Origin of the sequence: Aquiflexum sp. (assembly GCF_041751335.1) — a bacterium.
Taxonomy (GTDB): domain Bacteria; phylum Bacteroidota; class Bacteroidia; order Cytophagales; family Cyclobacteriaceae; genus Aquiflexum.
On record NZ_JBGSXS010000231.1, the window covers coordinates 1 to 57,671 of the forward strand.

Here is a 57,671-nt window from a genome sequence, read left to right on the forward strand (position 1 = left end):
AAAGCGGCGGTGCCGCTTTTCCCAACCCCCACCTCCCCACACGACAGGCCCGGTGGCCGAGCTTGCCGAGGCCGGATTGGTTTAACCTGATGTCATTACCAATTTTGAACATTTTCAAAATGTTGAGGACTCAGGATGACGGCTGCCTAGCGGGTAACTTGCTGTCATTGCTTTTCTGTACATTTTAAAAATGTTGGAGACTCAGGATGACGGCTGCCTATCGGGTAACCTGATGTCATAGCCAATTCTGAACATTTTCAAAATGCTGAAAACTCAGAATGACAGTCCTTCAGGTTTTTGGGAAAACTAACATCCGTCATCGGTCATCGGTCAACGGACTACCACACTGCCACTACCTACTGTAAACTGCGACTGCTAACTGCTCAAACTGCGACTTTCAAATCTTAGCCCTACTCAACGGCATCGTCATACACCTTGGGCCACCCAAACCCCTTGACAATTCTGATGAGGGTATCTCCAAAACTTCCACTCCCATATTTCTTAAAGCCCGATTGGTATGGATATTTCTATTGTAAGAGATAACTCTTCTTGGTCCTATGGCAAAAACATTGGCCCCGTCAAACCACTGTTCACGCATAGAATAATCAGGTTTTCCATCTGCGGTAGAAAGTATTTCTAGATGTAAGATTTCTTTTTCCAGCACAGTGAGTAAAGACTCATTAAGCACTTGTCTTTTGATATGTACTTTATCGTCTTTGATTTCTTTTAAGGTATAAAGTGAAGTCTGCAAGACGGAATTGAGGGCATCAGGGTAGGTGAGAACCAAGTTTTCATCCAATATGGTAAATACGGTATCCAAATGCATGTACTGCCTTTTTTTGGGAAGATGAACTTCATAAACCCGCTCTACTGTCCCTTCGGCAAGTAGGGACTTTGCAATATGGTAAATGGCTTTTTCGTCAGTACGTTCCGAATTTCCGATAGCAACTGCTTTTTTTGAAAGTACTATCACGTCTCCACCTTCAATGCTTGGAGGTGATTCATGTCCGTTAACAGGATATATCTGATGAACGTGATCTTTAAAATCCGGATGGTTTTCGAATACAGATCTTAATAAATTTGCTTCTCGTTGTCTGCCTTCCATTTTCATACTTGAAAAAATTATTCCTCCAGGAGTGATGGCCATGGGGTCTCTTTGAAAGTATAGATTAGGACTCGGTGGAATCACAAAGGCATAATCCATCAATTCTCCTGAGGGTAAGTTTGGGATTTTCCTTTTGAGTTCATGGACTTTGACACCTGCAGTAAGGGCGGTGGCACACTCTGCTGTTGACAATCTGTCAAATATATACTCTTTGAAGTGAGTCAATCCAGATTTGGAAAGTGCGTCATGCATCAATTTCTCCAGAATCTCCCGATTGGACAAAACCTGAATCAGTAATTCATGCAATCTATAAACCTGTGCACCTGTAGTCTGTTTGATCAAATCAGTAAATACATCATGTTCCTTTTGCATGGCCTCCAAGTAGGGGACATCCTCGAAAAGCAACAATTCCTTATTATAAGGAGTCAATCTATCAATCTCTTTTCCTGGTCTATGCATCAGCACAGCCTTCAATGTCCCAAATTCAGAGTTGAGTCTTAGGTTCATGGTTTGATTTTTTACTGATATTATCGAAATATATTAATTTAATTAAAAATATGGATGAAAAAATAACTTAAAAATGGAGTATTGTAAAAAAGGTAAAATGGCAATTCTTATAAAAGCCTGTTTTTCTATTCCTTTAGAAGGAAGTAGGTAAGTTGGATTTATCTAACCGGAGCGGTACGTCACCCTGTAGGAAAGCCTACCCCGTCCCGATAATTATCGGGATTCGGGGGGTCTCATGAGGATCCGCAAATGATAGAAATAAACATAAATAGGACCTTTAGAGATACCTCGTGCCTCGGCATGACGCATAACCTTACGTCATTACCTATTTTGAACATTTTGAAAATATTGGGGACTCGGAATGACGCCTGACTTATGGAGATAGGGGTAACCTAATGTCATTCCTTTTCTGAACATTTTCGAAATGTTGGGGACTCGAAGTGAAAAGGAGAAACTTATCGTTCAATCTAAAATCTTAAATCTAAAATCTACCATCTACTTTCATCCTTTAACCTTCATCCTTCAAGAAACCCACCCCTCAACATCCTCCTTACTCGGGTTTGCAGCATCTAGCTTCAATTTTTTCCTCCTACCACAGACATCATTGAAGAGTTTGTTGGAATCTTGTTCCTTCAACTGCTCAATGGTATGGATATTCAGGTCACGGATGGCAGGGATTAATCCGGCAGGTATGCCTAAGGCCATAAAATCCTCATCAGAAGCGATCTTCACTTTTTTCTCTGGTCTCATCTGTGGGAAAAACAGGACTTCCTGTATGGTGGTCTTGTTAGTCAACAACATGGTCAATCGATCAATTCCAATACCTAAGCCTGACGTAGGTGGCATGCCGTATTCTAATGACCTTAGGAAATCTTCATCCATGGCCATGGCTTCATCATCACCTCTTGCTGCCAGTTTCACTTGCTCTTCAAACCTTTCTCTTTGGACGATGGGGTCGTTTAGTTCTGAATAGGCATTGGCTATTTCTTTACCATTGACAAAAAGCTCAAAACGCTCAACCAATCCTTCTTTACTTCTATGTTTCTTAGCCAGAGGAGTCATTTCAACTGGGTAGTCGGTGATATAAGTCGGTTGAATCAGGTTTGCTTCTACTTTCTCTCCGAATATTTCATCGATAAGTTTTCCTTTGCCCATGGTATTGTCAACTGCAATACCAAATTCGGCACACACTTTTTTCAGCCCATCTTCATTCATTTCGCTGACATCCACACCTGCAAATTCTTTGATAGAATCAAGCATGGTTAGTCTTCGATATGGCCCGGCAAAGTCAACCTGCTTGTCCCCAACTGTTAAAATTGTGGTGCCATGGATGGATTCCGTAACTTTCTCAATCAGTTCTTCCACCATTTCCATCATCCAGATATAGTCTTTATAGGCCACATAAATTTCCATTGAGGTAAATTCCGGATTATGGGTCCGGTCCATCCCTTCATTCCGGAACATTTTCCCAAACTCATAAACCCCTTCAAAACCACCTACAATCAACCTTTTGAGGTAAAGTTCATTCGCTATTCGTAAAAACAAACCCATATCCAGGGTATTGTGATGCGTGGTGAATGGACGTGCAGCTGCACCCCCATGAACTTGTTGCAGTATAGGTGTCTCCACTTCCAGCCATCCGTGGTCATCAAAATACCGGCGCATATTGCTGATGATTTTGGACCGGGTAACAAATACATTTTTCACTTCAGGATTCACCGTTAAGTCAACATATCGTTGTCTATATCTTAATTCAGGATCGGTAAAACCATCATAGACATTGCCTTCTTCATCCCTTTTGACCACAGGAAGTGGTTTGATGGATTTGGAAAGGATCTTCAAGTCGGTGACATGAAGTGAAATCTCTCCTGTTTGGGTAGTGAAAATATATCCTTTCAATCCGATAAAGTCACCGATTCCCAAAAGCTTCTTAAATATGATATTGTAAAAAGTCTTGTCTTCGCCTGGACAAAGGTCATCTCGTCTCAGGTAAATCTGAAGTCTTCCTGTAGAATCCTGTATTTCTGCGAAAGAGGCAGAACCCATGATTCTTTTGGTCATCAGCCTGCCCGCTATGGAGATGTCCTTATAATCGGTTTTCCTGTTTTCGTAATTTTTATGGATGTCCGCTGCGGTGACATTGATCGGAAATGATTCGGCAGGATAGGGGTCAATTCCCAATTTCATCAACTCTTCCCTATCTTTTCTTCTTTCTATTTCCTGTTCGCTAAGTAACTGCATTTCTTGTTTAGATTTTAGATATGAGACTCAAGACATGAGATGATTGAAGAACAAATATTTCTTAATACATCAAATGGCCTTGATTCTTTTATTTTTCTATTGAACACTCTTTTCTTTCCGGTAAATGAAAGTCACCAATTAAGAGAGAAAGTAAATGGAGTAACCCTCGCTAGCTTCGGACATCGGACATCGGACATCGGTCATCGGTCATCGGACTTAAGTTCCAGAAAGCAATGAGAAATAGGTGTTTGTCAACATTACTTTTTCCTCCTCCTAGCTATTTCCCGCTTCACCAAATCAAACTCCCTGCTGCTTTGACCTGCAACGGATGTGTTTTCTTCCGCTCTTCTCGAAAGGTAGGGCATTACTTTTTCAACAGGGCCATAGGGAACATATTTCACTACATTATAACCTGCATTGGCAAGATTATAGGAAATATTATCGCTCATTCCATATAATTGAGCAAAATAGACCCTGTCATCTTTGGGATTGATGCCATATTTTGTTATTAATTCAGTTAGAAGAATATTGCTTTCTTCATTGTGAGTACCGGATACCAATCCCATACCCTCAATATTTTCCACACAATACCTCAAGGCATCGTTGTAATCTCTGTCAGAAGCTTCCTTGGTTGGCTGGATAGGGCTTCTGTAATTTTTTTCATCAGCTCTATCTCTTTCTTTTTCCATGTAAGCACCTCTTACCAATTTTGCTCCAAAGTGATATCCTTTTTCTGATGCAACCTGATGGGCTTTTTTCAATCTTTCCAACATGTCATGCCTGTACATTTGGTAAGTGTTGTATACAATACAGGTATTTTGGTTGTATTTTTCCATAGCTTCATATACCATCTTATCCAATACATCCTGAAACCATGATTCTTCTGCATCCACTAGAATTTTTGTGTTGGCCTGGAAAGCTGCATTGCATAAGGTATCGACCCTGTTTTTTAATTTTTCATAGGAAGCTTTTTCTTTTTCATTGAGTTTTTTTCCTTCCTGAACTTTGGTCATGATCCTATAATCTCCCAATCCGGTCACCTTAAAAACAGCAAAAGGTATATCATCATCTCCCGCTGATCTTTCTATAGTCCTCAGAATCTCATTTTTTGTGGCTTCATAACTTTCTTCATCACCTTTGCCTTCAACAGAATAATCAAGAATGGCATGAATCTTAAATTTGGCAAGGTCATTAACAGCTTGTTGGCAATCTTCAATATCCTCTCCTCCACAAAAATGACCAAACATCGTTTTTTTCATGATGCCTTTGATGGGCAAATTTAAAGCAAAAGCCCAATTGGCCATTTTTGTACCCAAACTTACCGCCACATTGTTGTTGATGGTAGCAAAGATGAGGTACATTTTCTTCAAGTCTCTATTTGATTTGGAAGCAAAGGCAACTTCCAGGTTCTCGAAAGAAATATTGGGTTTGACTGGCATAGGAGCTCTAATTGTGGCGCAAATATATCAAAAAAACTCCATGGGGGTAGAATTTGTTTGGTAAAAGAAAAGGAAGGGCAGATTTCTTTGATTGGACATTGGGCTATTCAATTTTTAAGTAGACAACAAGACCTTTTTCAGCTGATTCATACCGAATCGAATAAAAAGCAAACTGAAGTAAAAGAAGGAAGTGAGTATCCTAAAACATCAGGTTAATTTATCAATATTATATTTGGTGGTCAGATTATTTATATAATGATGTTTTCGAATAAATATCAAACGATCTGATTTTTGAAGAAATCTCAAAAAAATATTCAAAAATTAATTTGTTTTTAAAAATGAGGCCTTTACATTTGAAACATGTTAATCGCAGCCTTCGCATATTTTACCTTCTTTTACTTTTACTTTCGTCCTCAAGGTCGAATCGGAGCTGCCTATTGTCTGGTAAAAAACTAAAAATTATAAACCATATAAGAGCCCGATTCGAAAGAGTCGGGTTTTTTATTTTAAACCAATTTGAGAATGAAAGATCACTTACAAACCAAAGACTGGGGATTAGGACTTAAAGGCCACATCATCATTGCCGGTCCTTGTAGCGCAGAAAGCCCCGAACAAATCGAAAAAGTCTGTATCGAAATGAAAAAGGAAAATATGATTCCCGATATATTCCGTGCAGGTATTTGGAAACCACGTACAAGACCAGGGTTGTTTGAGGGTATTGGTGAAGAAGGGTTAAATTGGATGGAGATAGCTAGGCATCACCTCAACATCCCAATCACCACGGAAGTAGGAAATGCTGCTCACGTAGAGATGGCACTCAAACACAAAGTGGATGTATTGTGGATCGGAGCAAGAACTACTGTTAACCCTTTTGCGGTTCAGGAAATTGCTGAAGCATTAAGAGGAGTTGATATTCCAGTAATGGTTAAAAATCCAATGAATCCTGATCTTCAGCTATGGATCGGTGCTTTGGAAAGACTGCATGCTGTAGGCATCAATAAGTTGGCTGCCATACACAGAGGATTTTCAGATTCTTATGACAAAAGATTCCGTAATAAACCCAATTGGTCGATGCCTATCCACTTAAAAAGAGAATGGAAAGGAATGGAAGTGATCAATGACCCAAGCCATATTGTTGGAAACAGAGAAGGAATTCTTGAAACAGCACAGCGGGCCATCAACTTTGGATTGGATGGTTTGATGATTGAGACACACCATGACCCAGACAATGCTTGGTCTGATGCCAAGCAACAAGTGACACCTGCGGCACTTAAAAATATCTTGTCCCAAATTGACTTTAAAGATACGCTCGGAGCTGAAAACCCAAGTGAAAGATTGAATGACTTGAGAAATGCCATTGACCACCTTGATGATCAGTTGTTGGATATTCTGCAGGAAAGGTTTTCCCTGATTGACCAGGTAGGGGCTTATAAAAGGGAACATCACCTGACCGTATTCCAATCAGATAGATGGAAATATGTGATGGAATCCAGAACTCAAAAAGGTGTGGATAAAAACCTCAGCGAAAAATTCATGAAGGAATTGCTCTATTGTATCCATGAAGAGTCTGTAAAAAGACAGGAGAAGCAATTGAGGGAAGCGGCATCGGTGAAGAAGTGATATTGATGTACAAAGGACCAATTACAATCCGCCACGGCGGACAAGTTGTACCAAGTAAAGCCATCTAAATTAGAATTGTAACTTATCTTTGATAGTCTCCAATGTTTTGTAAACTCTCAGAATTACTAATGACCTCAGGTTAATCGTCATCCCGAGTCTCCAACATTTTGGAAATGTTCAGAAAGGGTAATGACATCAAGACGGGCTCCAGACCTCTCCTGCGTCCCTGTCTGCCGACCAGGCAAGGAGGTGCAAGGCAAAGTTCTTTCTAGGCTTAAATGCTATTTGTAGTTCTAAACCATCAATTACAAATACTGTCATTGGTAGTAATAAAAATTTGGCAGTTACAGAAAGGAGAATGACATTAAGTTGTCGCTTCCAGTAGGCTCAATACAAGCTCCATAGGAGCGGCCAATATAATAGCCCAGGGTTTTAACCCTGGGATTTGATGGGATCGCATATGCAAAAGTTCCATAGGAACGACCGATTTATTGTCCAGAAAATGCCATGGGATTTCAAATTGGCATTTGATGATTTAAACCAACATAGAAATTCTGTCATTGGTAGGGATCTCCACTGGTACAATTAGAAGGTTAAATTTCTGGAAAAGTATTATACCTTTTAGTCAAAGTCATCCTTTTCCTTAACCTCGGGAGATGCTTCACTACGTTCTGCATGACGCTCCGAAAATCTGTATTGGATAAAAGAACGGAATACCAGAAAGGTTATCAATACTAGGCTAAGTATTCCGTACTTTTACTCTGTATTTTAAATTTGATAAAAAAAAATAAACCATTTTGGAATCAATCATATTTTCAAATTCCGTTGCCGAGGATCTCAGAAGCTATTTGGCAAACCACAGTTTTTCCAAATTGGGAATTATTACAGATACCAATACTGAAAAACATTGTCTTCCGGTCATTAAAGATCATTTACCTCATGCGTACTGTCAGTTTTCATTTCCTGTAGGAGAAACCCACAAAAATCTGGAGACATGTGCTGCTATCTGGAAATGGATGACTGATGAAGCCTTCGACCGACAAGCATTGATCATCAATCTTGGTGGTGGTGTCACAGGGGATATGGGCGGTTTTTGTGCTGCAACTTATAAACGGGGTGTCCGATTCATTAATATTCCCACCACTTTACTTTCTCAGGTAGATGCCAGTGTAGGGGGTAAGTTGGGAGTGGATTTCAACGGGTTCAAAAACCATATTGGGGTTTTTGCAGAACCTGAAGCCGTGATGATTTCTGAAGTGTTTTTAAAGACCCTTCCCAAAGAGGAATTAAGGTCGGGTTATGCAGAAGTGATCAAGCATGGTTTGATTCAGAATGCCAATTATTTTGGGTGTCTCAAAACAGAAGGTTGGGAAAAACAAAATTGGAGAGAGATCATTGAGAAATCAGTGAGTATCAAAAAAGAAGTTGTCCAAAAGGATCCCAAAGAATCCGGATTAAGAAAAATCCTGAACTTTGGCCATACCATCGGGCATGCTTTTGAATCATATTATTTGGATTCGGACAGGCATTTGTTGCATGGAGAAGCCATTGCCATCGGGATGATCTGTGAATCCTATCTTTCTGTCAAAAAATCAGGTTTGTCAAAATCTGAAATGGAATTGATAAATAATATGTTATTGGATGTATTTGGAAAATTTGATTTTCTTGTAGAGAATATTCCCGCAATAGTCGCCCTTTGCAGTCAGGACAAAAAGAATGAAGGCAAAACCCTCAATTTATCCTTATTGACCCAAATAGGAAAATGTGAATATAACTTCAGTGCGACCATGGAAGAGATTGTGGAATCTGTCGAATTTTACAAGAGCCTTTAAGTGAAAGCACCCCGAATTTCAAAAATTGATTTCACCCATTCAGCATAAATATCAAACCTAATGACTGCCCAATATTTACAACAGATTGCCTCTTTTAAAGCAACAAAGATTCCATTGCCTTCCTCTAAAAGTGAAAGCAACAGGGTTTTGATCATTGATGCCTTGACAGAAGGTGCAAATACCATCAGCAATCTGGCAGAGGCAAGGGATACCCAGACGATGATCAGGCTATTAAACCAGAATCCCGCGATTTTTGATGTATTAGATGCCGGGACAACCATGCGATTTTTAACAGCTTATGCAGCAGTGACCAATCAACACAAAGTCATGACAGGTACACCGAGAATGTGCGAAAGACCCATAGGTATATTGGTTGATGCACTCAGACATATTGGTGCAGAAATCTTCTACATGAACAAGGAAGGATTTCCTCCATTGGCAATCCACGGTATGGAAGCGCAATCGAATGACCAAGTGTCCGTCAGAGGAGATGTCAGCAGTCAATATATTTCAGCCATTTTGATGATTGCACCACTGCTTCCCAAAGGACTTGAGATCAAATTGGAAGGTAAAGTCGGGTCGAGAACTTACATAGAGATGACCCTTCAGTTGATGAAACAATTTGGAGTCGACTACACTTGGGAAGAAGATATAATTAAAATTGCGCCTCAGGCTTATCAGCCCACTGCCTTTGCGGTAGAAAGTGATTGGTCAGGGGCTAGCTATTGGTTCAGCTTGTTGGCATGTGCTGAAGAAGGGGAGTTGTTTTTGGAAGGATTGAAAAAAAACAGTCTGCAGGGAGATTCAGCCATTGTTGATATTATGGATAAAATTGGGGTTAAAAGTGAATTTCAAGAAGGTGGTGTAAAATTGACCAAGCAAAAATTAAAAGGCCTTGCTTTATGGGATTTTACACATTGCCCTGACTTGGCCCAGACTGTCGCGGTGACCTGTGCCATTGTAGGGCAGAAAGCAACATTCACAGGCCTTGAAAGTCTGAGGATCAAAGAAACTGACAGAATTTTTGCCCTTCAGCAAGAATTGGCAAAATTCAATGCGCAATTAGTGGAGGGAGAAAATGGTGTCTTTACCTTGGTTCCATCGGTCCAAATGCCCCATGAAGTCCGGATCCATACTTATGATGACCATAGAATGGCGATGGCATTTATGCCCCTTATGACCAAGACCCATGTCTTCATCGAAGACCCCGAAGTAGTCAATAAATCTTATCCGAGTTTTTGGAAACATGTTGCTTTGATTAAGACGTGAGACGTGAGATATTAGACATGAGACAGGGTGCGTAACCTTTGAGGTCTTATTTTTGACCTCGAAGGTTTTGGCTGAGGGGAAGGGGGAGATGCAAGAGCGGAAAGGATGAAGGAGAAAGGATGATGGAAAAAGGCTTGCCCCGAGTATTGGAGAGCCAAGAATCTAGAGCCAAGATACGAGAATCAAGAGACAAGAACCAAGAAAAAAAGAGTCAAGAAGTAAGTCAGGAGTAAACGAAAGTATAAAAGCAATTTATGTCGTTGGTTTCGGCAGTTTATTTTATCTTTAAAAAATCAATTCCGTACATTTAAATATGAGTGTATCATTAGAAAAAAATTTAGACCAATTGAAGGAAATCATCAATCAACTGAAACCAGATGAATTGGTAGAGGTCAAAGCCCTTCTCGATGAAAAAACTTTGAAAAAGGATCAGAGAAAAAGGGAAAGCGAAATTTTAAAGGAACTTCTACTAAATGGTCCGGTCCTATCTAAAGAAGAGTTGAATAAAGTATCGAAAGCAAGAGATTTAATCAACAAATGGAGAGCAGAATAATTTGCTTGGATACTTCTATACTTTTTGATTATTTCAGGAAGAAAAAAAAGGAAAATTCATTTTTCTTGGAATTGATGGTCACCTATGATTTTTTTGAAATTACTTCTATTACAGCATTTGAAATAAAGTATGGGATCAATCCAATCCAGTTTGAGTTTTGGAATTCTTTACTGAGTGAAGTTAAAGTTTTATCTTTTGATAATGAAGCTGCGGACATAGCTGTCAGAATACACCAAGAATTAAAAAAAATCAACAAGCAGATTGCCTTACCCGACTTGTTTATTGCTTCAATAGCAATAAGATATAAAAGACCTCTGGCAACTTTAAACCGTAAACTTTTTGAGCGAATTCAGGATGTTAAACTAATTCTCCCTTAAAATATCTGACCCTATGAAAATCGCAATTCAAGGAATTCCAGGATCTTTTCACCATCAGGTAGCACTCAATGTTTTTGGAGCAGATGCAGAGATCTTGGGATTCAGGATATTTGAGGAGGTTGCCAAAAGTGTCAGTAAAGGGGAGGCGGATTTTGGGGTTTTGGCTATTGAAAATTCGATTGCAGGTGCCATCCTTCCAAATTATGAATTGATAGATCGATATAATCTTCTGATCAATGATGAATATTATTTACCCATATCCCACAATTTAATGGGCTTACCTGGTCAACAGGTTGATGACCTTTTAGAAGTCAGGTCACATCCCATGGCCTTACTGCAATGCAAAAAGTTTTTCGAAAACCATCCTGCCATCCAATTGATTGATGATGTTGATACCGCTTCTGTCGCCAAAAGGATTTCAGAAGAAAAGCTTTTGGATATTGGTGCCATTGCCAGTAAAACTGCGGCCCAAACATATGGGTTGAAAATATTGGCCGAAGACATTCAGACGGTCAAATATAATTTTACCCGATTTATCATTCTTCAAAAAGATGTGGTGGATTTGGATTTTGTACCCAACAAGGCATCTATCAAAGTTACTGTGAAAAATGCCAAAGGGATCTTGGCCAAATTGCTTACTAGGATGAGTGATTTCGGTTTAGACCTTAGTAAAATCCAATCCATACCTGTAATCGAAAAACCTTGGGAATATGCATTTTTTATGGATATACAATTTGATGATTATGATGCTTTTCAAAAGGCCATTCAAGAAATAAATAATAATTTTGGGGAAGTTAAAATCTTCGGGGAATACCTAAACAGGAAATAATGATGTCTTTTTCAAAAAGAGTTGCTCAGGTTGAGGAATACTATTTTTCAAAGAAACTCAAAGAAGTTAATCAATTGATTTCTGAAGGAAAGCCCATCATTAATATGGGGATCGGTAGTCCTGATCTACCTCCGCATCCATCAATAGTGGAGGCATTGTACAAATCTGCGTCTCTCTCTAAATCCCACGGCTACCAAAATTATCAAGGTATTCCTGCATTGAGGAAGTCCTTTGCGGATTTTTATTCAAGGTTTTATCAGGTGTCATTGCTACCCCAAGAGGAAATCCTACCACTTATGGGTTCTAAGGAAGGCATTATGCATATCTCGATGACTTTTCTGAATGAAGGGGATGAAGTCTTGATTCCTGATCCCGGGTACCCCACTTATACATCAGTGACAAAATTATTGGGAGCCTCATCCCTATTTTATTCCCTGAAGGCTGAAAACAATTGGCATCCTGAATTTAATGAATTGGAAAAATTGGATCTCAGTAAAGTGAAAATCATGTGGACCAACTATCCACATATGCCTACCGGAGCCAAGGCAGACCTGGATTTATTTCAGAAACTGATAGACTTTGGTAAAAAACATGACATCATTATTGCCCATGATAACCCGTACAGTTTTATCCTTGAGGACAATCCAAAAAGTATCTTTCAGATTGAGGGAGCTAAAGATATCGCATTGGAGCTTAACTCCCTGAGCAAAACTTCCAATATGGCAGGTTGGCGGGTAGGGATGCTTTCGGGAAAGCCCGAATGGATTCAGGCTATCACAAAAGTGAAAAGCAATATGGATTCTGGCATGTTTTTGGGGATACAGCAAGGGGCTATTGCTGCATTGGGATTGGGAGAAGATTGGTATAAGCAATTGAACCAGATTTATTCAAAACGTAGGAAACTCGTTTGGGAATTGGTTGAAAAATTGGGGATGAGCTGTGAGAAAAATACGTCAGGGATGTTTGTTTGGGCCAAACTGCCGGATGGCCAAAATTCGGTCCAATTTGTAGACAGCTTGCTTTATACCTATCATATTTTTGTTACTCCGGGCCAGGTGTTTGGAAAGGAAGGTGAGGGGTATGTGAGATTTTCGCTTTGCGTCAATGAAACCGCCATCCAAGAAGCCATTAGAAGAATTTAATCATCTAACCATACAATTATTTTTGTTAAAATGAAAAAAATACACATCATAGGGCTTGGTCTTTTAGGAGGTTCATTAGCCTTGGCACTCAAAAAAGTTAAACCTGAAATTAAATTCACAGGATTCGATTCCAACTTAATAAATCAGGAAGACGCCATTTCCTTGGGAATCATTGACGAAGCAAAACAGAAAGCTGACATGGATACTGATGTCATAGTTTTGGCCACACCTGCAAATACCTTATCTGATCTTCTTGTCAAAACCTTAGATCATATTGGTCCAAACACCTTGGTGATTGATTTTGGTTCTACCAAAGAAGCCCTTTGTCTTTCAGTAGCAGATCATCCCAAGAGAGAGCAATATTTGGCCGGTCACCCCATTGCAGGAACGGAATATTCCGGACCAAAAGCGGCTAAGGAAGACCTTTTGGACAAAAAAGTATTCATCATTTGTGAGATGGAAAAAACCAATATTCATCTCAAAGGAATGGCCTACGAGATTTTTGAAGCGCTCAATATGAAATTGCGGTTCATGGATACGGAAGAACATGACAGACATTTGGCATTCGTATCCCATTTGTCCCACATTTCTTCTTTTATGTTGGGCAAGACTGTTATGGATAAAATGGAAGACGAAAAAAACATTTTCGATATGGCAGGTTCTGGCTTTGCTTCTACTGTGCGATTGGCTAAGAGTTCACCGGCAATGTGGGCACCGATTATGGAAGAAAACAAAAAAAATATTCTAGATGCCATGAGTCTTTACATCTCAAATCTTTCCAAATTCCGTGATAAAATCCTTGCGGATGACTATGATGGACTCGCCAATGATATGGGTAAAGTGAATAAGATCAGGGATATTTTGGACTTAGGTCAGTAGGCAGTCTCAGTAGGCAGTGAGCAGTCGCAGTTCGCAGTCGCAGTTTTCAGTTAACAGTAGGTCTCAGTTAGCTGATTAACTTCATTGTCTGCGATTTAAAACCGCAAACTGAACACTGAGTACTGTTAACTATATTCATTGATACCCGCCTGACTGGCAAATGCAGATTAGATATTTAGATATTCGTTTATAATACGATAATTTTAATTTCATCTATTGGCAGAATTCAGTATATTCAAATTGCTAATTATATTATAAGTATCAATAGTGGAAAGTATAAAAGAAAAAATAATTACTATCATCGAACAGACCCATGATGATGATCTGTTAGGTAGGATTTTTGAATTTCTCGAAAATGAAATTCAAGAAGAAAACGCCGTCTTTTCAGACAAGCAAATGGAATCTATATTGAAGGCAAAAGATCAGTTTGAAAAAGGCAAAGTTAAGACCCAGAAAGAAATTGATATAAAGTTTGAAGAATGGATGAGAAAGTAGTCTGGACTGATGAGGCAGACGAACAGCTTTTTAATGTCTTGGATTATTGGAAAAATAGAACCCAAAGCTACTCTTACCCCATCAAAATCAAGAAAGAATTAGATCAAAGGATTCAAATTATCCTACAGAATCCATTGATTGGAAAAGAGTCAGAAATCCCAGGAGTCAGAAGCTTGAATTTTTTGAAATACTTTAAAATAATATACGGAATCTATAAAGACCAATTAGTCATATTGAACTTTTGGGATATGAGACAAGACCCCGAAGAAAATCCGTTTCTGTAAAAAATGGCCTTAGTTTTGAATCTGACGTTGAAGAATAAAAAACCAAAATTATGAAAAAGCTACTATTCGCTTCCTTGTTTTTATTACTAGCTGTTACGGCCTTCTCACAGGAAAACATTCCCATGATCGAAGTGGAAGGTACAAGTGAAATCAGCATTATGCCAGATGAGGCAATCATACATCTTAGTTTGATTGAAAAATCCATGAAAGTGGCAGACGTTACAAATGCTTTGAACAAAAAAACAAAATCCATTGAGGATGCCCTCAAGAAAACCAAGGTGAAAGACTATGATTTCACAGTGGACAATTACTATGTCAGTGTCAATAGGGTTTATGCCAAAGGTACTTCCCGAGACAGTGGCTATGTGGCATCCCAAACCATAAAAGTCAGGGTAAGAAATATCGATCAGGACTTGGTCAAAATTACAGAAAGCCTTCACCAAACAGCCGATATGGGTTTCAATATACAATTCAATATCTCAGATAAGGTCCGCAAATCTTCAGAACAGAAATTACTTGAATTGGCCATAGCAGATGCGAAATCCAAAGCCGATATTATTGCCAAATCACTGGGAATACAGAACATTCAGGTCTATAGAGTGAACTACACCTCGGATGGCAACAACTTTTACCCGGTGATGAGACAGTCGAAATCCATGATGGCAATGGATATGGCCGAATCCCGTCAAGAACCCACATTCAGTCCTGAAGAACAAAAGCTAAATGATAAGGTATTGGTGTCATTTACCTTTAAGAAATAAATTGATTAGTGTAGTGACTCCGGTTACCTATCTTAACTCTTTTAATCGGGATGCTTTTATGGTAGGGAAGTTGCATGTCCGAAGTTTGCACAAATCTTTTTTGACCAGATCTTGATTAGTTTAGGATCATTTCCGGACAGAATTCAGTTATTCAAAATAAAAACCATCTCCGTTTTGGAGGTGGTTTTTTCATGTCTTTTTAGGTGAAATTTTTCATGATTTATCCGGCATTCCAGATAGGGAATAATTAGGCTTCATTTGAGCTGCTAAGGAATTGTGCAATAAATCAGTGTTTTATTGTAACAGTTATTGTAAGCAATCTTATTAGGTTTGTTAAAACCAACTTCATTTTTTGTCTATTGCCTTTTACTAAAATAATCTCCAAATACCATGAAATTACTTACCGAAAAATTAGTTCAGCATCTTTTGTCAAAAAGTGAAGAACCCTGCATATCCCTCTACATGCCAACGCATAGGAGCCATCCCGACAACCAACAGGACCCTATCATGTACAAGAATCTTCTGAAAGAAATCGAGAATTCTTTACTTCAAAAATATTCGAATGATGAAACCAATGAATTTCTGGCACCATTGGAAGAACTGATAGATGATCCCAAAATATGGAACTTAACGCTTGAAGGTTTAGCAGTTTTCAGTTCTGCCAGCGTCATGGAAATCGTGAAGTTACAAGTGGTTGTAGAACCGCTCGCAATAGTAGCAGATAGTTTTCATACCAAACCCCTACGTAAGTACCTGCAATCCGTGGATCGTTTTCATGTTTTAGGCTTAAGTTTACATGATATATCCTTATATGAAGGTAACAGACATCACCTTACTGAAATCGATCTGATGGAGGAAGTCCCAAAAACCATAGAGGAAGCACTTGGTTATGAATTGACAGACAAACACACCACAGTAGCCTCTTATGGAGGTGCCAGCGGGGAAAGTTCTTCTATGCGTCATGGTCATGGTGGTAAAAAAGAAGAAATGGACGTTGATGCAGAGCGTTTTTTCAGAGAAATAGGAAAGGCGGTTCAAGAGCATTACTCTAAACCCACTGGATTGCCCTTGATTTTGGCGGCCCTTCCAGAACACCATAACCTTTTTCAGAAGTTAAGTGAAAATCCTTTGCTAGTCTCGGAAGGTATTAAAGTTAACCCCAAATCAGTTCCTGAAGAAAGATTGAAAGAATTGGCATGGGAGGTCATGGAACCTGAATACCAAAAGACATTGGACATCTTGGTTGAGAAATTTGAGCAGGCGAGAGCAGATGGTAAAGGGGGTGATGATTATAAAGAATTGGCCGTTGCTGCAGTTGAAGGTAGGATTGATACGCTAATATTGGAATCTGACAAGGTGATTGCAGCAAGGATAACCAACTTAGAGACGGGAAATACCCAGAAAAAAGATATCGATAATCCTAGAGTTGATGATCTTTTGGACGATATGGGCGAATTGGTTCTTAAAATGGGAGGTAAAGTTATTGTGATGCCTTCTGAAAATATACCTACCGAAACCGGAATGGCTGCAATTTTCCGTTATTGATCATTCCCCAACTTTTAAAATGTTCATTTCGAAAGCTAAAGCAGGAATAGTTGAACTTAAGAAAGATCATTTTTAAATTTTAACTAACGTTAGTTAGAATTCATAAAGTGCCAGCGAGGGGTTCAGATCCATTTTGATCTGAACCCTTCGCTGGCACTTTTTCTTGATACTTACTTAACATTTTATTCATCATTAAATCTGGATTTTATTTTAGTATTGCTAAACATTAAATCTGTTTCTGATGACATTTGTATTATTATTGTTTACTTTGATTACACAGGTCTTCACTTCTCCTTCGATTGGTGATACTCTTCCCAAACCTGTAGAGGAATTTTGGTTTTGGAACCAAACAGATCTCCCAAGAAATGGAATTACAAGATCGGGGGATTTCAAAAAGATGGAGGATTTAAGGGTTGACTACCAAATTCCCATGATTTCTTCCTTTGGAATTAATCAGCCCATTTCCGGAGTATACAAGCCGTTTGAAGTTTCAGAGGATTTTTTCTCCAATCCTTTTGCTATTGAATTTTTGATTCTTGACCATGTCAATCAGCCGGTCGGAATGGATGCCATTTGGACTGATGGTTCTTCTCCACAGTTGATTTTTCTACTTTACGACAACAAAATTCAACTTAAAGGGAAACAGGGTGAAAATTGGATTTCAAAAAGCCAACCTGCTGCGTATTGGAAAAAGTACTGGACACATATTATCATCAGTTTTGATGGCATTAAATCCACTGTGTTTGTTCAGGGAGAAAAAACCATGGAACTGGATGCCAATATTTTGAAAAATACCGGTAATTTTTATTTAAGGTCCTTTTTGACAAATGAACCCTATATGCAATTGCATGATTTTTTGAAGCAGACTGCCCTTTATCAGGGATCAATGGATTCAGGGATGATCAATGAAAGGTTTGATAAAATCAAAAATCAGATCGAATCGGGTAAACTGTTTCCGGATAAATTCCATTTGATGGCAGGTCCTTACTTAAGCCATATTCAGGAAAATGCTGCCCAAATAGTTTGGGAAACTGACGAGCCCTCCAAATCCACTGTTCATTTTGGAGAAAAACTTCCATTGGTTGAAAAGAAAGCAGCCATTTCCAGTGAGAGTGCTATAAATTCGATTGTATTGACCGGATTGGATGCCGGTACCACTTACTATTATCAAGTGGAAATGGAATCAGATCAAGGAGAAAAGACTATGACACCTGTGCTGACTTTTCAGACAGTAAAGCTTAAAAATGAGCCCTTTCTGTTCGGAATTATCAGCGACACAGAAAGCCGTCCCCATATCAACCATAGGGTAGGAGAGATGCTTTGGGATGAGCGTCCTGATTTTCTTATCCATCTCGGTGACCTATCTGATGGAGGTAAAAAAGACCATAAGTTTGAATGGACGATGGAGTATTTTCAGGGTATTGGTCCATTGACCTCCCGAATTCCGATTGCCACAGTTCCCGGAAATGGAGATGCCGACCTTTTTTGGTACAGCCAATACCATCCTCAGACAGGGGAGAAAGGTTACTATCGGTTTGATTATGGAGAAGCCTCGTTATGGATGCTCAACAGCAACCTGAAAAAAGAATTGCAATCAGGTGGTAAGCAATACAATTGGTTGAAGGAAGAATTGGCTAATAGCAGTTCCAAATGGAAATTTGTGGTATTGCACCATGCGCCTTATACTTCTGATGAAGATGATTATGGAAATACTTGGGCAGGTCCCGGGAATCAAGGAGATACCCAACTGAAAGACTTGGTTCAATTGATGGAAAGCTATAAAGTGGATATGGTTTTTTATGGACACTTGCACACCTATATGCGCTCCCATCTGATCAAAGGAGATAAAGTTGATGTTGAAAATGGGGTGACCTATATCCAAGCAGGTGGTACTGGTGGGAACTTAGAAGACAATGCCCCCACAAGAACCTGGTTTGCTGCCAAGAATTTTAGGGGATTCCATTATTGCACAGTTCAGGTTGTTGGGGAAAAGCTTGAATTAAGGACTTATGATTTAACTGGGGGGATGATTGATTTCTACTCCAAATTCTCAAAAAAATAAACCACCAGCATTTTTACGGGCACATTACCCTCATTTACCGGATTATGTTCCAGCCTGCCATCAAAAAGCATGGAATCCCCTTCATGCAGTTCTATGCTAGAATCCCTGAAAATATACTTGACGGAGCCTTGAAGGATATATTTGAATTCAAATGCATCTGTAGTTACAAAATCCCTCACTGATCCGGGCTGAATTTCAAGCAGGACAAAGTCCACTGCCCCTGTTTTGATTTTTCGGGTAAAAATTCGTTCGTACTGATAGCCTGAGGCCGGTTCTTTCTCAAATTTGCGGTACTCTTCTTTCCTTAATACCAATATCGGAGCTTCCCTTCCATCAAGACTCAGGTCATTGAAAAAATAATTCAAATCCACCTCCAAGCCTTTAATGATCTGCATCAATACCAGAAGAGAAGGAATGGTCCTTGAGTTTTCTATTTGGGAAATCAATCCTTTTGTAACACCTGCACGGTCTGCGATTTCCTGAATGGTCAGGTTTTTATCTTTTCTGATACTTTTGATTTTTTGGCTGATCTGAACCAATATTTCATTTTCCATTTTGAAAAATAAGCGTAAATCTTTTTATGTCTAAAGTTTTAAAGAATTCTTTCTGTCACTTCTTCCCCCAATCCAAAAGAAAGGGTCATCCCTGCACCTCCTAGGCCATTGACGATCCAAGTTTGGGGATTGATCTGATGGATGAATTCTGTGGCACCATTGGTCATTTTAGGATAAATTCCGTGCCAGGATGATTCCGTTGTCCAGTCCTTAAAGGAAGCAAAAGTTTTCAAAAATCCAAGAATTTTATCATTGATATCCTGTCGGTCAAATGGATCCAAATGCAGACCATATTCATGGCTGTCACCAATGGTCAATTGGCCCGAACCATTTTGGGATACCATGATATGAATGCCCAAATCCAACATTTCAGGATATTGATCTTCGTACACAGCTTTCAATTTCGACAATGAGGGAGCAACATGAAAACCTTTATAGTGGATAAAACTCAAACCTGCACAAAGTGGAGGGCCGATACGCCAATTTTCGGGCTGCTTGACCAACCGCATCATCTGTAGTTTACATTTGGTGATTGGGGTGTTGGAATAAACTTCAGGATACAAGGTTTCGAAATCCGCTCCGCTACAGACAAAAATCAGATCAGCTTCCCAACTTTCTTTACCAGAAAACACTTTGTTTCCGTCGATTTGTGAAATAGCTTTGTTCCATTCAAAAGTGACATTTTCCAAGGATTCCAAATAATCGGCAGTTTTCCAGATGGCTTCCCTTGGATTCACGATCATTTCTTCTTCCGTCCAAAGCGCCCCTTTCAAACCAAGGGTAATGGCAGCAGGGCTTTTTTCCTTTGTTTGTGAAGGGCTAAGGTGATGAGCAGATTTGAATCCTTGCATAGCATACACATATTCACCGACCACTTCATTTTCCAGTTCTGTATAAGCCAAATGGAGGGAACCGGTTTGTTCTGCGCCAAATCTCGCTTTTTTGCTCATCTCCAACCAAATCTCTCTTGACCTCATCGCCCGGTCAAATGTCTCTCCCTGTGCCTGACCAACAGGCCATACCATCCCAAAATTACGGATAGATGCCCCCACAGGTCTTGGATTTCTTTCTATGACTTTCACCTTCCATCCTTTATTGGAAAGGGCTCGCGTGATGGCAAGCCCAACGATTCCTGCACCGATTACTATTGCTGATTGGTTCATTTTTGAAATAGGTTTAATAGCTTGTCTTAAGGATCACTTTTTCTTGAAGGTCATTAGATGGCTTTTTCAATTTTCTTTTGAAATAAAAAAGCGTAAAAAGGATTAACAATACACTCAGGCTCAAAAATATGAGGATGACCTGCGAGTAGAAATTATACCAACTCATATTTTCCAAGATGCCAAATTGCTTGATGGTCACAATCCCTACCGAACCCAAATATCCAAAACTGTCAGCCAGATACATTAGGAATCCCACATTTCCCGCAGATCGAAAAGCAGCAATCAACCTTTCAAAAAGGAGGCAGTTAAAAGGAATATAGCCCATATAAATCCCCGTTCCGGTTCCGACTACCCAATTAAATGGAGAAATGATCCCCATCTTGAGTAAAACCGTCGAACCAACCGCCAAACCAAGTCCTCCTATAATGATCCAATGATTAATAAAAAGTGCCTGTTCGTTATTTTTGACCAAAACCAAGGAGGCCATCATAAACAGTAAGAATAGTGTGATCGGAATCTCAGTCTGCGTAAGAAGTGCGGGACTGACCACAATATCCAAGGCTTCCCAGATTTCCACAGCAAAATTGTCCCTCAAGTCCCGTAAAGCGGTCAATACTATATATACCAAAACCAAAATGATGATTCCAGGCTTGAAAACGTTGAAAAATGCTTTTCTCTCCGCTTTGGACATGGGAGTCCGTGCCGAGCGTAAAGTAATGTCCTGCGAAGTAGGGGGAGGGGTTTGGTTCAAAAGAATTACAGAGATCAATAGAATGGGGACAAAAAGACCTCCGGTCCAAAAAGGCATCCAATATTCACTGACCTGCCATTCATCTATCAGGTATTTGCCAATGGATTTGACTAAACCTGAAGAAAACACAAAACTGACAGCAAGGATACTCCCCATCATTTCTGTAAACTTTCTTCCTTCGAGATAATGAAAAACCAATCCCCAGATCAAACCCAATGGAAATCCATTGACCAAAAAACAAAGTATGTTGAAAGGTGCTGGCAGGATGGCAAACCCAAGCAATCCAAACCAGGATATTCCGATCAGGGATATAATCAGAATGGCTCTTTTTTCAGGGCGCAATTCCGAGATCATTTTAATGCCATAAAACTTGCTCGCCATGTATCCAAAAGTCTGTGCCAAAATCAACCAAACCTTCAAATCCATTCCAAATAGCACTTCCCCTTCAAAAGTTGCAGCAGCAAATGGCTTCCTAAATGCATACATACTGCTGTAAGTCAGAAACGCCATACTTGCCGCAAACAAACTCATCGTGAAATTGCTGCTTTTGGCCAGTCGCTTGCTGATGGAGGGTATTTGGAGCATTAAAAGTATTTTATTTATTTTTTTATATAATTCTCGACTTTGCCAGCAGTAAGGTTTCTTATCTCTTCGCCTCAGTCAAAACCTTCGAGGTCTAAAAAAGACCTCAAAGGTTGGAGGGGCCGACCTTTGGGGTTTTTAATACCCCGAAGGTCTTTTATGGTATAGCCTATCATTTTCTCTTTTTGCTATTTGTTGTGAAAAACCTTCGAGGTCTGGAAAAAGACCTCAAAGGTTATCCAACCTCACATCTCACGTCTTATGTCTTACGTCTTCCATCAACCAAACCCAAAACCTCCCTTAATGAATGCACCACATGTGTAGGATGATGCTTTCTTAATTCACTTTCTGTAAAAGCTCCGGTTGTCACGGCAATGCTCATAAGACAACCGGAATTGTGACCTTGGTTGACATCTACTTCTGTATCGCCGATTTTGATTACTTCTTTTGGATCGGTAATTCCAAATTTTTTCATTATGACCTGAATCATATCAGCATATGGTCTGCCTCTTTCGACCTCATCACTACAAACTGTGATATCGATCAATGGAGTATTTATCCAACCGACCCTTTCCAAAATCACATCCGTAATGTCTCGGCTGAATCCGGTATCCAATCCTACTTTTATACCCATTTTTTGGAGTTCGGTAAAAACTTCCTCCGCATCGTCCATGGCAGCAATACCGGGTGTATTCCGGTAGTATTCAATCATATTGCTTACAAATTCATCATGTACTGCCGAAATCAATTCCTCGGTTATTTCATTTTGATTGGATACATTTTGGGATAATAAGTCCCGTATAGCCAATGGTTTTGGGTACCCCATTTTCTCTTGGGCCTCTTCCAAGGTGACTTTATCAAAACCGTGGTGAAGAAATGCTTCCTGGAATGCAGCAGCAACATTACTGTTGTCCTTAATGGTAGTTCCTGCCATGTCAAAGACTGCCAGTTTTATAGATTTTTCCATATTTCTGAATGGGCCTTAATTGTCAATAAAGAGGGTGAAAAGAATCGGTTGAAATCAAAATTATTCTTGAGCGGCATTAATGTTTAGCAAAAATAAACTTTTGTATATTTTCAACAATAAATATATTGATTATCCTTCTGTTAATTTTACAGGGATTTACAAGTCTAAAAATTAAAGAAGATAGTCTTTATGGAAGTAAAAAGACCTTTTGATTTTGCACAGCAAAAAGTACTTTTATATAATCTGCTATACTCTTTCCTACAACCAAAAAAAGTAATCTATTCTAAATGCTGGTTAAATATAGATTCATACCAACTTCATCCCGAAAGCTATCGAGATCGGTCTTCAGTCTTCCCTGCCTGCCGCAGCAAGGCATCACGAGAAACAACCGTAATTTGGTAACTATTATCATCCCAGATAATCATATAGTTAATTATTTGTTAACAGAAAATGCTTCTTTAATCAATAGCCTTGATTTAATTTAGTATTTATAAACAATTGGATATTGACGCAATGGGAAAATCGAAACTGGAAAGGATTGATGAAGTGTTTGGCCTTTATGAAAAGTTTGGACAGACTGATTATATAGGAGAGCCTGTTTCACAGATAGAGCACATGTGTCAGTCTGCTCAATTGGCCGAAAAATGGGGCTTTGATGAAGAAGTGATATTAGCAGCTTTTTTCCATGATATCGGACATCTCTTTGCATTGGATCAGGATCTTGAAAATATGGGAGGATATGGGGTGATGAGCCATGAAAAGTTGGGCGCGGATTTTCTAAGGAAATTGGGATTTCCTGAAAAAATTGCAAAACTAGTAGAGAATCATGTACAGGCCAAAAGATATTTGACTTGCAAGTATCCCGAATACTTTCAAAAATTATCTGAAGCAAGTAAAAAGACTTTGGAATACCAAGGCGGCGTGATGACTGCTGATGAGGCTGAAGTATTTGAAAAAGATGGATTATTTGAACTTTCCCTAAAAATGCGCACTTGGGATGAGTTGGCCAAAGAAGAGAAAGTCCCCTTGCCTGATATGGACAGGTATAAAGAGCTGGCATTAAAGGTGATTTCCTGAAGAACGCAGGTAAAGCTGATTTTTTCACTGATTTAATTATCTGTGTGCATCAGTAAAATCAGTTTCATACCTGCCTGAATGCTCACAGCAGGCTGGAGCTTTCCATCAAATGATTCTTTCCCAATAAGAGTCATATCCGCCAATGTGAGTCTCTACCGCCAACAGCTAATATAAGTGTTTCCCGCCATTGTGAGTGTCACATTTCTCACATTTTTTAGGACAGACCTATCCAACCGCCAATGTGAGTGTCTCCACTCACATTTCCTTTCCCCTGTGAGTGCCTCCACTCACATCCTTCAATTGAGTAAAAACCTATCAATCACCCTACCCTCTACATCAACCGCCTCAAATTCCAATTGCTCCTGATCCGCTACAATCCATCCAAAATGATGCACCCTGATAAGCTTGTCCATTTTAGGGAATGCTTCCAATTCATCTTCCGGCTCTAGTTTTCCCCCCGCTCCTCCAACAATGACAAAAGCTGTTTGGTTGGTTTTGTTTTCGATAATCAATCGCTCATAATCATGGGTATGACCGGATACTACCAAATCAATCTGTCCTGATTCCCAATAGGGCTTTAATAAATCCAAAATACATTTCTCTCCCTTGTAGCCCTTCCAACCTTGACTGAAAGGTGGTTGATGGACAAATACAATTTTCCAATACGCATTTTTCCAAGCTTCGGAATTAATGGTTTTCTGGAACCAGTCATTTTGTTCTGAATGTATATTGACGCCCACAGGAAAGTTTTCATTAGGGTCTAGAGCTATAAATGCGCAGGGACCTTCCTGCCAAAATTGATAGTTTTTCTGATTTTGGTATTTCAGGTTTTTTTTAAAATTGGTTGGAATCCAATCATTATAACTGTTGTCATAATCATGGTTGCCCGGAAAAAGATAATGTGGGACAGGTACTTCATGTAATTGCCTGAGCAACTTGACATATTGCCATGAGTTTCCTCCATTTCCCACCAAATCACCAATTCCTACCGTAAATTGAGGGTTTTTAATTTTCATCTGATTGGTGATTTCAGAGAAAGTTTCCCAGTCCCCTTGACTGTCTGCCCATACTGTGAAAGAAACTGATTTTGTAGAGGCAGATAGCGTGGCTTTAAAAAGAGGTGAAATTGTTTTATTCATTTTGAAATGGAAGTAATGGCATTTCTTAGAAGAAACAATGGCACTAAAAACTCCATTTTCTTCCTTTACATCTTTTGTATTCAAAACCATATTTGGATCATGCCCGAAATGTAATTTTGCATGAGCATTTTTTTCTCCCGTCCATCTCAATATCAAACTATCTTTGCTTATTGGAATGAGCACAGGAGAACTGTACCAAATCGGGTAGTCCTCCCAGTTTTCTGGATGAATATCTTCTGTCCAAAAGTTTTCTTTGGCTTTTTGGAGCGCTATTTCAAAGTTGTTTTGCTTTTCATTCAAATGTTTTTCCAATACTTCCCGTTTCACCCAAAATACTTGCTTCAATCCTCCTGAAGCTGCATCATTGATGACCCGGATCTTGATTTGGAGTGGTGTTTCGGTTGATCCTTCAAAAGGGAAAAACAACTCAGAATTTTGCATGACCCTAACTCCGTTGACCCAAAGTTGCGCACCATCATCGGCATTGATCCATAGATAACCTTCTGCCAATTCCAATGTATTTGAATACCAAATATTGCTGTTAGGATAGGGGATTCTATGAGGAAGTTGGATTTTTTCTCCAAGGGTAATCTCAGGAAATGATGCGGTTTTACCGGGGATTGTGTCCCAGCCGTAAAATTCCCAACCCTCTTCCAACAGCAATTTTTCCTCTTTTGGGATGATTTGAAATACTGAAAGATTTCCTATGGAGTCCAAATAGGTGAAAGCAGAACCGGAGTAGGTCGGTGTAAACTCTTCCCGTTTACATGAAATCAGCATAAGTAAGACAAAAAGAAAAAAAGTGTTTTTCATGAGATAGTTAAATGGGGCAAAAAACTTTAGTAGAATATTTATTTCTCTTCGTGTTTTTTTGATGAATAAAACTTCATTCTTAGCCAATGTGAGTGTCCTCACTCACAACTTTCAGTTCACACCTTCGTCAATGTATGTGTCCTCAATCACGTTCTTTAACCCAAATCTATCACTTACCTTTTCTACCAAATCCACTTCCAACAATCCGATTTTCAAACATTAAAAGTATCACTGTCAATTGTTAGATCCCCCATTTGAGGGTCTGTTTTTGATGCCAATCCTGTCTCAATTCTTCCGGCAAACCTTCTTTCAAAATTACTGTCATTCTTAGTCTTGAGAGAAAAATCATACCATCCATAGCTTTTATCTGTTTCAATGGTGATGGTTTTTTTTGCCATTGACCTGATGCTGAATGCTTTCATTTCCTTTCCGTAGGCCTGATCTTCAAGAAGGCAATTGACAGTTTTTGAAATGTCCTTATTTTCCATGTGTATAAGAAGCAGCGGTTTTTTTGGATTAGAAATGTCGTAGGTGGTGTTAACTTCCAACAATAACTCTCCCTTTTCCCCCCTGAAACTTCTGAAAAAACCATTCGGGCCATAAGCTTCCAAGTGATAGTAATCATTTTCAAAATTTTCCAGCGGCCATTCATAATCCAGTTCAGTACCTGCCTCCAAAGCAAAATCCCAGGATTTCATAGATTTCCATTGACCATTTTCCAAATACTTGATCTGACTGTAAACTTGAAAAGGCACACCTGCAGTTTTGTCTCCAAATAATTCCTTTCCATTTTGAAAATTTATTCGGAAATTTTGCTGAATAGGATCTAATGACCCATCGACGTAAAGTTCATAAGGAAGGGTAGAGGAGTTTCTGATTCCAGCTTCCTGTTTTGGCAAAATGGGGGATGCTATCCCCTTTTCTTTGAGGCTTTTGATTTCTTCGGTTTTTAAGGGCGTAAAATTATTGGGCATGTCTTTAAAACTTGCTTGGTGTATCATGGACATAAACGCTTTTTGCTGAACAGATTTTGGAAAACCGATTTTCTCACCATTATATGGTCTGAAAGCAGAGGTGAGGTCACCGCAAACTGTCCTTCTCCAAGAATTGATATTTTCTTCTTTTATGTCTTTTCCTGTTTTGTGTTTTAGGAATTTTTCCAAAAACATCAGAGAAGAGGTCAGATCACAAACCTCAGAGTTGACCCATCCTCCTCTTGTCCAAGGAGAAGCAATGATCAAAGGAACCCTATATCCTAGACCAATCGGACTTTGCCGGGCATTTTCCGGTCCCATTCCAGGCTTTGAAAGTTCCTCTTCCATGGTGACAAATTCATCTTTGGTGCTGATGCCTGAAGTATATTTGCCCGAATCATTATTGGTAGGATGCGGTGCGACGAATGGAGGGATATGGTCAAAATACCCATCGTTTTCATCGTAGTTGAGGATAAAAATGGTTTTCTTCCAGACTTCTGGATTTTCAGTCAGGATATTCATTACTTCAGAAAGGTACCAAGCCCCATACCAAGGGGCAGATGGATGATCGGAAAATTTCTGAGGAGCGACCAACCAACTTACTGTTGGCAATTTGCCATCCTTTACATCCTTTCGGAATTCATGTAAGATATCTCCTTTTGGAACTTTGGTTTTGAATTTTTCCCCATCCTTTTCATATTCCATCCATTCTGTATCATGAAAATGAGGGTCTGAATCATTGATGGTAAAAGCCTTTTGATGAAGATTTTTTTCTGCTTCAGGTAGTTTGGCAAAATTATCCGGATGGTATTTTATCAAGGCATCTTTGACATAGGCCAGTTTTGCTTTGTTTTCAGCAAGCCCTTTTTCTTGTCCTTCTACAGGATTGGATTTCATGGTTGCTTCCAAATCAGCTATGGTCTGCACCAATTGCTTTTCAGCCTCCTGCAAAAACGGATAATGGCTTTTGGCAAACCTGACATGGTATTGCTTGAACCATTCCAGATTATTGTCTGTGAAATTTCCCAAAAGACTTTCATCTTCCCCCTCTAATCCAGAGGAAAGACTGATTTCATTTTGGTACACCCTCCAAGAAACACCGTTTTCTTCCAATCTTTCCGGATAGGTTTTCCAGTCAACTTCGTTGCTATAAGTCGCTTCTGAATTTCTTACAACTGAAAGGCCTGTTTTGGGATCCCTGCTTTTTCCGGTCCAAAAATACATACGGTTGGTAGTCGTACCGGTCAGGGCAGAACAAAAATGCTGATCGCAGACCGTGAAGGCATCAGCCAAAGCATAGTAAAACGGGAGGTCCTCACGGGTATAATATCCCATGGTCAGCGGTACATGGCTGAATTCTTTGGTGCCGGGCCGTTTGGCCTCTATCCATCCATCATATTTTCCCTCATTTCGGGCATCCACCTGATTTTCCCAAGAATGAGGGATGTCCTTCATCCAAGTCGCTTTGGTGTTTTGGATATCCAAATGAAATGGTTTGAAAGTATTTCCTTCTTTATCTTTTTGCAGCCAAACCAGTAATCCGTCCTGAAGTCTGATGGCCCTAGGGTCATTGAATCCACGGACACCTTGAAGTGAACCCAAAGCATGGTCGAAGGATCTGTTTTCCTGCATCAAAAAAACTACATGTTCGGCATCATAAAAAGTACTTCCTTCTTCAGGACTTATGGCCATTGCTTTTTGAATGGCTTGAGGAATTCCTCCCCAAAGTGCCATCCCTCCTGAAAAAACAGTTGCCTGTTTTAAAAATTCTCTTCGATTGCTTTTCATAGGTTATTGCAATAAACCTGCCCATACCATATGTTTTGGTACAGGCAGGGGATTTAATTTTAAGATTCTTATTTATCTAACTACATCCCACCAAACCCTGGTAGAAATGCGGTCTTCACCTTGTCTAGTGATGGCAGCCCGGTAATTGTCTTCATTCAGCGCCTGAACAGAAGAAGGGTACATAAATCTTCTTGGTACATTGGGCTCAAATGCTGCAGGACCGGGTACAATTTCAGGGTATCCGGTTCTTCTCCAATCATACCAGTTTTCTAATCCTGAGAAAAACAGAGATAACCATTTTTGAGTACCAATTTTTCCAAGTTTTTCCAGCTGTGTTCCGGTGTAGGATACTTTTGTTTGGTTAAAATAATCATTTCCAACCTGTAATCTATCGGCTATCTGTGGCAGGTTGACCAATCTATATCGGCTTTCATAATAATCAAATGAAGCATTCACACCATTCAGGTAATATTCCTCGGCACTTCCTGTGGTGATGAAGCCTCTTTCCCTAGCCTCAGCTAAGATAAACTGCAACTCAGAATAATTCATCAGAATAGTTTGATAACCTAAAGGGTTGGCTAAATCAGTACACTGATCACATGACCAAAGAAAACCAATTCTGGAAATATAATTTGAACCACCTCTTGCAGGATCTCCGGAAGGAGAATATTGCAGTGCTTCTTCATCAGAAAGTCCATTGGGTACACCTTGGTAATCTTCAGTATCACCGATAATTTCTGCCCCCGATTCATTGGTTGGCTGGGCATAAGCAAATAACCGAGGGTCATTGAGGTCTTTAAGTGTCAGCTCCATGTTTTTGCTCAACCTGTATTCATCAAATGACCCTGACCGGGTAGTGTAAAGGTCATGTTGGTTAGGAACATCAGGGAGATGCTGTAGCATTGCATGATCATTGTTTCCTGTGAATATTGGAAACTGCGCAGGGTTGGATAGAATCTGTTGCATTTCAACAGAAGGGTCTTTCCTCAATGAAATTCGCATCAAAGCCCTTAACCTTAAAGAGTTTGCGAATTTTCTCCATTTGGTAATATCTCCTCCAAAAAGGATATCTCCTCTTATTGCTTCATTGCTAGTTCCCAAAAGCTCATTGGCTTCTCTTAATTCCTTGAGGATTCCTTCATAGATTGCCTCTTGACTGTCAAAAACAGGGTAGTTGACACTTTCTTTGGCCAAAGTGGCTTCGGAGTAAGGAAGCTCCCCATAAGCATCAGTCATAAAGGCATATTGAAAAGCCCTTAATACTTTTGCTATACCTACATAATTGTTCTGTCCGAGAGGCTCAGATATCAGGATGATATTGTTCAAATCTCTCATGGAATTGAAGAAAGTACCATAGGGATTGCCAAATGGTCCCCAGTTGTAACGATCTTCGTTGGTAAATTGGATTTTTGCAGTGTACTGCATCACTACATTTCCAATACCCCAGGCCTGACCTGCTACCTGCCCCGCAGTACTTCTAATTACGGTAGGCAGCAACAATGAGGAGGGAACGACTTCAGGAGAGTTTGGATTGGAATTGATTTCTTCAAAATCTCCAGTACAAGATGCAATCCAGCCGATTTGAAGGACAAGGATAGCAGTGAAAAGTTTTTTGATATTCAGTTTCATGATTTTCAATTTTCAGATGATTGGTGGATTAAAACTTAGCATTTAGATTAAATCCAAAGTTTCGTGTAGAAGGAAAGGCCATATTTTCAACGCCTGGCTGAAGTGTTCCTCCAGACATTGATAATGTCTCAGGATCAAAGTGTGGATTTTCAGTCCATAAAGCAAGGTTTCTTCCTACCACAGACAATCTCACATCTTGAATGGGTAGGTTTCCGAACCATTTCTTTGGTAGATTGTATCCGAAAATTACCTCACGAAGTTTGATGAAAGAGGCGTCATATTTGGCCGCTTCTACATTGTTTCTTTCATAATATCTATTGTGCCAGTTTCTAGAGGTGATTTTGATGTCATTTGGTCTGAAGGTTCCATCTCCATTTGCAATTACCCCCGGGCTTACAATTCCATTTCCTTCTATAGTAAGGTCATATCCATTTTCCCTTCCCAACAGGGTTTCTTCCAATTGACCGGAAGTGCTGCCGATGGTTTTTGTTCTTGAGACTACTATTCCCCCATAACGGACGTCAAAGAGGAATCCGAAGGAGAAGTTTTTATAGGTAAAACTGTTTTGTATACCCACCATCCAGTCAGGATTATAATTTCCCTGAAGGACCAACTCAGAATCTCTAAGGGGTGTGCCTGTACTGTTGTGGATGATTTCTCCGAAGTAAGGACTATTTGGATCATCAACCCTTGCAAATCCAACTCCATACATATTTCCCATTCTTTCACCGATCCTAGCCTGTACAAAAGCGCCGTTACGTTCTGTCAAAGTATAAGTGTCCAATCCTTCTGTCAGTTCTATTACCTTACCTCTGTTTCTGGTAAAGTTGGCCATAACATCCCATCTAAAGCCATTGTTTTTTCTTATTGGATTGGCCATAGCTATAATTTCAATTCCCTGATTCTGGATTTTACCGGCGTTGATGATACGGCTATTGTAGCCTGTGGCAATGTCCAAAGTGATTGGAATAATCTGATCTCTTGTAATGTTATTGTAATAGGTGAAATCCAATCCTAACCTACCTTGAAAAAATCTGAGATCAAGTCCAAATTCCGTAGATGCGGTTCTTTCAGGTCTCAATTCCGCATTGGATAGGACAGAGGACTCTGTTTTAGCCTGATCCGATCCCCATGCGATCTGATTGTTGAAAACATTCGTCAAGCTGAAAGGAGAAGTATCATTTCCGACTTCTGCATAAGCTGCCCTAACTTTCACCAAAGACACATTTCTGGGCATTTCTATCATGTCTGAAATGATACCACTTACCGTTGCTGATGGATAGAAGTAAGAGTTGTTATTTACCGGAAGGGTAGAAGACCAGTCATTTCTTCCCGTGATATCCAAAAACAGGATATTCTTATACCCGATTTGGCCAAATCCGTAAAGCGAATTAATTTTTTTGCGGGAATTAAATTGCTCTGTCTGTAAAGCGACCGCGGTATTGGTAAAGTTGTAAATATTTGGAATCAACAATTCAGGAGCAACCAATTGAAGAAATCTGTTTTCTTGTGACATCAGGTTTCCACCCAAAGCAATGTTATAGGTCCAAGTAGCACTGGTAGTTTCAGAGTAAGTCAGCAAAAAGTCTGAGTTCCTTTCATTGAAAGACACATTGTCCTCTCGGTAATTACCTCTTGGGAACCTTTGGGTGGAGAATGCTCTTTTTCTGTCTCTTATCTCATTGTAATTGTCTACACCTGTCCTTAGCATGAGGCTAAGTTTATCTGTGATTTGATAATTCAATACGAGATTTCCAAAAATCCTATTCTTTTGCTGTCCGTTGGTATTTTCATATACTGTGAAATATGGATTGTCATGGTAGTTGTAGTTGTAATTGAACTGCTGAACCCCTTCTAATCCAGGCATCCAATAATCTCTCAAGTTTCTTGTATTGATCTGCCTACCATACCAAATCCATAAGTACATCAGGTTCTCTGTTCCGTAACTGATATTTGGTCTATTACCTGAATTGGTATTCTGATAATTGATTGTTGTATTTAAGGTCAGTTTGTTTGGGATGATTTGAATTCCTGAATTCAATGCCAATGTATTTCGTTTAAGGTCTGTATTGGGTACTATACCTTTTTGATCCAAATTAGTCCAAGAAAACCGCACGTTTGCCTTTTCAGTGTCCCCTGCAATTGAAACATTATTTGCCAATGTCACACCGGTTCTGAAAAAGTCATTGATGTTGTTTGGCTGAGGAACCCAAGGGGTGGAATTGATGGTACTTCCTGCTGGCGCATTTAAATCACCTCCTCTAAAACCAGCAACATTTCTTGGTGAATCAAATTGTGGAATAGACAATCCGGTATTCATGTTAGGACCCCAACTTTCATCAACTCCATCGGCAATACCTGCTCCGGCACCATTGACAAATGCAAATTGACCGTTATTTCCCTGTCCATATCGATCTTGCCATTTGGGCATCACCAAAGGATTGTCAAAAGTGGTGTTGGAATTAATGGTCACTCCTAACCCCTTTTTTCCTTTTCCAGATTTGGTTGTGATCAAAATAGCCCCGTTAGCCGCTCTTGAACCATATAGTGCCGCCGCCGCCGGGCCTTTCAACACTGTCATGGACGCAATGTCATCAGGATTGATCTCTCCTGCGGCATTTCCATAATCCACTTCCTGCCCACCTCTACCTGAAGATCCCACTATATTATTGCTTATAGGAATCCCATCCACTACAAATAAGGGTTGGTTGGCATTGATATTCAATGAGGACTCCCCGCGTATGGTAACCCGCGTAGATCCACCCAAAGTACTTGACCCGTTGGTGATCTGTACACCTGCAACCCGACCGCTTAAGGAATTCAAAACGTTTGTTTCCCGAGCTTCGGAAAATCTATCTCCATCTACTGTTTGAACCGAATATCCAAGGGCTTTGGCATCTCTTTCCATTCCGAGTGCAGTGATGACCACTTCACTCATCTCAAAACCTTCTTGCAGTGTAACATTCATAAGGTTTGCATTGCCGACCACTCTATCCAATTTTTCAAATCCAATAAAGGAGAAAGAAAGTGTGTCGGAAGCATTGGCTACAATGTTAAATACACCGTCTAAATCTGCCACGGTACCCTTTGTGGTACCTTTGATCAGAACGCTTGTTCCTGGTAGCGGTTGACCGCTGGGATCAGATACTTTTCCTTCTACCTTTCTTTCTTGGGCGAAGGCAGATAGTGTCAAACCTAGCAATAAGGTGAGCAACCATCCTACTTTTTGTGTTGTTGAGGTTTTCATTAGTTTGTAGAAATGTGTAATGGCTTTATGTTTAAAAGTTTTAACAAAGCTAAACTTTTGGACGCCAGATGGGGTTAAGAAAAGGTTAAGGAAAAGTGAATTAATTTTTTGTTAAGAAGTAAAAAATAGACTTAAATAAACTTTAAATAGCGTTTTTTAACTTAATATTGATCGAAAAAACTGTAGATATATTTATTAATTGTTAGGGTTCTGTTAAATTAAAAAGTATATAAATAGTAAACTTTATAAAAAGACGTGAGTCGTGAGATGTGAGACGTTAGACTTCCAAAACTTTAAGGTTTTTTCTAACCTCGAAGGTTTTTGGCTTAAGTATGAGATTCATGCCATGACTCAAAGTCATGGAATGAATTTAGCAACCCTTAATCAATTCGCCTCCGCCACCCTTACCTTCACTTTCTTTAACTTCTCATTATTGATCTTGGAGATGGTTTTTTTGGCGAGGTCACGTTTGACCGCCACATAGGAAGCAAAATCCAAAATGGTTATCAATCCGATATCTGAACCGTCAAGTCCACCCTTTTTGGTCAGGAGTCCAACGATATCTCCTTTGCTGATTTTGTCTTTTTTGCCCGCACTGATATACAGGCAGGCAAGGTCTGTAGGAGAGGGTTGAGGTAATGTTTCAGAAACTTCGATTTCCTCAACCAATTTATCAATATAATCAGGAAGTTCTTCGTCATTGGCCAATATCAGGTAACCCTGACCTTCTGCATGCATTCTTGCAGTTCGCCCGTTACGGTGGGTAAAAGCATCTATCCGTGGAGGCAATTGATAATGGACCACATGTTTGATTTCCGGAATGTCCAAGCCCCTTGAAGCAAGGTCTGTGGCGATTAAAAGGTTGTATACGCCACTTCTGAATTTGATCAGGTTTTTTTCACGGTCGATCTGTTCCATCCCGCCGTGCAATACCCCATGTTCAAAATTATAAGCTGTCAGCAAAATACTGATCCTGTCCACAGCATCTCGGTGATTGCAGAAAACAAGGCAAGCCTCATGCTGAAATCCTGCAACAAGGCGCATCAAGGTCTCAACTTTCAACTTGCTCGAGGTATGGATAAGTTTGAGTTCCAGTTTGGAATCAGCCTCATCTTTGAGGTAATTGACCTGTTGTGGTCTGCTAAAGGGGATAAAATCCGGCATCCTGTCCAATTTGGTGGCAGAAGTCAGCAAATGCCTTTCTGTTCCGGTTAATGCCCTGAATATTCCTCTCAGCTGTTCATGGAAGCCCATTTGTAGGGATTTGTCAAATTCATCCAATACGACCATACGGATATATTCCATATTAATGGATTCCCTTTGGACATGGTCGGATAGCCTTCCGGGAGTACCGATTACCACTGCAGGACCTTCCGCCAAGGAGTTCTGTTCAATTTTTACAGAATGCCCACCATAGCAAGTGCTGACCCTGAAGTTGGTTTTCAGCGACTTGAAAACCTGCGCTATCTGAATGGCCAATTCTCTTGAGGGTACCACAATCAATGCCTGTACCTGTCTGAGGTTTTCATCCAAACCATCAATCATAGGAAGAAGATAAGCTAAAGTTTTCCCTGAACCTGTGGGTGCCAATAACATCAGATTATCGGTTGCTTTTGCCTGCTGTATAAAATCCAACTGCATTTCATTAAAGGATTCGATTCCTAAAAGATCTAAAAACCCGGCGTATTTCTGATTGATGTTTTCTGACATGTTGCAAAGGTAGGTTTTTTTGAAGAATGGAGTTTACATGAAATTTTTCGAGGATTTTATATATAATACCTTAAAAACCAAGGAGATTCTGAAATCCGATCAAAATTCTCTTCCAAATCAGTTTTTTACCTTTTCCAATATTACTGCTTGCCTTATCTTATAATTGTGGGTACTTTAATTTTTATTCAAAAAGAGTTAAACCTAGCCTAAAATACCCAAAACTATGAGGATCCTCACTTCTCTATTACTGCTATTCACCAGCTTTACTTTATCGGTTGCTCAAGACCTTACTTTGGTCAAAAATGGAAAATCTGACTTTACTATCATCATCCCCAAAGTTCCTGAGATCCAGGAGATACATGCAGCAAAAGTATTGCAAGACTACATACACAGGATTTCGGAATTTTCCATCCCCATTGCACATGATGATGCACAGCCCAGTTCACATGAAATTTTGATAGGGCGTGTCAATCGTCCTGAAACCGCAAATCTACCTTACGCTGAGTTAGGGGAGGAAGGGCTATTTATTCAAAACACAGGAAAGAAACTGATCATTACGGGAGGACCCAAAAAAGGAGTTATTTATGGCGTTCATACTTTTTTAGAGGATTATTTAGGTTGTAAGAAATATTCATCAAATGTGGAGGTAGTCCCCAGACAAAAAACAATTAAAATCGGTTCGATCAATGAGGTGCAGGTACCTGTGTTTTCATTTAGAGAAGTGTTCTATAATGATGTGTACGATCCGGCCTATATGGATTGGCACAGGTTGCATTCCCACGGAGAAAGGGGTACAGCCCCTTCTGAATGGGGATATTGGGTGCATACATTTCACACTTTTTTGGACCCCAAGGAATATGGGGAGTCCAATCCGGAATATTTCAGCTATTATGATGGGAAGCGTCATGCTGCCCTTATTCCCTCTTGGGACGGCAAGAGTGTGCAGCCCGAGTCCCAACTCTGTCTTTCCAACCCAGAAGTGTTGGAAATAGTCAGTAAAAACCTGAAAGTTGCCATGGACAAAAAACCACTGGCAAGATATTGGTCTGTCAGCCAAAATGACAATGTAAACTATTGCAAATGCGAACATTGTGCTGCGCTAGATGCCAAGTATGCTGCTTTTGCACCGGAAGAAAAAATGTACGCCACACATGGAAGTGAGTATCCGACTTTGGGAATGGGCTCCATGATGACCTTTATCAATCAAGTTGCCGAACGCTTCCCGGATAAAGTTATTTCTACCCTTGCATACCAATATACCCGAGTGCCCCCAAAAGATATCGTTCCCAGGGAAAATGTAAATATTATGCTTTGCAGCATTGAAAGTACCAGGAATGAACCAATGGAAACAGGTGATGTGGCATTTAGCAATGACCTTGAAGGTTGGGGGAAGATTACTGATAATATCCTAGTTTGGGATTATACCATTCAGTTTTCCCATTTGGTTTCTCCCTTTCCCAACCTCAGGACCCTTCAGCCCAATGTACAGTTTTTAAGGAAAAATCGGGTCAGTGCTGTTTTTGAACAGGGAAATATTCAGAGTGGCGGTGAGTTTGCCGAACTGAGGGCATATCTTTTGGCCAAATTACTTTGGAATCCAGATGTAAATATTGAGGAGGAAATGAATGGTTTTCTGAATGCTTTTTATGGAAAGGCAGCACCTTATGTAAGACAATATATCGAATTGGTGCATGACAATAATCAGGGATTTACAGGTAGGAAAATGTCCATTTTCGGAAGCCCTGTAAAGGAGAAAGACAGTTTTTTGACCTCTGAACTGATTCAGGCTTACAATGATATATTCGATAAAGCTGAGAAAGCTGTAAAAATAGAACCCGAGATTTTAAGCAGGGTTAAATCAGCCCGATTACCGATTCAATATGCAACGCTGGAAATCGCCAAGGAAGAACAGGCGGAATCTTGGGGTAATCTTGCCTCTTCCCAGCCACAAAGATTAAACCTGCCATCTGAAGTCAGTCAGTTGCTTTATGATTTCATCTACCATTGTATGCAGACCAAGGTGAGTAGACTTTCGGAATGGCATACGCCGCCGATTGAGTATTTGGAAAAATACCCTGTTTTGGTTTCAAAATAGTGAAGTAAATTCCATATTTTGAAAACTATCCAACATGGCAAAAAACACTTCCCTGTCAAAGTCATGTCCTCCTGTTATCAAAAGCACCTTTAATTTGTCTTCCTGTGCGATGGATTGGAAGTTTGTCAGGAAAAGTAAGAGGATGAATTTGATAGAAATGACACAACCCGACTCTCCAAAAAGCCAAACCCAAAAATACCGCCTAACCACCAAAAGTAAGTCGCTCAAAGATTTCTTAAACAAAAATAAATAATCTTTTAAAACAACAACCCAAAATCCCACACCATGAAAAACCCCCTTATCCTTTTGGTCTTTTTGTTGCTCAATTTTCAACATCAAGCAGTTTTTGCCCAACCAACTCACCATGCCCCGGTCCGCATGGCCATGATGGGTTTGTCGCATGGTCACTCGCCTTGGATATTCAACAGGAATGGAAAATCTGATGTGGACTTGGTAGGTATCTATGAACCGGATCAAAAACTGGCAGCAGCAATCGCCCAGAAATATGGTTTAGATAAAAACTTGTTTTTCAGTGATCCTGATTTGATGTTGGATAAAGTGAAACCAGAGGCAGTATTAGCATTTGGTTCTATATATGACCATTTGATGGTGGTTGAAAAAGCTGCACCCCGTGGAATCCACGTGATGGTAGAAAAACCACTCTCTGCTTACTACGACCATGCTGTAAAAATGAAAGCCTTGGCTGACCAACATGGCATTCATCTCTTGACCAATTTCGAGACATCCTGGTATGCGAGTACAGAAAAAACCTATCAATTATTACAAGATGAAGCTAGGTTTGGGAAAATCCGGAAAGCGATTTTTCATCATGGTCATAGAGGTCCAAAAGAAATAGGAGTTGGAAAGGAGTTTTTGGATTGGCTGGCTGACCCTGTTCAGAACGGTGGCGGTGCCCTGATTGATTTTGGCTGCTACGGGGCCAATATTATGACCTATTTGATGCAGGGCAGAAAGCCTAATTCTGTCACGGCAATTACCAATACTTTCAAGCCCGAAGTCTACCCTAAAGTGGATGATGAGGCTACCATTTTCTTGGATTATGGGGATGCCCAGGCTATCATACAGGCCTCTTGGAACTGGCCTTTTGACAGGAAGGATATGGAAGTATATGGGGTTTCGGGATATGTAATCAGTGAAAACAGGGCAAATATGAGAACAAGAAGTTGGGGTTCAAATCAAGAGGAGCAAATAGAGGTAACTCCTGAAGAATTGGGAGTCTATGTTGATCCATTCTCATATTTTGTAGATGTGATCCGTGGGAAAATCCACATTGAGGAACATGGTCTATATTCATTGGGAAACAACATGATAGTTGCCGAAATTCTAGACGCCGCAAGGCAATCTGCAAGTAAGGGTCAAACAATTTATTTGAAATGAGAAAACCCTTCTGGCTTATTTCTTTGATTATTTGAAAGTTTTATTGAAACTTTATGGATAACAGTAATTTTGATTGTATGCGTTAAAACTTAGTTTTAACGCTAATTTCTGAACCAATATTAATCCATTTACAATCCCGAAAATACCAGGACAAGTCATATCAATATCAGATGGAATAGTAATTGAAGGACAATTTGGTAAGTGGCAGAATTAAGTATATTCTTATGGAAATTACATTTAGGCCCAAAATCGATACTTATAAATCATGAAATTTCTTACATCCCAAATGACATTTTTTTTGCAGAACAAACCTGACCGGAGAAATCTCAGGCTTTTATTTAATTTTTTGTTGATCCTGCTGGCAATGATCACAGTATTTTCAGTAATCTTTCATATTTTGATGTTAAGGGAAGGGCAGTCCTTTTCCTGGATGACTGGATTTTATTGGACCCTTACCGTGATGTCCACCTTGGGATTTGGGGATATCACATTTCATACTGATTTGGGCCGATCATTTTCTATTTTGGTTTTACTTTCAGGGATGTTGTTCTTGTTGGTTTTGTTTCCTTTTACTTTCATCAATTTCTTTTACTCGCCTTGGATGAAGGCCCAGGAGCAGGCCCGGGTACCCAGAGAATTGCCCATAGATACAAAGGGGCACGTCATTTTGACCAAGTACGGCCCAATTACAGAAGCACTTATCAAAAAATTAAACAGATTTAAATATGATTATGTAGTATTGGTGGCGGATCTCACTGAAGGGTTGCGGCTTGGTGAACTGGGAGTAAAAGTGATGTTGGGGGACTTGGTGGACCCACAGACCTATAAGAATGCCAGGGTTGAAAATGCAGCTTTAGTTGCCACTACCGAATCAGACGTTTTAAATACCAATGTTGCATTTACCGTAAGAGGTATCAGTAAAGATGTTACCATTATTTCTACAGCAAATACTGAGGCCGCAGTTGATATTTTGAAACTTGCTGGCAGCAATAGTGTGCTTCAATTGGGAGAAATCATGGGCGTAATTCTATCAAGAAGGGCCAATGCAGGAGATGCTTGTGCTCATGTGATTGGGCGATTTGGGGATTTGCAGATTGCTGAAGCTTTGGTTACAGGATCATCAATGGTCGGAATGACACTCAAAGAAACATCCCTCAGACAGAAAGTAGGTGTAAGCGTGGTGGGAATTTGGGAGAGGGGGAAATTTGAAGATGCAAGACCTGAAACTAAAATATCCTCAAGTACAGTTTTGGTTTTGGCAGGTTCCGAAAAACAAATAGAATTGTACAACAAAAATTTTGGGGTAAAGGGTGTGTTCACTTCGCCTGTGTTGATTTTGGGGGGAGGAAGGGTAGGCAGGGCCACTGGAAGGGCATTTGCTTCCAGAAACCTTCAATATAAGATTGTTGAAAAAGAGGCCGTTAGGGTACAGGGAGTCAAAAATACCATCGTAGGAGATGCTGCAGATTTGGAAGTACTCAATCAGGCAGGCATTATGGAATCACCTTCTGTGATCATTACTACCCATGATGATGATGTGAATGTGTACTTGACCATCTATTGCAGGCAATTACGCCCTGATATGCAGATCATCACGAGGTCCACTTTGGAAAGAAATCTGGGCACCATGCACAGGGCAGGAGCTGATTTTGTGATGTCATATGCCTCTTTGGGGGCCAATACTATTTTGAACCTACTCCAAAGAAGTGATATATTGATGGTTGCTGAGGGCCTTGATCTGATCAAGGTCAAAGTTCCATCGCGGCTCTCCGGAAAAACAATCAAAGAATCCTCCATTAGAAAGGAAACAGGCTGCACCATCATCGGAATAAAACATGATGAAGAAATGCATATCAATCCAGAGCCTAGTATGATCCTGCCGGAAGGTGCTGAAATTATATTAATCGGTACCGTGGATGCAGAAAATCAGTTTTTCCAAATTTATGGTACAAAAGATAACTGATGCAGACTTTTGGTTTTAAAAATCATATTTTTACTCAATACCAGTATTAATCAACTCAATTAAACGGATTGATGTTATAAATTGCGAATCTACCCTGCCTTCAGACAGTCACGTAACATCGGTCATCGGTCATCTAACATCGGTCATCGGACATCGGACAATTTGCCCCCTCACATCAAATTTCCTTTTCCAAAATCATCAAATCCCTGCACTGTACTCCATTTTCAAAGATAGGTAGTTCATAATTATCGATAAAAAAATCAGGGATTATTTCGATAAGCAAAAAACCCTGAATAAGGTACAACCGCAATTGAGCGATGCTTGTATTGGCTGTTGCGATACGAAGTTTCGAAAATCCCATGTTTTTGGAGATTTCCTCGGCATGTCCAAGCATCATCTTCCCTATGCCTTTTCCTTGAAATTCAGGGAGTACAGCAATATTCTTGATCTCAATGGTTTCTTTTTGGTCAAGAGGAAATAAGACATAGACCCCGATTATTTTATCACCAGATTCGGTGAGGTAAATTTCAGAAATGGGAAGGTATGAATCTATCATCCGCCTCGAAGGATCCGCCAATTCCAATAGAGCGTATGGCGGCATTTCCCCCTTTTGCAATTGTCTGATATTTATTTTTGCCATAGTTTAATTTTGAACCACAAAAGAAACAAAAGGGATTAAAAGACCCTATCACTAAAAGTTGATATTCAGTAACTTTTGTACACTTTTGTGGTTCCATTATTATTTTGTTAAAACCATAAAGCCAGCCAATCCGGTTCGCAATGATGTAATCGGAGCAAACTGCTGAAGGCAGAGGAATTAAGCTTAGCTTACCAATCAATTGCCTCCTGCTTTAGCGGGAGGAAAAAAAGAGGTCTCCTATCCCCCGGCTTTAGCCAAACATAATTCCCGATCTTATTTCCTACTTTTCTGTTTATGCTAAAGCCTATTGGTATTTTCCATTTATATATGAATGGGCTAAAGCCGCATTCCTATTGATATGAGCATAATTGCCTGAAATTCTATTGCTTTTAAGAACCCCATGAGATCCTTCTCCCGATAACTATCGGGAGAAGGATGACGGCTGCCAGGCGGCCACTTGATGTCATTCCTTTTCTGAACATTTTCAAAATGTTATAAACTCGCAGAGACGTAAAAAAACCTTCTCCCTCGCGTCTTCCGTCTTCGGTCTTCCGTCTATTTTTACCAAACATTCCCCAAATTATTGTAATACTTGATTTTCTCATTGAGCATCTTGAAATCCAGATTGCCTTTTACGTCCTTGAGGTGTTCGATAATTGCAAGGGATTTATTCAGTCTTGAATTTGAATTTTTGACCTTAGTGACAAGATAGACAAGACTTCTTTGTTTTCCTTTTGTAAGTGCATGAAATAACTCATTTCCCTGATCATCCTGATCCAATAACACCTGTAATTCTTCGGGCATCTCATGCCCATATTCTGAATGGTCTTTTTCAAGACTGACCATCAATTTTCCACCTTCTTCTATTTTAAGTTGCGCTCTCAATGATTTATTAATCAGAATATACCAGTACGCCTTACATTTCATCAAAGCGGCAGGATAGGGGCTGAGTTTGTTCAGCTGGCAGAGAATTCTCTTGTTATCTCCTTCAATAAAGGAAAGAGCAATATCCTCCGGCACAGGGGTATGAAACTGCCAAAGCGATGTATGAAAATTTTCAAGTGTGGAGTTAAAAGATTTTTTCATTGGTGGAAAATAAAAAAAAATGATTCAATTCCTGTAACATCCGTCATCGGACATCGAACAAATCTTTAAATATGGAAGCACTGAAAAGAAAAAAAGCGGATAGCGCTATGAAATCATAAGGACAGATGCATTAAAAAGCTACTTGCAATTTATCCTTGAAATAAAGCTCATCCTCAACATTGTGTGGTAGAAAATTGATGGAAAAATTCCTTGGAATGGGATGTTTGGTGTTAGGATTGTGTGAATCCAAAGGAAAAAGCGATCCCAGCATAAACCCAAGAACGCCACCCCAAACCGCACCTACGGCCAGGGAAGTTACCAAAGTGGCTATAGGTGAAAGAGAGTAGCCGCTTTCAGAAAAAAGCAATATCAACCCAACAACGCCACCCGTAATGATTGCGCCTGAAATTACTCCCAATTTTAATCCTTTGATCGATTTTCTTAGCGTAGCATTTCCAGAATTTTGAAATTGAACTTGATCTTCTTCTTCGTTATCTATTTCTTCGTGGCGATTTATTTTTATCTCATCAGATTGATAACCTCTAGCTTGTATTGTTTTTAAGGCCAATTTGAATTCTTCCCTGGTATTGAAAATTCGTGTAAGGTGTTCCATTTTCTACGGATTTCTATTTTATATTAACCTTTTTGATTGTCATCCCAAATGTTTAATTCTCTAGGGATTTTTTTAGTGAAGAAAGATCCAAAATCAAATTTAAATTCTATTATATTATTAGCCCTGTTCCTTGCATTTATCACACCTTTCAGGTAAAATTTTGTAAAAGAATACCAAATTTTTTATATATATTACAGATATCTTCTTAACCCTTTTTAAAGGATTCGGAACGCAAGCGTATTAATGTTATCTTTCCGATGATCATTAGTTCAATCACTTAAATCTTCAAATAATTTAATTCTTCCCTGTTTACAATGTAATCATGAAACAATCCGCAGATAAGCTCAAGGTCAAGGATTCTGTTTCAAATCAGGTTGAGGATCAACCTGTTTTTCCAATAGTAGCAATCGGTGCCTCAGCAGGAGGACTCGAAGCTATTTCTGAATTGTTGAGAAATTTGTCCCCTAACACGGGCATGGCATTTATATATGTTCAGCATCTCAAAGCCGACCATAAGAGTATGCTTGCTCCACTGCTGTCCAAACTCACTTCTATGGAGGTAAAGGAGGTAGAGGACAAAGAACTGATAAGTCCTAATTGTTTTTACATCATACCTCCTGACAAAGAGATTTCTGCACAAAATGGTCATATATTCCTAAAACCGAGACCCGAAAGTCCCAAATTCAATCTTCCAATCGATATTCTTTTTTCTTCCCTTTCGGATTCTCATCATGAAGACGTCATTGGTGTCGTTTTGAGTGGAAGTGCATCTGATGGAACCATAGGATTGAAGTCGATCAAGCAGAAAGGAGGGCTCACCTTTGCGCAAGATAGTTCTGCCAAATTTGATAGCATGCCCAAATCGGCCATTTCAGCAGGCATTGTGGATTTTATATTGTCTCCAAAAGAAATTGCCCTGGAATTGAACAAATTGAGTAAACATCCGCTTATCATCAATACCGAAAGAAAGGGCAGAGAGGAGGATCAAATAGCAGATTCCAATCCTGACCTGAGGGCCATACTTTTCAGTCTGCTTCAAATGACAGGAGTCGATTTCACAGTTTACAAAATGAGGACCATCAAAAGGAGGATTTTGAGAAGGATGTTACTCAATAAGATAGAGGACCTCAAAACCTATTTGATTTTGGTTGATGATAAAAAAGAAGAATTGGATATTCTTTATCAGGACTTATTGATCAATGTGACCAGTTTTTTCAGAGATTCTGATACCTATAAATATGTGAAGGGGGTTCTGATACCTAAACTCCTGAAATCAAAAAATCAAGGGGAATCCCTTCGCGTCTGGGTGCCGGCCTGCTCCTCGGGTGAGGAAGCTTTTTCCATTGCCATGATGATTCTGGAAGTTCAGGAAAAGATGGAAAAACCAATTCCCATCAAGATGTTTGCCACAGACCTGAGTGAAAAGGCCATCAGTAAAGCTAGGATTGGAATCTATACCAAAAGTGAGCTGGAATCTGTGTATCCAAGACGATTGCAGCGTTTCTTTTCCAAGCATGAAGGTAATTACAAAATAGCCAAATCAATCCGGGATATCTGTGTCTTTGCGACGCACAATGTGCTTAAAGACCCGCCATTTTCAAAGATAGACTTTATCAGTTGCAGAAACCTGTTTATCTATTTTGATACACCGGCCCAGAAAAGGGCACTTACGACTTTCCATTATGCACTGAATGATACTGGCTATTTGATGCTGGGAAAAGCCGAGACAATCAGTTCTTCCATTCATTTATTCACCCAACTCGACAAGAAATATAAAATCTATTTGAAAAAAAGCGATTCAGATAATGTCTTGTTAACATTGCCATACAAAAAAATGCCCAAGAAAGAGATTCCTCCTCCCAACCAATCAAACCATCAGGAAACAAGTTCCAGTTTCCCAGAAATTAGTGCTAAACAGGGTAGTATGGGACTTGCAAAGGCCATAGATGCCATTATTGTTTCTGATTTTTTGCCACCATCTGTTGTGATCAATCAGCAGCATGAAATCAAACAGTTCAGGGGCAATACAGACATGTATTTTAGCCATGTGTCGGGAAAGGCATCACTGAACATCTTCAAGCTGGTCAGGAAGGATATTGCATTTCATTTGAGAAATCTGATTTCCAAATCCTTTAAAACTAATAAGCGACTCAGAAAAGGGGGAATTGAAATAAAAATTAACAATAACCCATTTATCATCAGTATTGAGGTGACTCCACTACAACTGGAGTCGGATGAACAAATGATGCTGGTGGTTTTCTCCAATCATGAGCAGGTATTGGGCTTGGGGGAATTTAAAGGAAATGGTGATGGCCAAACCAAGCAGGTCAAGTTTCAAGAAAACAGGATCAATCAGCTGGAGGAAGAATTGGCTTCTTCACATGAAGATGCCGTCGAACTTGCCCACGAACAGGAGGGATTTATAGAAGAGCTTCAAAGTGCCAATGAGGAAATTGTATCCAGCAACGAAGAACTACAGACAGTCAATGAGGAACTGGAAACTTCCAAAGAGGAACTTGAATCTTCCAATGAGGAGCTGATCACTACCAATCAGGAACTGCAAACGCGGAATGACCTCTTGAGTGAATCATACGATTATTCTAAGGCCATTATTTCAACCTTGCACGAACCCTTGATTGTATTGGATAGTGGTTTTAGGATAAAAACATCCAACGATTCCTTTTTTAGAACATTCGGTTTAAAAAATGAAAATATCGAGGGTAAAATTTTGTTTGAACTGGAAGAAGGAGAATGGAATATACCAAGCCTGAGGGAATTGCTCGAGCACATTGTCCCAAAAGATTCCTCTTTCATTAATTTCAAAATCACCCACTATTTTCCAAGGATTGGGGAAAAGGTCTTTTTACTCAATGCCAACCGCATCATCCAAAAAAGTCATGGAGAGCAATTGATCTTACTTTCTTTCAATGATATTACCGACACTATAAGGCTACAAAAAAAGGAATTGGAAGTGTTTACAAAGGATATTGAGGATTCCAAACATTATAGCCAAGAATTGGAAAAAGCAGTAAAGGAAAGAACCAGACAACTGGACCATTCCAATAAATCTCTGGAAGAAAAAAACAATGAGCTTGGAAAAATGAACAAGGAACTTGAGGCTTTCGCATATGTCTCCAGTCATGATTTGCAAGAGCCACTCAGGAAGATCCAAACTTTTGCGGACAGGATACTGGAAAAAGAATTGTCAAATCTATCTCCAAGTGGGAAGACTTATTTTCAGCACATGCAGCAGTCAGCCAATAGGATGCAATTGTTGATAGAGGAATTATTGACTTTTTCAAGTCTCAATAGTGCAGAAAGAAAATTTGAGACGCATCAGCTTGAGGATATTGTGAAGGACGTGGAAAGTGAATTGAAAGAAGAATTAGAAAACAAACACGCAGTCATTGAATTGCAAGAAATGTGTGAAGTTAAAGTTATCCCCTTTCAGTTCAGGCAATTGATCAATAACCTAATCGTCAATTCATTGAAATTTTCCAATCCTAAGATACCTATCAAGATCAATATCTCCTCCAAAATTGAAAAACTGGAAGAGATCAAAACAATGGAACACTTAACACATAAATATTATTGTCATATTACCTTTTCAGACAACGGGATAGGATTTGATCAAGAGTACAGCAAAAGAATTTTTGAGGTTTTTGAAAAACTCCATAGTAAAGACGAATATCCCGGGACAGGGATAGGTCTTGCAATTGTCAAAAAAGTTGTGGATAATCACAATGGATTCATTAATGCTACCAGTGAATCAAATAAAGGAACTATCTTTGATATATACCTACCATCAAAAAAATGACGAATAACCTCCTGAAAATTATACTCGCAGATGATGATGAAGCGGACAGGCTGTTATTCAAAGAGGCATTTTTTGAATTAAAATCTGGAATTACCATTGAAACAGTCAATGATGGTATGGAATTGATGAACCTTATGCACAGTACCAAATCTGAGGATTTGCCCCAGATTCTCTTTTTGGATATCAATATGCCGCAAAAAACCGGCATGGATTGCCTCAAGGAAATCAGGGCTGACGATAGGTTCAAAAATGTTTCAATAGCCATTTATTCGACCTCATCAAGCGAAAAGGACATGGAACAGACTTTTATTCATGGTGCAAATGTTTACATTCACAAACCCAATAGCTTTGAAAAATTGAAGCGAGTACTGGAAAAAGCCATCATCAATGCTAAAGTTTATCAAGATCCCCCATTTAATAAAGAAAATTTTCTTTTAAACGCATAGTAATTGAAATAATCAATACCAAGTGGAAAATCAGAAATTACATATCAAATACATGGTAAGCCTCCGGTGCATCATGGTGGTGAAGGAAGAACTGCGGGATTTGGGGATCAAGTATGTCAATGTCAACTTGGGAGAGGTTGAGTTGTTGGAAAGTATTTCCAAACAACAGATGGAAAGCCTAAGAACCAATTTGAAAAAAATAGGACTAGAACTGCTTGAAGATAAAAGGAATATCCTGATCAATAAAATTAAAAGTGAGGTGGTCGCCTTGATTCATCATTCAGATAGTGTACTAAAAGTGAATTTTTCAGAATACCTTAGCAATCGGCTGGGATACGATTATACCTACCTATCTAACTTATTCTCGGACGTTATGGGAATAACCATACAGCAATTTATCATCTTCAATAAAATTGAAAAAGTAAAGGAACTTTTGCTTTACAATGAGCTCAACCTGACCGAAATATCTTATAAATTGGATTACAGCAGCGTCTCCCACCTTTCCAATCAATTCAAGAAAGTAACAGGGCTGACTCCATCATATTTTAAGCATATGAGAGAATTGAGACAGGCCCAATTAAAATAAATAAATACCTCCAGCCATTCGTTTTTTATTATCCAACTTCAAGCTGATTTTTGAATTAAGAATAGGTTGATGCCATGACTTTGAGTCATGGTATGAATTCCCCTATGCCATTCTAAGTGTCTCCACCCATATCAGACATAACAAAATGATAAATGCATAGGAATTTGGCGTATAAATGAGAATTTATCCGGTTTTTTCAAAATTTTTATTCTGTATTGAGATCATTTTTAGGAGGTTATTACTGTTAATTTCATAATATATTCAAAATAATATGTAATTATTCTGATATATAAATCCTGACTTTTGTATTGTATAAATTTAATAATTCCATAAAACAGTATTATGAATAAGACCAAAAAGGAAAGTCCAAACCATAATAATGGTGTATTGTCAAAGTTGAATGACAATCCAGACCAAAATGAAAAGGATAAAATAGGGCCTGCTGATAAGAAAAAAGGAGTCATTTCAAAGTTGAATGATGATCCTGATCAAAAGAAGTAAGTGTTCCAACATCTGTGCATCAGAGAGCTTGATGAAGGTAAATCATTCTTTTTTCGAAAGCTGGATTTTTAGATAAAGAAAACAAGAAGCATTCAAAATTTATATTCCTGTTTAAGGAATTCAAAATTATCAAATACTCATTTTAACTAAACCATAAAAAAATGTTCCATCACGTAAAAGAACTACAATTTAATGCAAGAGTTTCAAAACCTGATGTTCGTTTTGCCAAATTATTGCTTGAGCAATTTGGCGGGCCTAACGGAGAACTGAAAGCTGCAATGCAATATTTTGTTCAGGCATTCGGCTGTAGAAAAGCCTTTCCTGACAAATATGACATGTTGATGGACATTGCTACTGAGGAATTCAGTCACCTCGAAATAGTCGGTGCAACTATTCAGATGTTGCTTACCGGAGTAAATGGAGAACTCAAAAATGCAGCTGATGAGTCAGACTTAACCAAAATGTTGGATGGTCAGGCAGCTAAGGAAACCTACATCAACGATGCCATGGTCAACCCACATTTTTTCATCGTGAGCGGCGGAACTCCCACCCTGACTGATAGTGTAGGAAATCCATGGAGTGCAAGCTACATTATGGGTATGGGTGATTTGACTGCTGACTTACGCTTAAACCTAGGTGCAGAGACAAGCGCAAAAATGGTCTATGAAAACCTAATGAAATTTACTGACGATGTTTATGTCAAAGAATCACTTCGATTTTTAATGACCAGAGAAGTAGCCCATTACCAGAATTTCCAAGCGGCATTAGACACTATCAAACCAAACTTCCCTCCCGGGATTTTGGAAAGTGACCCCAAGTTCAGCAACAAATACTTCAATATGTCAAAAGGTGAAGATTTCAAAGGACCTTGGAACGAAGGAAAAAGTCCATTGATGGGAGAAGAGTGGCAGACCATAGAGGATCCCGTGCAACATGTTAGGGATACCAATGGCTTGTTGGATGAAAAAGCAACAGGCACCAACCGCAATGATAAATCGGTTCAATCCGCCAATAAAAAATTGAGTGCAGAAAGGAAAGAAAAGGTAGAAAAAGCAACTGCCCCTTCAAATGGGGTTATGAGTTGGTCAGTATATGAGGACAATGAAAAATCAAGAGAGCAAAAAGAATCTCTAGTGTCAAAATAGAATATGTCTTCTTGACAAAAAGAAATAATTAAACTCAACCAATACCCACAAAAAAATGGAAAGTAAAAAAACCAGTTCGCCAAAATCCAATGGATCAAAGCAATCCAAATCAGACAATAAATCTTCCATGCAATCTTCCCAACTGATGAAACTGTTTGAGGATGGATTAAAGGACATTTATTGGGCAGAAAAAGCTTTGATAAAAGCCATTCCTAAGATGATCAAAAAAGCCACTTCAGAGGAGTTGGATAAGGCTCTTACATCACATCTTGAAGAGACTAAGGAACAAATTACCAGATTGGAAAAAGTTTTCTCTTTAATTAAAGTAAAAGCTGAAGGGAAAAAATGTGACGCTATGGAAGGATTGATTGAAGAGGCTTCAGGTATTATGGAGGAATGTGAGGAAGGATCAATGCGTGATGCAGGAATCATCTCTGCTGCACAAAAAGTGGAGCATTATGAAATTGCAACCTATGGTACACTTCGACAGTTTGCCGAAACATTGAAATTGACTGAGGTAGAGAAATTGTTGGCAACCACACTTCAGGAAGAAAAAGAAGCAGACTTGAAATTATCTGATGTTGCTATGGAAGCTGTCAACGTAGATGCCGCTGAAGAAGCTGTATAATAAAAAATGTCATGAACAATATTTTCAAAGGTCTGATAGCAGGCTACGGTGCAAAAAAAATGGGAGGTGGATGTTTAGGGACGATAGTCGTCTTTGTAATCATATATTTTCTTTTAGGCCAATGCAGTTAATTATTGAAAAAACAGAATCACAATCAAATAATACTAAATAAAAAAAAATGGAAAATCAACGCAATGAAAATGAAATCCTGGATAGAGGAACTTCCGATAGAAATGAAGGTCTAAATAAAAGATCATCTGATAAAAGAGTATTGACAGGAATGTTTCGTGACCGTCAGAGCGCAGAAAGGGCTTACAATACGCTTCACGAAAGAGGATATTCAAAAGACGAAATCAATTTGATCATGTCCAAAGAAACCCGTGAGAAAGATTATGACGAAAATCATTCAGAAAAAACCGAAATAGGGACCAAAGCAGCTGAACATGCAGGTAAAGGATCTGCCATTGGTGGTACTGTAGGTGCTATTGTGGGTGTCATCGCGGCTATTGGTACAAGTGTGGTAATTCCTGGATTGGGAATTCTGGTTGCTGGTCCTTTGGTAGCTGGCTTGGTCGGAGCAGGTGCTGGCGGAGCCGCCGGAGGGCTTATCGGTGCTTTGGTGGGATCTGGTATTCCTGAAGCTAGAGCGAAATTATACGAATCTGGAATCAAAGAAGGCAATGTAGTCATTACGGTAACGCCGAAAAATGAAGAAGATGCCAAATACCTAGAAGAAAACTGGAAAACTAACCATGGTGAAGAAGTTCACTGGTAAAATCCCAACAATGTTATTTGCAAGGGATTTTAGCTAATCCCTTGCTTATTTTATGAAAACTAAACCAATTAATACTATGAAAAATCTAATTAATTTTAAATCAATCCTTATCCCTTCCTTAGGTTTGGCAGGGCTACTGTTATTTGCCACATCTTGTTCTGAAAATAAAACTACTGATTCAATGGAAGTTGCAGAACAAGAAAACATCTCTAAGTTGACTAATGACGATAGAACAGCTGTGGTGATCGATAACGATAACGATGCTCAGTTTTTGATGGATGCAGCTGAAATGCAAATGGAAGAAATCAGCTTGGGAAAATTAGCACAACAAAAAGGCAATTCTCCCCATGTCAAAGAATTGGGTAAAATGATGGAAGAAGATCATAGCAAATCCCTTTCAGAACTTAAGGCATTGGCTCAATCAAAGTCAGTTTCAATTCCCGCATCAGTTACAGAAGATTCTAGAGATGCTTATAAAAGTCTTAACGAAGAAACTGGAAATGATTTTGGGAAAGCTTATACAGATATGATGGTTGAACATCATGAGGATGCAATTGAATTATATGAAAAAGCAGCTACTGATTCAGAAGATCCTAAAATCAGAGCTTATGCTACTGAAAAACTTCCAGGTTTGAGGACACACCTTCAACATGCAGAAGCAGCTAAAGAGAAAAGTGATAATATTAAATCATAATTTCTTGGCCATTGGATAGCATTCAGCATTGCTGATTGAAAAAGGTTAAAATTATCTTTAGGTGTGCAACGAACAATGTTTGTTGCACATTTTTTTTCCAGCAATTATATTAAATTATTTAATTTAAATTTAATTATATAATATTTGTTTAAGTTAAATATACAATTTATATAAAAATTATTATAAAAAAATATATTTTTAATTCAATAGATTTGTATATAAAAAAAAGCAATGAAAAAAAGTATAATAGTGATCTTGGCGCTTTAGGCCTTTTATCTACAAGGCTGTGAAGAATTTATAAATGGCCCGACATTATGTCTTTTGTCAGCAAATGAAAGAGGATGCAGAAACACTTGAATTGCATTTTTTACCTAGGTAATTCTGGACTTGATCAGATAAAAAATTAAATCAATAAATAATAATATGAAAGTAGAGAAGTCAAATAAATTAGGCAGGTTTTTAAAAACCACAATGATGGTGATTGGGGCAGGAGTATTAGCAGTATATCTTTCCGATGAAAAAAACAGGGTTAAGAGCCGAGAAAAAGCATCGGAATGGGGAAATTATTTACTTGGAAAAGTAAAAGATGAGAAAGATTATATCAGTAAGAAAGCAAAGTGATTTGATTCTCAAAAAATAAGTTGTGAGTGACGATATGAAAAGCATACTTTCTTATTAAAGAAAAAAACAGATTACAAATGAAAAAGATTAAAAAAAAATATTTTGAAAATAGTAGTTATGAGTAGCTTGGTGGTATTTGGCCTATTCAGTTGCTCACATCCCAATGCCAAGGAAATGAATGATTTGGAGAGTAGTGCCAAGAAGGATAGTTTGGAGCTTGTAAAAATAAATCCACTAGCAAATATGGAAAGAGCCGACGACTTGTTGGAATACATTGACCATAATGCAGACATTGATACCAGGTATAGTCAGAATGTGGAAGATCTGAATGAAATGCAAAAGGACTTCAAATCTGAAGTCAACGCTGTTCAATTGAAATATGATCAGAGCCTTTATGAATTAAAAAAAACAAATCTGAAAATTAAAACCAAGGTAAATGGTCATGTTATTATAGATACAAAATCTTGGGGTGATTTCAAGACATCTACCTACAATGAGATGAATAGTCTTGAAAAATCCATCAGGCTTTTAGCCGAATAGAATTCCTAATAAATTTTGACAAATTACAAAGCTAATTGAACCATAAATGTGGCTAATCGGCTTTTATTTTACATTTTTTATATGTATTAAGATTATCTTTGATATAGGAGATTATTTATGTATGTACGCAATGATGCCAATAAAATGGTAATTTGATATAATTCTTCGCAGGAGCCTGAAATGTCCGGTACATCCCTGCCTGCTTGCAGGCATGGGACTTCAAACTTCGGTCTTCCGTCCGGTTTGTAATAGGATATTGGGTTACTGGCAAAGAAGCGTATAACCATATTATATACAGATCACCAGATCTAACAGAAAAGTATATGATAAAGAAAGAAAAATTTAAGGTCAGGCATTTACCGAGATTATTTTGGGAAGCAGGGAAGATTTGGAACCAAAATAACCCATGGAGATTGGGGGCCGTTGTGGCCTATTATGCTGTATTGTCCTTACCGGGATTGCTGATCATCATCATCAATATCGTAGGGGCAGTTTGGGGGCCGGAAATCGTTAGAGGTGAAATCACCGAGGAAATATCCGAGGCCATTGGTACTGATGCTGCCAACTCGCTGATAGTTGTCATGGAAAGCACCCAAAATGATGATAGGACTTTTATATCCACTGTGATAGGAATTGGAGTATTGATTTTTGGTGCTACAGGGGTCTTTTACCAGTTGCAGATTTCAATGAATGAAATATGGAACGTTAAAATCGATCCTGACGCTGGGTTTTGGAAAATCATTAAAGACAGGGCTTTGAGCCTTGCTTTTGTTACAGCCATCGCCTTTCTTTTGATTGTCAGTTTTGTGGTATCCACGGCGCTGACATTGTTGAATAGATTCCTGTCCAGTATTTGGGAACCAGCCTATATGATTTTTGCAAGATTGTTGGATTTTGTCTTTGCCACGGGAATTTTAGCTCTTTTGTTTGTTTTGATTTTCAGGTTTATGCCTGATATGAAAATTAGGTGGGCCTCAGTTTGGCTGGGAGGAATTATTACTTCCTTGTTATTCAATTTAGGCAAAACGCTCCTGAGCTTTTATTTTGGATATTCGGACCCTGGATCAACTTATGGTGCGGCGGGTTCAGTGGTTTTATTGCTTTTATGGGTATCCTATTCCTGTTTGATTTTGTTTTATGGTGCAGCATTTACAAGAGTTTATGCAGAAAGATATAATCCAAAAGTGCAACCGGAGGATTTTGCCATGGTTGTCAAGGAAAAAGAAATAATCCTGGAAAAGGGAAGTGAATGCAAATAACCATCAAGTGATTGATCAATAAATTAAGGAAGGTATGGAAAATGAAAAAAGGGAAGGAATGGGCTCAATTTTGGGCGAAAAGGGTGTCACTTTCAGAGTTTGGGCACCCCATGCTGATCGGGTTTTTGTCATGGGTGAATTCAGTGATTGGAGGGAGGAACAGTTTCCGCTGGATCATGAGGGAGATGGTTATTGGGCGCTTCATGTCCATGAGGCCCAATCTGGCCATGAGTATAAATTTCTCATCATCAATGGAGATCAAAGATTGTCCAAAACAGATCCTTATGCCAGGAAAATGACCCATAGCAATGGCAATTCAGTGGTTTATGATCTTTACAATGATTGGCAGGACCATCAATTCCAAATTGCCCCTTTCAATCAATTGGTGATTTATGAAATGCACATTGGGACTTTCAACAGAGAAGGCTTCGGAGATGGAGAAGTCGGTACATTTTACTCCGCTGTTGATAAATTGGATTATTTACAGGAATTGGGTATCAATGCCATTGAACTGATGCCGATAATGGAGTTTTCTGGTGACAGTTCATGGGGCTATAACCCTGCCCATCCATTTGCAGTGGAGACGGCCTATGGAGGTCCGGAAGGATTGAAACATTTCATATTTGAGGCCCACATCAGGGGAATAGCAGTAATATTGGATGTGGTATATAATCATTTCGGCCCATCAGATATGGATCTCTGGCAGTTTGATGGATGGAGTGAGAATGGGCTTGGTGGTATTTATTTTTATAATGATGACAGGGCAAAAACGCCATGGGGAGACAATAGGCCGGATTATGGAAGAGAGGAAGTAAGAAGCTATATCAGGGATAATGCCATGATGTGGCTTCAGGCATATCAATGTGACGGTTTGAGGTTTGATGCCACTGCAATGATAAGGTTTCTGGGATATGATGATCCATATGACAAGACAATATTGGAGGATGGGTATTCTTTTATACAAAATCTGAATGGCGAAATCAGCGCTAAGTTTCCTAATAAAATTTTGATCGCAGAAGACCTGAAAGCAGATTCCATGGTCACAGCGCCTATTTCCAAAAACGGTCTTGGATTCCATTCACAATGGGGTTTGGGTTTTTCGGATTATGTCAAAAGGGTCTTATTGGAAGTGGATGACCAACACAGGAATCTTCAATTGATTTTGGAATCGCTGTATTTTTCCTTTAACAATGATGTTTTTCAAAGGATAATATTTACAGAGTCCCATGATGAAATAGCCAATGGTTCTTCCAGGCTTCCTGAGGAGATTGATCCAGGCTATGCCGATGGAGCATATGCCAAGAAAAAATCCACATTGGGTGCCATTACCCTGTTTACCTCAGCAGGAATCCCAATGATTTTTCAGGGGCAGGAATTCAATATGCAAGGTTATTTTACGGATGCGATGGCTTTGGATTGGGGAAAATTAATGGAAAACCATGGAATTACCCAGATGTATAGGGATTTGATCTGGATGCGGTCGGGAAGAAATGAAGAGTTGGTTGGTTTGACAGGGCATTTAATTGAAACCCTTCATTTTCATCAGGATAATCTGGTGGTGGCATTTAGCAGAACACATAAGGATTTTCAGGATCGACCGGTTATTGTCATTCTCAATTTCTCAAGCAATGAGTACTTTGGTTATCAAATCGGAATTCCATTTGATGCTGAACTTGATGTAAAGTTCAATAGTGGTTGGAAAGGATATGATGAGGATTTTTCGGATACCACCATTGTGGGAGTACAGATTGAAGGTGCATTTGAGGGACAGGATCATTCCATTAAAGTTGATCTACCGTCCTTTGGCGGGGTGATATTGGTGAGGAAGTAGCTTCAGAACTCAGGATGACGGCTGCCTAGCGGGTAACTTGATGTCATTACCAAATGTGAACAATTTAAAAACTTTGGGGACTCGCAATTACGGAAAAGTTAGATTCCCCTACCTACAGTACCTTCGACCCGTCCAAATTTTTCCTAGAAACTTATCACAAATTTCAGATAGACGAGAATAATTTTTAGTTTTGTACCCATAACATAATGATACATTTCATGAAGAAAAATTCACAAATAATTCAGGCTTTAGCCATCATCCTATCGGCTACAATTTTTTTGGCAGGATGTGGCAGCACCACGATGATTCAATCCAGGCCGGACAATGCCAAGGTCTATTTAAATGGGGAATATATGGGGAATACACCCTATGCCTACAGAGACACCAAAATAGTGAGCAGTACCACAATTGTAACTTTGGAAAAAGAAGGTTATCAGCCTTTCAATACATCATTTTCCAGAGATGAGGAATTGGATGTAGGGGCATTGATAGGAGGGATCTTTTTGTTGGTGCCATTTTTATGGATTATGAAATATAAGCCGTTCAGGACTTATGAAATGAAGCCTGAATTTGGCTATGACGAAAAGCAAAATTCAGAAACATTGATAGAAGTCATCGAAGAAAAATAAGATAGGGGATTATGGTTTTGCCCATAATCCCTTCTTTTTCAATCTTGCTTCTCTTTGAAGCTTAATAAATAGTTCCGAATATTTCACATTTGGGGGCACAGTCATGACCATTGCATACCCATTTTCTATCAAATGTGCATTCAGAAAAGTGCCATCTTCAAGATAGACATAGGCCAATGTTCTTTTATACCGGTCATATTTGCCCACATCATATTCCAACCGTATTTTTTTACTATCCAATAACTTTACAATATAGGCGGCGGCTACTTTGCCAAAATACCCGATTTCCTTTTTCCCACTTCTTCTGGTTTCAGGTGCGTCTACGCCTATCAATCTGATCTTTTCTTGTTCACCTTTGGAATTGGTAATCCAAAATGTATCCCCATCCACAAACTTCGATATCTCAAACCAATCAAAGTGCGTTTGGGCGTGAGTTTCAATTAACAGAAATGTGAGGAGGAATAGATATAGAAGGGCTATTTGAATTTTTTGCATAATTTGGAATAATGGGGCAAGATAAGATACAAGAGGCAAGAACCAAGAACAAAGCTGACCGATGTCCGATAAACAGTCCGTTATTCTGAATGAGCTAATCGAAAGTAATAAATAATAAACTAACCCTACAGAGAAGTGAAGAATCTCTAACGATTGAAAAAAGTATAAAGTAAATTCAGGACGTGACAAGCTGAGATATTTATAAAACAAGAATTTTTTCTCCGATTGGGTCTTGTTATTTGAGAATTTTTCCTGCAATTTTAAAGCCTTATGAAGGTTTAATTTTTCTCCGGTCAGTTTTCCTGCAAGCGTACGCACTTACTGCAGGTTATTTCCAATTCCATTTTTGGATAAATCCTTCATACATGACACTTAAAAAATTTATTCAACATTTCAAATCAGCTGTTAGGGGTCTTGAAGAAGACTTCACCAATATCAGCATCAAAAAAGCCATTTTCTATCTGTCTGTGCCCATGATTTTGGAGATGGTGATGGAGTCCTTGTTTGCAGTGGTTGACATTTTCTTTGTCGGCAAGCTTGGCGTATATGCTGTTGCTACCGTAGGGCTTACAGAA

At 39.2% G+C, this 57,671-nt stretch carries 48 protein-coding genes (1 of these 48 running past the window's edge); 32 read left to right on the plus strand and 16 right to left on the minus strand.

What is annotated here, in order from left to right; all coding sequences use genetic code 11:
- Positions 1-397: 397 nt before the first annotated feature.
- From ACEW8U_RS12375 to ACEW8U_RS12385, 3 genes are all read right to left on the minus strand, one after another.
- A complete protein-coding gene (locus tag ACEW8U_RS12375; protein WP_373522359.1) occupies positions 398-1,612 on the minus strand; it encodes an arginine deiminase family protein in 1,215 nt (404 codons plus the stop codon).
- 522 nt (positions 1,613-2,134) lie between these two features.
- Positions 2,135-3,853 carry a lysine--tRNA ligase gene (lysS, locus tag ACEW8U_RS12380; protein WP_373522360.1) on the minus strand — a complete coding sequence of 573 codons (1,719 nt, stop codon included), beginning with the start codon at positions 3,851-3,853 and terminating at the stop codon, positions 2,135-2,137.
- A 257-nt stretch (positions 3,854-4,110) separates the two neighbouring features.
- Positions 4,111-5,292: a proline dehydrogenase family protein gene (locus tag ACEW8U_RS12385; RefSeq protein ID WP_373522361.1), complete on the minus strand. Its 1,182-nt coding sequence runs from the start codon at positions 5,290-5,292 to the stop codon at positions 4,111-4,113.
- A 522-nt stretch (positions 5,293-5,814) separates the two neighbouring features.
- Between ACEW8U_RS12385 and ACEW8U_RS12390 the strand changes: the two genes are divergently transcribed.
- From ACEW8U_RS12390 to ACEW8U_RS12450, 13 genes are all read left to right on the plus strand, one after another.
- Entirely contained in the window at positions 5,815-6,912 is a 1,098-nt protein-coding gene (locus ACEW8U_RS12390) for a chorismate mutase (RefSeq protein ID WP_373522362.1), read from the plus strand.
- A 797-nt stretch (positions 6,913-7,709) separates the two neighbouring features.
- Positions 7,710-8,744: a 3-dehydroquinate synthase gene (aroB, locus tag ACEW8U_RS12395; protein WP_373522363.1), complete on the plus strand. Its 1,035-nt coding sequence runs from the start codon at positions 7,710-7,712 to the stop codon at positions 8,742-8,744.
- A 60-nt stretch (positions 8,745-8,804) separates the two neighbouring features.
- On the plus strand, positions 8,805-10,013 hold the full coding sequence (locus ACEW8U_RS12400; RefSeq protein ID WP_373522364.1) for a 3-phosphoshikimate 1-carboxyvinyltransferase: 1,209 nt from the start codon (positions 8,805-8,807) through the stop codon (positions 10,011-10,013).
- A 313-nt stretch (positions 10,014-10,326) separates the two neighbouring features.
- Positions 10,327-10,566: a hypothetical protein gene (locus ACEW8U_RS12405; RefSeq protein ID WP_373522365.1), complete on the plus strand. Its 240-nt coding sequence runs from the start codon at positions 10,327-10,329 to the stop codon at positions 10,564-10,566.
- A complete protein-coding gene (locus tag ACEW8U_RS12410; protein ID WP_373522366.1) occupies positions 10,551-10,943 on the plus strand; it encodes a type II toxin-antitoxin system VapC family toxin in 393 nt (130 codons plus the stop codon). Before ACEW8U_RS12405 ends, ACEW8U_RS12410 begins: the two co-directional genes overlap by 16 nt.
- A gap of 13 nt (positions 10,944-10,956) precedes the next feature.
- Complete coding sequence (locus tag ACEW8U_RS12415) at positions 10,957-11,772, plus strand: prephenate dehydratase (RefSeq protein ID WP_373522367.1); 816 nt, start codon at positions 10,957-10,959, stop codon at positions 11,770-11,772.
- Positions 11,772-12,914, plus strand: coding sequence for a pyridoxal phosphate-dependent aminotransferase (locus tag ACEW8U_RS12420; RefSeq protein ID WP_373522368.1), 1,143 nt, complete (start codon positions 11,772-11,774; stop codon positions 12,912-12,914). The genes ACEW8U_RS12415 and ACEW8U_RS12420 overlap by 1 nt, the downstream gene beginning before the upstream one ends.
- A gap of 30 nt (positions 12,915-12,944) precedes the next feature.
- Positions 12,945-13,793, plus strand: a complete 849-nt coding sequence (locus ACEW8U_RS12425; RefSeq protein WP_373522369.1) for a prephenate dehydrogenase — start codon at positions 12,945-12,947, stop codon at positions 13,791-13,793.
- Positions 13,794-14,060: 267 nt separating this feature from the next.
- On the plus strand, positions 14,061-14,288 hold the full coding sequence (locus ACEW8U_RS12430; protein WP_373522370.1) for a hypothetical protein: 228 nt from the start codon (positions 14,061-14,063) through the stop codon (positions 14,286-14,288).
- A complete protein-coding gene (locus tag ACEW8U_RS12435; protein WP_373522371.1) occupies positions 14,273-14,572 on the plus strand; it encodes a type II toxin-antitoxin system RelE/ParE family toxin in 300 nt (99 codons plus the stop codon). The genes ACEW8U_RS12430 and ACEW8U_RS12435 overlap by 16 nt, the downstream gene beginning before the upstream one ends.
- Before the next feature lie 50 nt (positions 14,573-14,622).
- Positions 14,623-15,333, plus strand: a complete 711-nt coding sequence (locus ACEW8U_RS12440; protein ID WP_373522372.1) for an SIMPL domain-containing protein — start codon at positions 14,623-14,625, stop codon at positions 15,331-15,333.
- Between the two features lie 390 nt (positions 15,334-15,723).
- Positions 15,724-16,878, plus strand: coding sequence for a hypothetical protein (locus tag ACEW8U_RS12445; RefSeq protein ID WP_373522373.1), 1,155 nt, complete (start codon positions 15,724-15,726; stop codon positions 16,876-16,878).
- A 241-nt stretch (positions 16,879-17,119) separates the two neighbouring features.
- Positions 17,120-18,940: a metallophosphoesterase gene (locus ACEW8U_RS12450; protein ID WP_373522374.1), complete on the plus strand. Its 1,821-nt coding sequence runs from the start codon at positions 17,120-17,122 to the stop codon at positions 18,938-18,940.
- Here the strand turns inward: ACEW8U_RS12450 and ACEW8U_RS12455 are convergent.
- The 4 genes from ACEW8U_RS12455 to ACEW8U_RS12470 all read right to left on the minus strand — a co-directional run bounded on the left by ACEW8U_RS12455 (position 18,916) and on the right by ACEW8U_RS12470 (position 22,957).
- Complete coding sequence (locus ACEW8U_RS12455; RefSeq protein ID WP_373522375.1) at positions 18,916-19,494, minus strand: helix-turn-helix domain-containing protein; 579 nt, start codon at positions 19,492-19,494, stop codon at positions 18,916-18,918. The genes ACEW8U_RS12450 and ACEW8U_RS12455 overlap by 25 nt on opposite strands.
- A gap of 38 nt (positions 19,495-19,532) precedes the next feature.
- On the minus strand, positions 19,533-20,657 hold the full coding sequence (locus ACEW8U_RS12460) for a TIGR03364 family FAD-dependent oxidoreductase (protein WP_373522376.1): 1,125 nt from the start codon (positions 20,655-20,657) through the stop codon (positions 19,533-19,535).
- A 13-nt stretch (positions 20,658-20,670) separates the two neighbouring features.
- Positions 20,671-21,993, minus strand: coding sequence for a DUF5690 family protein (locus ACEW8U_RS12465; RefSeq protein WP_373522377.1), 1,323 nt, complete (start codon positions 21,991-21,993; stop codon positions 20,671-20,673).
- Positions 21,994-22,249: 256 nt separating this feature from the next.
- Complete coding sequence (locus ACEW8U_RS12470) at positions 22,250-22,957, minus strand: HAD hydrolase-like protein (protein WP_373522378.1); 708 nt, start codon at positions 22,955-22,957, stop codon at positions 22,250-22,252.
- A gap of 513 nt (positions 22,958-23,470) precedes the next feature.
- Between ACEW8U_RS12470 and ACEW8U_RS12475 the strand changes: the two genes are divergently transcribed.
- Positions 23,471-24,034, plus strand: coding sequence for a phosphonate degradation HD-domain oxygenase (locus ACEW8U_RS12475; RefSeq protein WP_373522379.1), 564 nt, complete (start codon positions 23,471-23,473; stop codon positions 24,032-24,034).
- A 296-nt stretch (positions 24,035-24,330) separates the two neighbouring features.
- On the opposite strand, the gene ACEW8U_RS12480 is transcribed toward ACEW8U_RS12475, so the two are convergent.
- From ACEW8U_RS12480 to ACEW8U_RS12500, 5 genes are all read right to left on the minus strand, one after another.
- A complete protein-coding gene (locus ACEW8U_RS12480; RefSeq protein ID WP_373522380.1) occupies positions 24,331-25,986 on the minus strand; it encodes a metallophosphoesterase in 1,656 nt (551 codons plus the stop codon).
- A 212-nt stretch (positions 25,987-26,198) separates the two neighbouring features.
- Positions 26,199-28,748 carry a phosphocholine-specific phospholipase C gene (locus ACEW8U_RS12485; protein WP_373522381.1) on the minus strand — a complete coding sequence of 850 codons (2,550 nt, stop codon included), beginning with the start codon at positions 28,746-28,748 and terminating at the stop codon, positions 26,199-26,201.
- Positions 28,749-28,820: 72 nt separating this feature from the next.
- Positions 28,821-30,377 (minus strand): SusD/RagB family nutrient-binding outer membrane lipoprotein, encoded by a 1,557-nt coding sequence (locus ACEW8U_RS12490; RefSeq protein ID WP_373522382.1) that lies wholly within the window; start codon positions 30,375-30,377, stop codon positions 28,821-28,823.
- A gap of 28 nt (positions 30,378-30,405) precedes the next feature.
- The gene (locus tag ACEW8U_RS12495) at positions 30,406-33,624 is read right to left on the minus strand and encodes a SusC/RagA family TonB-linked outer membrane protein (protein WP_373522383.1); all 3,219 of its coding nucleotides are present in this window, start codon (positions 33,622-33,624) and stop codon (positions 30,406-30,408) included.
- A 384-nt stretch (positions 33,625-34,008) separates the two neighbouring features.
- Entirely contained in the window at positions 34,009-35,334 is a 1,326-nt protein-coding gene (locus ACEW8U_RS12500; protein WP_373522384.1) for a DEAD/DEAH box helicase, read from the minus strand.
- Between the two features lie 223 nt (positions 35,335-35,557).
- Between ACEW8U_RS12500 and ACEW8U_RS12505 the strand changes: the two genes are divergently transcribed.
- The 4 genes from ACEW8U_RS12505 to ACEW8U_RS12520 all read left to right on the plus strand — a co-directional run bounded on the left by ACEW8U_RS12505 (position 35,558) and on the right by ACEW8U_RS12520 (position 40,790).
- On the plus strand, positions 35,558-37,429 hold the full coding sequence (locus ACEW8U_RS12505; RefSeq protein ID WP_373522385.1) for a DUF4838 domain-containing protein: 1,872 nt from the start codon (positions 35,558-35,560) through the stop codon (positions 37,427-37,429).
- Positions 37,430-37,586: 157 nt separating this feature from the next.
- Positions 37,587-37,682 (plus strand): Fic family protein, encoded by a 96-nt coding sequence (locus tag ACEW8U_RS12510; protein WP_373522421.1) that lies wholly within the window; start codon positions 37,587-37,589, stop codon positions 37,680-37,682.
- A 32-nt stretch (positions 37,683-37,714) separates the two neighbouring features.
- Entirely contained in the window at positions 37,715-38,827 is a 1,113-nt protein-coding gene (locus ACEW8U_RS12515; protein WP_373522386.1) for a Gfo/Idh/MocA family protein, read from the plus strand.
- A 265-nt stretch (positions 38,828-39,092) separates the two neighbouring features.
- On the plus strand, positions 39,093-40,790 hold the full coding sequence (locus ACEW8U_RS12520) for a TrkA family potassium uptake protein (RefSeq protein ID WP_373522387.1): 1,698 nt from the start codon (positions 39,093-39,095) through the stop codon (positions 40,788-40,790).
- Positions 40,791-40,965: 175 nt separating this feature from the next.
- Here the strand turns inward: ACEW8U_RS12520 and ACEW8U_RS12525 are convergent, their stop codons facing one another.
- The 3 genes from ACEW8U_RS12525 to ACEW8U_RS12535 all read right to left on the minus strand — a co-directional run bounded on the left by ACEW8U_RS12525 (position 40,966) and on the right by ACEW8U_RS12535 (position 43,129).
- Positions 40,966-41,430, minus strand: a complete 465-nt coding sequence (locus ACEW8U_RS12525; RefSeq protein WP_373522388.1) for a GNAT family N-acetyltransferase — start codon at positions 41,428-41,430, stop codon at positions 40,966-40,968.
- A 561-nt stretch (positions 41,431-41,991) separates the two neighbouring features.
- Positions 41,992-42,516 carry a YdeI/OmpD-associated family protein gene (locus tag ACEW8U_RS12530; protein ID WP_373522389.1) on the minus strand — a complete coding sequence of 175 codons (525 nt, stop codon included), beginning with the start codon at positions 42,514-42,516 and terminating at the stop codon, positions 41,992-41,994.
- A 130-nt stretch (positions 42,517-42,646) separates the two neighbouring features.
- Positions 42,647-43,129, minus strand: coding sequence for a hypothetical protein (locus ACEW8U_RS12535; RefSeq protein ID WP_373522390.1), 483 nt, complete (start codon positions 43,127-43,129; stop codon positions 42,647-42,649).
- A gap of 322 nt (positions 43,130-43,451) precedes the next feature.
- Between ACEW8U_RS12535 and ACEW8U_RS12540 the strand changes: the two genes are divergently transcribed.
- The 13 genes from ACEW8U_RS12540 (at position 43,452) to ACEW8U_RS12600 (ending at position 56,601) form a co-directional block, all read left to right on the plus strand.
- Entirely contained in the window at positions 43,452-46,946 is a 3,495-nt protein-coding gene (locus ACEW8U_RS12540) for a CheR family methyltransferase (protein ID WP_373522391.1), read from the plus strand.
- On the plus strand, positions 46,943-47,392 hold the full coding sequence (locus ACEW8U_RS12545) for a response regulator (RefSeq protein WP_373522392.1): 450 nt from the start codon (positions 46,943-46,945) through the stop codon (positions 47,390-47,392). The genes ACEW8U_RS12540 and ACEW8U_RS12545 overlap by 4 nt, the downstream gene beginning before the upstream one ends.
- A 22-nt stretch (positions 47,393-47,414) precedes the next feature.
- Positions 47,415-47,978, plus strand: a complete 564-nt coding sequence (locus ACEW8U_RS12550) for a helix-turn-helix domain-containing protein (RefSeq protein ID WP_373522393.1) — start codon at positions 47,415-47,417, stop codon at positions 47,976-47,978.
- A gap of 342 nt (positions 47,979-48,320) precedes the next feature.
- The gene (locus tag ACEW8U_RS12555) at positions 48,321-48,479 is read left to right on the plus strand and encodes a hypothetical protein (RefSeq protein ID WP_373522394.1); all 159 of its coding nucleotides are present in this window, start codon (positions 48,321-48,323) and stop codon (positions 48,477-48,479) included.
- A gap of 161 nt (positions 48,480-48,640) precedes the next feature.
- Positions 48,641-49,624 carry a manganese catalase family protein gene (locus ACEW8U_RS12560; protein WP_373522395.1) on the plus strand — a complete coding sequence of 328 codons (984 nt, stop codon included), beginning with the start codon at positions 48,641-48,643 and terminating at the stop codon, positions 49,622-49,624.
- A 55-nt stretch (positions 49,625-49,679) separates the two neighbouring features.
- Positions 49,680-50,252, plus strand: coding sequence for a ferritin-like domain-containing protein (locus ACEW8U_RS12565; protein WP_373522396.1), 573 nt, complete (start codon positions 49,680-49,682; stop codon positions 50,250-50,252).
- Between the two features lie 178 nt (positions 50,253-50,430).
- Positions 50,431-51,027 (plus strand): hypothetical protein, encoded by a 597-nt coding sequence (locus ACEW8U_RS12570; RefSeq protein WP_373522397.1) that lies wholly within the window; start codon positions 50,431-50,433, stop codon positions 51,025-51,027.
- 76 nt (positions 51,028-51,103) lie between these two features.
- Positions 51,104-51,721, plus strand: coding sequence for a DUF4142 domain-containing protein (locus ACEW8U_RS12575; protein ID WP_373522398.1), 618 nt, complete (start codon positions 51,104-51,106; stop codon positions 51,719-51,721).
- 423 nt (positions 51,722-52,144) lie between these two features.
- Positions 52,145-52,342, plus strand: a complete 198-nt coding sequence (locus tag ACEW8U_RS12580) for a hypothetical protein (protein ID WP_373522399.1) — start codon at positions 52,145-52,147, stop codon at positions 52,340-52,342.
- 102 nt (positions 52,343-52,444) lie between these two features.
- Positions 52,445-52,882, plus strand: a complete 438-nt coding sequence (locus ACEW8U_RS12585) for a hypothetical protein (protein ID WP_373522400.1) — start codon at positions 52,445-52,447, stop codon at positions 52,880-52,882.
- 323 nt (positions 52,883-53,205) lie between these two features.
- On the plus strand, positions 53,206-54,141 hold the full coding sequence (locus tag ACEW8U_RS12590) for a YihY/virulence factor BrkB family protein (protein ID WP_373522401.1): 936 nt from the start codon (positions 53,206-53,208) through the stop codon (positions 54,139-54,141).
- A gap of 34 nt (positions 54,142-54,175) precedes the next feature.
- Positions 54,176-55,972 carry an alpha-amylase family glycosyl hydrolase gene (locus ACEW8U_RS12595; protein WP_373522402.1) on the plus strand — a complete coding sequence of 599 codons (1,797 nt, stop codon included), beginning with the start codon at positions 54,176-54,178 and terminating at the stop codon, positions 55,970-55,972.
- A 218-nt stretch (positions 55,973-56,190) separates the two neighbouring features.
- Positions 56,191-56,601 (plus strand): PEGA domain-containing protein, encoded by a 411-nt coding sequence (locus ACEW8U_RS12600; protein WP_373522403.1) that lies wholly within the window; start codon positions 56,191-56,193, stop codon positions 56,599-56,601.
- A gap of 9 nt (positions 56,602-56,610) precedes the next feature.
- On the opposite strand, the gene ACEW8U_RS12605 is transcribed toward ACEW8U_RS12600, so the two are convergent.
- Positions 56,611-57,096 (minus strand): thermonuclease family protein, encoded by a 486-nt coding sequence (locus ACEW8U_RS12605; RefSeq protein ID WP_373522404.1) that lies wholly within the window; start codon positions 57,094-57,096, stop codon positions 56,611-56,613.
- Between the two features lie 365 nt (positions 57,097-57,461).
- Between ACEW8U_RS12605 and ACEW8U_RS12610 the strand changes: the two genes are divergently transcribed.
- Positions 57,462-57,671 carry the start of an MATE family efflux transporter gene (locus tag ACEW8U_RS12610; protein WP_373522405.1) on the plus strand. It continues 1,182 nt past the right edge of the window, so only the first 210 of its 1,392 coding nucleotides appear in the window; it begins with the start codon at positions 57,462-57,464; its stop codon lies off the right edge, out of view.

What these genes read in the sequence shown, in the direction of transcription:
- ACEW8U_RS12460 (WP_373522376.1), bottom strand. Translation starts at nt 20,657, where the DNA reads ATGAACCAATCAGCAATAGTAATCGGTGCAGGAATCGTTGGGCTTGCC.
- ACEW8U_RS12560 (WP_373522395.1), top strand. Translation starts at nt 48,641, where the DNA reads ATGTTCCATCACGTAAAAGAACTACAATTTAATGCAAGAGTTTCAAAA.
- ACEW8U_RS12540 (WP_373522391.1), top strand. Translation starts at nt 43,452, where the DNA reads ATGAAACAATCCGCAGATAAGCTCAAGGTCAAGGATTCTGTTTCAAAT.
- ACEW8U_RS12590 (WP_373522401.1), top strand. Translation starts at nt 53,206, where the DNA reads ATGATAAAGAAAGAAAAATTTAAGGTCAGGCATTTACCGAGATTATTT.
- ACEW8U_RS12435 (WP_373522371.1), top strand. Translation starts at nt 14,273, where the DNA reads ATGGATGAGAAAGTAGTCTGGACTGATGAGGCAGACGAACAGCTTTTT.
- ACEW8U_RS12385 (WP_373522361.1), bottom strand. Translation starts at nt 5,292, where the DNA reads ATGCCAGTCAAACCCAATATTTCTTTCGAGAACCTGGAAGTTGCCTTT.
- ACEW8U_RS12390 (WP_373522362.1), top strand. Translation starts at nt 5,815, where the DNA reads ATGAAAGATCACTTACAAACCAAAGACTGGGGATTAGGACTTAAAGGC.
- ACEW8U_RS12520 (WP_373522387.1), top strand. Translation starts at nt 39,093, where the DNA reads ATGAAATTTCTTACATCCCAAATGACATTTTTTTTGCAGAACAAACCT.
- ACEW8U_RS12495 (WP_373522383.1), bottom strand. Translation starts at nt 33,624, where the DNA reads ATGAAAACCTCAACAACACAAAAAGTAGGATGGTTGCTCACCTTATTG.
- ACEW8U_RS12565 (WP_373522396.1), top strand. Translation starts at nt 49,680, where the DNA reads ATGGAAAGTAAAAAAACCAGTTCGCCAAAATCCAATGGATCAAAGCAA.
- ACEW8U_RS12515 (WP_373522386.1), top strand. Translation starts at nt 37,715, where the DNA reads ATGAAAAACCCCCTTATCCTTTTGGTCTTTTTGTTGCTCAATTTTCAA.
- ACEW8U_RS12425 (WP_373522369.1), top strand. Translation starts at nt 12,945, where the DNA reads ATGAAAAAAATACACATCATAGGGCTTGGTCTTTTAGGAGGTTCATTA.
- ACEW8U_RS12415 (WP_373522367.1), top strand. Translation starts at nt 10,957, where the DNA reads ATGAAAATCGCAATTCAAGGAATTCCAGGATCTTTTCACCATCAGGTA.
- ACEW8U_RS12605 (WP_373522404.1), bottom strand. Translation starts at nt 57,096, where the DNA reads ATGCAAAAAATTCAAATAGCCCTTCTATATCTATTCCTCCTCACATTT.
- ACEW8U_RS12420 (WP_373522368.1), top strand. Translation starts at nt 11,772, where the DNA reads ATGATGTCTTTTTCAAAAAGAGTTGCTCAGGTTGAGGAATACTATTTT.
- ACEW8U_RS12475 (WP_373522379.1), top strand. Translation starts at nt 23,471, where the DNA reads ATGGGAAAATCGAAACTGGAAAGGATTGATGAAGTGTTTGGCCTTTAT.
- ACEW8U_RS12480 (WP_373522380.1), bottom strand. Translation starts at nt 25,986, where the DNA reads ATGAAAAACACTTTTTTTCTTTTTGTCTTACTTATGCTGATTTCATGT.
- ACEW8U_RS12545 (WP_373522392.1), top strand. Translation starts at nt 46,943, where the DNA reads ATGACGAATAACCTCCTGAAAATTATACTCGCAGATGATGATGAAGCG.
- ACEW8U_RS12455 (WP_373522375.1), bottom strand. Translation starts at nt 19,494, where the DNA reads ATGGAAAATGAAATATTGGTTCAGATCAGCCAAAAAATCAAAAGTATC.
- ACEW8U_RS12400 (WP_373522364.1), top strand. Translation starts at nt 8,805, where the DNA reads ATGACTGCCCAATATTTACAACAGATTGCCTCTTTTAAAGCAACAAAG.
- ACEW8U_RS12595 (WP_373522402.1), top strand. Translation starts at nt 54,176, where the DNA reads ATGGAAAATGAAAAAAGGGAAGGAATGGGCTCAATTTTGGGCGAAAAG.
- ACEW8U_RS12450 (WP_373522374.1), top strand. Translation starts at nt 17,120, where the DNA reads ATGACATTTGTATTATTATTGTTTACTTTGATTACACAGGTCTTCACT.
- lysS (WP_373522360.1), bottom strand. Translation starts at nt 3,853, where the DNA reads ATGCAGTTACTTAGCGAACAGGAAATAGAAAGAAGAAAAGATAGGGAA.
- ACEW8U_RS12375 (WP_373522359.1), bottom strand. Translation starts at nt 1,612, where the DNA reads ATGAACCTAAGACTCAACTCTGAATTTGGGACATTGAAGGCTGTGCTG.
- ACEW8U_RS12510 (WP_373522421.1), top strand. Translation starts at nt 37,587, where the DNA reads ATGACACAACCCGACTCTCCAAAAAGCCAAACCCAAAAATACCGCCTA.
- ACEW8U_RS12410 (WP_373522366.1), top strand. Translation starts at nt 10,551, where the DNA reads ATGGAGAGCAGAATAATTTGCTTGGATACTTCTATACTTTTTGATTAT.
- ACEW8U_RS12470 (WP_373522378.1), bottom strand. Translation starts at nt 22,957, where the DNA reads ATGGAAAAATCTATAAAACTGGCAGTCTTTGACATGGCAGGAACTACC.
- ACEW8U_RS12465 (WP_373522377.1), bottom strand. Translation starts at nt 21,993, where the DNA reads ATGCTCCAAATACCCTCCATCAGCAAGCGACTGGCCAAAAGCAGCAAT.
- ACEW8U_RS12440 (WP_373522372.1), top strand. Translation starts at nt 14,623, where the DNA reads ATGAAAAAGCTACTATTCGCTTCCTTGTTTTTATTACTAGCTGTTACG.
- ACEW8U_RS12580 (WP_373522399.1), top strand. Translation starts at nt 52,145, where the DNA reads ATGAAAGTAGAGAAGTCAAATAAATTAGGCAGGTTTTTAAAAACCACA.
- ACEW8U_RS12525 (WP_373522388.1), bottom strand. Translation starts at nt 41,430, where the DNA reads ATGGCAAAAATAAATATCAGACAATTGCAAAAGGGGGAAATGCCGCCA.
- ACEW8U_RS12600 (WP_373522403.1), top strand. Translation starts at nt 56,191, where the DNA reads ATGAAGAAAAATTCACAAATAATTCAGGCTTTAGCCATCATCCTATCG.
- ACEW8U_RS12490 (WP_373522382.1), bottom strand. Translation starts at nt 30,377, where the DNA reads ATGAAACTGAATATCAAAAAACTTTTCACTGCTATCCTTGTCCTTCAA.
- ACEW8U_RS12445 (WP_373522373.1), top strand. Translation starts at nt 15,724, where the DNA reads ATGAAATTACTTACCGAAAAATTAGTTCAGCATCTTTTGTCAAAAAGT.
- ACEW8U_RS12570 (WP_373522397.1), top strand. Translation starts at nt 50,431, where the DNA reads ATGGAAAATCAACGCAATGAAAATGAAATCCTGGATAGAGGAACTTCC.
- ACEW8U_RS12555 (WP_373522394.1), top strand. Translation starts at nt 48,321, where the DNA reads ATGAATAAGACCAAAAAGGAAAGTCCAAACCATAATAATGGTGTATTG.
- ACEW8U_RS12500 (WP_373522384.1), bottom strand. Translation starts at nt 35,334, where the DNA reads ATGTCAGAAAACATCAATCAGAAATACGCCGGGTTTTTAGATCTTTTA.
- ACEW8U_RS12405 (WP_373522365.1), top strand. Translation starts at nt 10,327, where the DNA reads ATGAGTGTATCATTAGAAAAAAATTTAGACCAATTGAAGGAAATCATC.
- ACEW8U_RS12575 (WP_373522398.1), top strand. Translation starts at nt 51,104, where the DNA reads ATGAAAAATCTAATTAATTTTAAATCAATCCTTATCCCTTCCTTAGGT.
- ACEW8U_RS12535 (WP_373522390.1), bottom strand. Translation starts at nt 43,129, where the DNA reads ATGGAACACCTTACACGAATTTTCAATACCAGGGAAGAATTCAAATTG.
- ACEW8U_RS12485 (WP_373522381.1), bottom strand. Translation starts at nt 28,748, where the DNA reads ATGAAAAGCAATCGAAGAGAATTTTTAAAACAGGCAACTGTTTTTTCA.
- ACEW8U_RS12530 (WP_373522389.1), bottom strand. Translation starts at nt 42,516, where the DNA reads ATGAAAAAATCTTTTAACTCCACACTTGAAAATTTTCATACATCGCTT.
- ACEW8U_RS12505 (WP_373522385.1), top strand. Translation starts at nt 35,558, where the DNA reads ATGAGGATCCTCACTTCTCTATTACTGCTATTCACCAGCTTTACTTTA.